The sequence below is a fragment of the Syntrophomonas zehnderi OL-4 genome (assembly GCF_000983115.1).
Classification (GTDB): domain Bacteria; phylum Bacillota; class Syntrophomonadia; order Syntrophomonadales; family Syntrophomonadaceae; genus Syntrophomonas_B; species Syntrophomonas_B zehnderi.
This window is the reverse complement of the sequence record NZ_CGIH01000002.1, coordinates 1-57,671: the sequence shown is the minus strand read 5'-3', so window position 1 is coordinate 57,671 and position 57,671 is coordinate 1. Positions and strand designations below refer to the sequence as shown.

Here is a 57,671-nt window from a genome sequence, read left to right as displayed (position 1 = left end):
ATGCTGGAACGCATTTTTGCCCTCGAAGAATACGGAGAAAAAATGTCGGCGCGCATCAAGCGTTTGAAAGATAGCCAATATCTACAAGTAGCGCAGATGGAAAGCCTGCTGAGCGCTTATGCAGATGTAAGCGAGGATACCATGACTGAACAAAGATCCCAATTGGAACGGTTGAAAGCGGATTGTCTGCTGACTGAATATCTATGGCGGGATGTGGAAGCTAAATTTCAGAAATACAAACTCATTTGGGAGTGGCAGGAGGAATTAGAAACCTATAGGCAACAAGCTGATGAATTAAATTTGCAGAAGGAAAAAATAAATGAATGGCAGGCGCAAATTGACCGGGCTGAGCAAGCCGCTCAAATAAAACCTCTCCTAAACCGCCTGGAACAAAGGGAATTTGAAGCAGCAGAACGGAATAAAAAACTGCTGGTTTTAAACAGGCAAGTCACTGAACTTGATGAACAGCTTATGAACACCCGCCAAGACTGGGAAAAAGCCTGCCAAAAAAGAGATCTGGAAGTACCCCGCGGCCGGGAGAAAATCCTGCAGCTAAAAAGAGGTATAAAAATAGCCGAAGAAATTAAGCAAATCCAAAATGAATATGATGAGCTGCGCAGGCAATACCAGACATTCAGCCAAACGTTAACAGAACTTAAAAAAGACCTGGAACAAAAACAAAACGAGATAACCGCTCGATTGGAATTAAGCAACGGCTGCCGCAAAAAGCTGGAAGAACTAAAAATATCCCCCCACATAAGGGAAAAATTAAATCATGCCTATGAAGAAGAACGCCAACTGCAGCAGGAGTCAAGGAAGCAAGAAGAGTTGCAGCAATATATCAACCAGCTAAATACAGGCTTGCGGGCTGGTCAGCTAAAAATAAAAACCCTGACTGAACAACACCAACTAAAAAAAGCCGTTTTGGATGAATTATTTGTTAAAAAGCGGAACCTGGAGGAAAACTGTCCAGGTTGTCAAGAAGATTTGCTCAACTGGCAGCAGAAAAATAACCAGTTGCAGCAAGAGATCGATACATTAGCTGCCTGGCAACAGGAAAAAAAGACGCTTCAGGAATCCTTGGCCAAGCTATATGCAAAAAAAACATCCTTAAGTGAACGGTTTAGCCAAGAACAGGGAGAGCTTAAAAGCCAAGAAACACTGCGCCAGGAATATCAACAGCTAATTGGCCAGAATCGGGAAAAAAATTTGGCTGCGGTGCTGGCCAAAAAACTATGTCCCGGTGAAGCTTGTCCAGTTTGTGGTTCAACCAGTCATCCGGCGCCTGTTCAGGCCGATGAGGGACGTGAAATGGAGGCTCTTACCCAAAAACATCTGCTCTTAGATAAACAAGTGGCGGAACAGCAGGCCCTGGTTCGCCAGATTGAGCTTGAATTACGGGATTTATCAGCTAAAGTTGTCTACCAGGAACAAACCCTCGCCGCCCTGGATGAAAGGATTGACGGTCGCCAACTTGCTGATTTGCAGGTACAGGCTCAAAAAAACCTTGACTATTTTAGAGAATTGAAATCTGCCATAAACTCCTGGGAAAATCAGCAAAAGAATACGGATGACCAAATAAACGAATTAAAAGACCAGCTATCCAGGTGGAATACAGAAGTCGCTGCACTTAAGACCGCTCAACAAAAAGATTGCGAAAATCTGGCAAAACAAGAGTCCCTGCAAGAACAGAGTCGGCTAAGATTACAAACCAGTCAGGAACGCCTTAACTTGCTTTGCACAGAACTGGGCATACAACAGGCGGAGGAAGAATATCTCCAGGTGCTGCAAAATGACCGCCAGGCAGAAAACCTGGAAAGCCAGCTAAAGGTTCAGCAAACCGAACTTAGCCGCTTGGAAACTGAAAGGTTATCTTTGCAGGAAGAAGTCAATAGATTGGATCTGAGCAGAACTGAGATTACCACTCGCGGTCAGGAAAAAAATCAGCTTCTCAAACAACTGCAGGCTGAGCTTAAGACCATATGCGGTGAGGAAGATCCCAAGACCGCATTGGCTGACCAGGAGAAGATAATCACCGACATTGAAAATAACTATCAGAAAATAAACAGCAGTTTTGAGTATCAAAAAGAGCTGTATACCGAGCTTAAGCAGCAACATTCCAACCTTAAAGGAGACCTAAGGTCGCTTCGCAAAGTGCTAGAGCAGGAACGTATTGAATTTGAGCAGGCCTTAAGCCAAAATGGTTTTGCTGACCGGGTTGAATTGTCCAAATTTTATAGAGACGAATATGCAATTAATCAACTGCGCCAATCAGTACAGGAATATAATGCTGATCTGGCACTTAATGTCGCCCATATTCAAAGAATAGAACAAAAACTGAGCGGATTTAGTATAAGTACAGAAGATTGGCAAAAACTTCAGTTAAGACGAGAGGAACTGCAGGGAAGGCGAGAGGATTTAAAAAACCGGCTCATTTTGCAAGAAGCAACTTATAATGAAGCTGAAAAAAGATGGTCTGTCCGGCAGGAACTGCACCGAAAAAAGGATGACCTTGACCATGAATATGGTTTGATAACGGATTTGGAAAATATATTTAAAGGCAAAAGATTTATAGAATATATTGCCCGCATCCAGCTTGACTATATCTCCCGGGAAGCCTCGGTTAAACTCAAGGATATTACCCGCGGACGCTATGCCCTGGAACTCAGTGCCGAGGGTAATTTTATTGTGCGGGATGATTACAATGGGGGAGTAAGAAGGGCCACCCATACCCTCTCCGGCGGAGAAACCTTTTTAACCTCATTGGCCTTGGCCCTGGCATTATCTTCCCATATCCAGATGGGACGGGCCTCCTTGGAGTTTTTCTTCCTGGATGAAGGTTTTGGTACCTTGGATGCAGAAACCTTAGAAATCGTAGTTGATGCCTTGGAAAACCTGCGTTCAGAAAAACTGACCGTAGGGGTTATCAGTCACGTGGAAGAATTAAAACAAAGGGTCGCCCGAAGGCTAATCGTTACCCAGGCCGTTCCCGGGGTCAGCGGCAGTACCGTATTTATTGAATAACGTCTTTTTTTACTCTGAATACAGTTAATTACTCAGATTAAATTATAACTTTTTGCCCCTATTTTATTTTTTCTAAAAACTGATGTTTTTTTGCTTTTACTTTTACATAAAACATGGTATTATCATAAAGGCATTTTATTTTGATAATCAAAATAAAGGCAGGTGAATCTTAAATGAGTGCTGACGATTTTGAAAGCCTGGATAAATTCTTTAGACTTTTAATTGACAAGTACAATCTTTTGGAGGAGGAACATTACCGTGAGCAGGGTTTAGAACATCTTAGCCCGGCAGATTTGCGAGCCGTGCATACTATTGGACTTACCAGGAAGGAAAGGATGACCAACCTGGCCAAACATCTGCGTCTCACCGTTGGTACGCTTACTACTACCGTTGATCGTTTAGTTGCCAGAGGTTACGTTTTAAGGGATCGGCTGGAAAATGATCGCCGGGTTGTGGAGGTTAGACTATCCCATCGGGGAAAAGAGGTGTTTGATGATATTCAGATCAGTAAAAAAAGCTCGGCCGAAAAACTCTTTGGTCAATTAAGCCAAGACGAGAGAAAGATTTTTAAGGAAATTATAATGAAATTAGTAGAATAGGCAGTACCTTTTTTTATGCAATTAGTTTGATATTCAAAGTAATTGCATATCAAAATATATATTTAATAATCTGTATTGGAAGGGGATGTAGAAAATCGAGGAACATAAGGCTGATTTAACCTTGCATCAAGAAAATAAAATCATATTGGAGAGATGAAAATGAGAGACTGGCATATAAAGATGCATAACTATCGTAAGCTGGGAATGATAATCGTTATTTTTATGGCAATCGTTGTGCTAACTGGGTTAACCGAAAGCCAAGTTAGTTCTAATTTACTGCAAACTCTGCCTCCTGATCTGAATTCCTTGCAGGGTCATGCAATCTTTCAGAACCTGTTATAAACGGTAACAGATAGGGTATGGATTATTAAAAAGTATGACCGCCAGAATTACACATGGATTTAGGCTGCATCCTAAGGGTCGCTATTAAATTTTTGTGCCTAAAAGCAATTTCTTGTGTAACTGAATTACTTATAATGGTATTTTTGGGAGTCATAAGTAATTTAATCATCTGATTTAAACTTGTAGTACAAGGAGTGATAGAAATAAATGAAGTCTTTTAGTCAGTGGGTAGTCAGGCATTACAAGTTTATCATTTTGTTTTGTGCTCTGTTGCTGATACCTGGATTTTACGGTATGTCAGCAACCAAGATAAACTATGATCTGTTAACCTATTTACCTCAGGAACTCAATTCAGTTCAGGGTCAAAACATTTTAGAAAAGGATTTTGGAGTTGCCGGCAACGCTTTTCTGCTGGTAGAAGATCAAGAAGATTGGCAGGTTCAAAATCTGAAAAAGAAGATTGAGAAAATCGATGGGGTAGAAAAGGTTATCTGGATTGACAATTGGGCAGATATTACTATTCCCCGTGAATTTATTCCCGAAAAGGTCTGCGACCAATTCTATAATAAAGATGCGACCTTGATGCAGATACAGTTTATGGAAGGTTCTGGTTCGGAGCTGACGGTGGCGGCCATCGCTGAAATAAAGGATCTGCTTAACCGGAATATGTATTTGGGCGGCACCTCGGCTGTAATTTCCGATCTGCGCATATTGATGAACCATGAAAAAACAATATATCTAATACTGGCTGTGGTTTTAATCTTTTTTATTCTGTCTTTGACGTTAACCTCCACGATTGTGCCGGTATTATTCCTTGCCTCAATCGGTGCCGCCGTGGTATACAACCTGGGCAGCAATATATTTTTGGGAGATATATCTTATGTTACTAGTGCCATCGCGGCAGTATTGCAGCTAGGGGTAACCATGGACTTCTCCATATTCCTACTGCATCGCTACCAGGAGGAAAAGAACCGCCTGGGCAAGAAGGAAGCTGCCATGGAGGAAGCTATTCATAAAACCTTTGTAGCTATTGGTTCCAGTTCATTGACGGCTATAGCAGGTTTTTTGTCTTTGTCGGTTATGCAAATAGGTTTAGGCAAGGATATGGGGTTTGTTATGGCCAAGGGTGTGGCTCTGGGGGTTATCATATCTCTGACCTTGCTGCCATCTTTGATTCTGTTATGTGATGACCTAATCAGCCATTATAAGCATCGGGTTTTGCTGCCGAAATTTGAATGGACAGCCCGTTTGGTTTCCAAACGCTACTGGGTACTGGCAGGATTATTCGTTCTGCTGCTGTTCCCCGCGTTTTACGGTAAAGAAAATGTCCCGGTGTTTTACAATCTTTCTGACGCATTACCGCGGGAGATAGAATCAATTAAAAGCACTGATTATATCAAACAAAGATTCGGTTCTTCCGATACGCTTTTTCTTATCACGCCCTGTGACAAAGAATGGAAGTTAAAGGCATTAGCATCCCAGCTCAGTAAGGTTGACGGGGTTACCGGGGTAACTTCCATTACCGATGTCAAGGATATCGCCATACCGGATGAATATATCCCCAGTGATATTAAAGAGAGTTTCAGTAATGGCCAATATGACTACACCTTGATTCAATCAAAATATGCGCCTGCTGACGAACATGCGCCGGAAATGATAAAAGATATCCGCGCCCAAACTGCGCGTTACTTTCCGAATAGTTATCTAAGCGGGGAATCTGTGTTAACCGATGATATGATCAAGCTGGCAGACACGGACCAAAAAGAGGTAGATAAATGGTCGATCGGGGCAATACTCATCATTCTGGCGTTAACGTTTGGATCTATTACTTTGCCGTTACTGTTGGTACTGGTGATAGAGCTGGCTATATTTATTAATTTGGGGATTCCCTACTATACCAATACAACCATACCCTTTATCGCGGTTATGACGATTGGGGCAATCCAGCTGGGCTCCTGCATAAACTATGCAATTCTGATGGTCACCCGCTACAAGGAAGAACTGGCGGTTCATGACAAATATAATGCCATCCGCAATGCGGTTCAGGGAACCGGCGGGTCGATAGTAACCAGTGCCTTGGCTTTAGCCTTTGCAACCATCGGGGTTGGCTTTATATCTAAAGTGGATATGATTGGTTCTTTGAGTATGATGATTGCTCGGGGAGCGGTTATAAGCATGCTGGCGATACTCTTTTTCCTGCCCCCGTTGTTAGTAATTTGTCAAGAACTGATTGCTGCTACCAGCTTGCGCTGGCACAAGGGACTTAAAAATGAAGGAGGAGAAGGAATTGAAAAAACAATCTCATAAAAAATACGCCTTTATTATTACCATAGCTGCAGTACTCGGCCTGGTTTTTACCACCCCGATGCTGGCTCAAACAGTTCATAAAACACCTGAAAAACCAAAAGTTGCTTTAGCCCAAAAGGGAACATCCGGACAGGAAAGCAAAGCTGCGGCAGAAGCCAAAGGAGATGTTAGTAAAAACGAAACCGTTTATGTCAAGCTTAATGCCGATGGTGCAGTAAAAGACACCACCGTGGTTAGCTGGTTCCATTTTGATGGTAATGTGCCCGAAAACATAAAAGATCCAGTGCAGTTGGAGCAGATAAAAGCACTAAACGGATCATTTAAGGTGAAGAAATCAGCTGATGGGGTAGTATTGTCTGATTTAAACAGCGATCAAAAAGACATCTATTATTCCGGGAAGACCAAACAGGCACTGCCAATTAAAACATCTATACAATATTATTTAAATGGCAAAGCTGTTAATCCGGAACGACTTCCTGGCAAATCAGGAGAAGTGAAGATAGTAGTAAAAATCGATAACCAGATGAAAAGTCAGGAAACCCTGGCTTATACCAATGCAGGACAGGTGCAGCATGCTACGCGGGAAGTGTATACACCGCTAATGACCATGGTTTCAGTAGATTTGCCCATCGAGAAATTTAGTCAGGTAGATGCACCTGAAGGTATGGTAACAGTAGTTGGGGAGAAGATGAAAGTCAACTGGGTACTCTTCCCTTATCCAGAGGCGGAGGCCGTTTTGACGATGCAGGCAAAGGACTTCGAAATGGATGCTATTAATATGGTGGTTCAGCCTAAGATGCCGCCTTTGCCGGATATAGACATGGAGAGCAAATTAAGTGAGTTAAGTGAGGGAATAACTCAACTCGATCAAGCCCTGGAACAGGTTGAAGACGGAAGTAAACAACTGGCAGACGGGCAAAGCAAGTTAGCAGACGCAGTCAATAAAATCAAATCAGGAATTGGGCAATTAATAGCTCTTAATAAAGCCGAAGAACAATTGGCTCAAGGCGCTTTGCTGATAAACGGTAAAATGATTGAAAGTATACAGGCCTATGCCGACAACCCAGCGGTCGGAGGTATTATTAAGCCTTTACTGGTTGGTCTGGAGAAACAAAAATCTACGCTTACCACGCTGGTGCAGGGCGGAGAAGTAAATGGTCAAAAACTGCCGCCCATGTCTGTTACCAGCAATTCATTGGAGTCAGCCCAAAATGCCTTGGGGCAGGTGGCCGAAGGCTCCAACTCTTCCCGCCAGGCCGCTGAAAAAATAAATAGCGGTATAGGTCAGATCCGTCAGCAAGGAATTAATTCAATTCGTTCAGGAATTGACCAATCCGTTAATGAGTTGCATATTGGCGAGGCCCAAAAACGCGTTATGGAAACCAAAGTTGACCGTTTTGATACTTATATGGGCAAGGATGCCAATGTAGCAGGCAAAGTGCAGTTTGTAATCCAAACCGAAGAACTTAGATAAGTAAACAACGCCCAGAGTACCGCTTAAGGTGCCCTGGGCGTTTGTTCTTATATTTTAAGTTTTGCATAGATTATTTGAAGAAGCTGTAATTGGCGTGCGATATATCCTAAAAGCCGCTGTCCCTCATTCAATACGGCCCCGTGCCGTTCCGTCAAGCTTATAAATCCGCAGTTAACTGTTTTTGGAGGATAACAGTTCCAACCAAACGGTTTTAAGCTCAGTCTCGCTGGAGAATTGGGTTGGTATTTCGCCTTCCAGGTATTCTTGGCAAGCATCCAACAGAGAACGTAATACCTGTTCCTTGTTGACCAGATGCTTACTATGGTCATAACCCCGATTAACGATCTGATTTAGCCAATCGATTTGATCATTATATAGGTTTGCCATTATCTGCATAGTAGAACGGTTGCGGGCCGGCGGGGAACTATTACCAGTTGGAGAGGGTTCCTTGGTCTTATTTATATCATTTTTAGAGTGATTATCGGCGGTTACATGGTCTTGGGCTGATTTAGTTTGATTCGGCTGTACGGCCGTGCCCGCAGCTTTTTGTTGATGGGCTAGCTCTCTGGCGACCTGCCATTGATCCCGGGCCTGTTTTTCTATGGCCGGATTCGTTTTTATTTTCGGATGAACAATGGTACGGTTAAACCAGTTGACCGCTTCATTATAATTTCCGCGCCGCAAATGCAATTCGCCGATCAAGTAGGCTGCCTGAATATCAGTTAGATTGCCGATATGGGAGGATGATTTTTCAAAAGCCTGCAGGTAGTATTTTAAGGCCTCAGCCAGGTAGGTGTTTTCCAATTCTTCATGGTTAGCTTCCCGACATATCCAGGCAGCAGCCAGTAGCAGTCCAGCAAGTTCACCCGGCTCGGATTTTTTTAATTGGGAAGTACGAATGGCCATTTTAAAGGTCTCCAGAACCATATCCAGATCCCTCTCTTTACTAAAATCGGTGTCATTAGAAGGCAGCTGCGCCAATGCCAAGGCTAATTGCTCAACTATGGTTAAAGGCAATTCTTTGGCAAACAGATTGTTGGAGGCGGCATATTTGCATGCCGGACAAACTATAATTGAGTAATGAAGCGGGCTTATGTTTCGATAAGTACAGTGAAAATCTGATTCCCGTTTTTCCAGATAAATAGCGGAACTGCGTACAGACAGTGAAGTAAATTTTTTCTGACAGACTGGGCAAGTATAGTTGCGGTTATAAAAAGGATTTACCTGATTCATTATTATCACCTCAATAAATAAATTCTAAATTTGGTTTCTAAATCCTTTATTTTCACCAGGTTGGACTAAGTTATTACCTAATAGCAATTAATGGTAAAATAGACTAAATCAAATGGAATGAACATAAAAGGGAGAGGTGCATAAATGCAGGTCAAGAATTTTATGAGCCGGAAACTCTATATTTTGAAGCCGGATAATACGGTTAAAGAAACTGCCGAGCTGTTTCTTAAACAAAAAATTGATGGAGCAGCGGTTTTGGAAAATGGCAAGCTAGTCGGACTCCTTACCAAGACCCATTTGATTCGTTCCATAGCCGAAGGAACTGATCCGCAAACCGCAATAAAATACCTGATGACCACGAAGGTTGCTACGACCAGCCCGGATAGCGACATCAGGGAAAATGATATCATGAAAACAGGCCGTTACCCGGTAGTAGAAAACGGAGAATTAGTAGGTATGCTTACTAAATCTGATATAATGGTGGCTCTTAATGAAATAATCGATACGATTTCCGGACAGATGGAAGCAGTAATCAATTCTGCTTATAATCCCATCGTCGCCATTGACAAGCAGGGAAGTATCGTTATTTGGAATCAGGCTGCAGAGAAGATGACCAATCTTAACAGCAAGGTGGTGCTGGGCAAATTTATTAATGAAATTATCCCGGAAAGCGATTTGCTCAAAATTGTAAGAACAGGAGAAAGTGAATACGGTGTCCGTTTGAAGATCGGGTCGATGACCACCATTACCAATCGTGCTCCTATCATTAAAAACAACGAGATTATTGGAGCTGTAGCTGTTCTGTATGATGTCTCAGAACTTGAAAAGGTATCGCGGGAATTGGAATATGTTAAGGAACTGAATGCGGAAATGGATGCTATCATTGATTCATCTTTTGATGGGTTATATATTACCGATGGCAACGGAATGACCATTCGGATAAACAAAGCTATTAAACGGATTACGGATCTGGGTGAAAATGAGCTTCTCAATAAAAACATGAGCGAACTGGTAGATACCGGTATTTTATCACGTTCTGCCAGTTTAATGGTACTGGAAAAGAAGATGCCGGTCACCACCAGTCTTACCACCATAACCGGAAAACTTCTGCTGGTCAGCGCCACACCTGTATTTGACGAGAATGGCGATATCTGCAGGATTGTAACTAATGTGCGCGATATAAGTGAACTTAATCGGCTCAAGCAAAAGATTGAACAATTGGAGGAGCTAAAAAATCATTTCGAGTTTCAGATGAACCAGATGAAAATCAAGCTTTCCGGGAATCTGGTCTTTAAGGATCAACATATGGAAAGATTGGTGTATCAGGCGGTAAAGGTCGCCGAAGTAGATTCGACCGTTTTAATTACTGGTGAGTCCGGGGTAGGCAAAGAATTGATTGCGGAAATAATTCATGAAAACAGCCATCGCAAAAACGGACCCTATATAAAATTAAACTGTGCGGCCATACCGGAAAACCTTTTGGAATCAGAGCTTTTTGGATATGAAGCGGGTGCTTTTACCGGAGCCCGCAAAGGCGGCAAACCGGGAATCTTTGAACTGGCGCATGAAGGTACGCTTTTGTTGGATGAGATAGGTGACGTGCCGATTCATTTGCAGGTGAAATTACTGCGGGTGATACAGGAGCGTGAGATTATCCGTATAGGCGGAACCAGGCCTATAAAGGTGGATGTAAGAATTATTGCGGTAACGAATCAGGACCTGGAAAACATGATCCGCCAGGGCCAGTTCCGGGAAGATCTATTCTACCGCTTAAATGTGATCCCCCTGCGTATTCCCTCGTTAAGGGAGAGGCGGGAAGATATTCCCCTATTAGCCCACTACTTTATTAATAAATATAATCGGCGTTATGGACTTAATAAAAGCCTGGATCCGGATATAATTGACGTCCTGCTTAAATATGATTGGCCCGGTAATATTCGCCAATTGGAAAACTTGGTGGAAAGGCTGGTTGTTACTACCGGACCTGATTTAATAAGGCTAAAAAATCTGCCGACCAGTATAATGCTGGAACAGCATGACAAGATTAATCATGAACAACCCATCATTGTCAATCAAATTATCCCCCTGAAGGCGGCGGTAGAAACCGTTGAAAAGCTGCTGTTGGAGAGAACGTTTACGTTAGTCAATTCCTGCCATAAAGCTGCCGAGATACTGGAAGTCAACCCTTCCACCATATCCCGTAAAGCCCACAAATATGGAATGAGGCTGGAAGTAGAAGCAGGCCAGGGTTAAAATAAGCAGCTGTGGAATCCGGAGAAACCCCCGGATTCCGCAACCATTCTACCATTAGTATCCATTTCAATTTCCGGCAACCTTGGTTAACTTCCTCTATCCAAGTTCTAGTGTGTTGATGCAATTTTATTGGTCTTGACCCAGATTTTCATGGCTTCCGCTTCTTTAATCAGGCCATCGCGAAAATCGGGGTGAGCAATATTAATTAAGGCTTCGGCTCTTTCCCAGGTTGATTTGGCTTTAAGGCAGGCGATACCATATTCGGTAACAACATAGTAAACGATGGAGCGTGGAACGGTCACTATCGTACCCGGAGAGAGGGTAGGCCTAATGCGAGAGACTACACTGCCGTCTGATTTGGTTTTGGTGGAACTCATACAGATAAAGCCTTTACCGCCCTTGGATTTAAAGGATGCATGAATAAAATCCAGCTGCCCGCCGGTTCCGGATATTTGCCGGATTCCGGTCGATTCGGATGCAACCTGACTAAAAAGGTCAATTTCGATAGCATTATTAATGGCAAATACCTTATCATTTCTGGCAATGATATAAGGATCATTGGTGTAATTGACTGGATAACTGGCACAGGCTGGATTGTTGTCCAGGAAATCATAGAGCTTGTTGGTACCCATAGCGAATGTATAGACCATCTTGCCAACATCGATGGTTTTACGTTTGCCGTTTATACAACCAGCCTGGTACATATCTACATAGGAGTCAACCAGCATTTCAGTATGCACGCCTAAATCTTTTAAATCCGATTGGGCAATCATGGCTCCAACGGCATTAGGCATGGCTCCGATACCTAACTGGATACAGGCACCATCTTCCATCTCCTTCATTATTATAGATGCGACCTGGCGGTCAACTTCATTTACCGGGGTTTCGGGCAGATTTAAAAGAGGCGGGTTGGTTTTGCTTTCCACTATATAGTCGACATCCGAAATATGAATCGATTCGCGGCTTCCCCCCAAGCATACAGGTACACTTTGGTTTACCTCAACGATTAAAAACTTGGCTTTTTGCGCCAAGTGGGCCGTAATAGAGTTAGAGGTGCCCAGGTTGAAGAACCCGTTTTTGTCCATAGGGGCGGTAAGGACAAAGGCAACGTCACAATCTACATAACGATCTACCATCTCCGGGCCTTCGTGATAGGTAAGGGGCACATAGTTGCACAGATTATTTCCGTAAATTGCCCGGGAAAATCCGGAAAAATGCCAGTCGTTAAAGATAAAATGCTTACGGCTGGTATCAGCCTTGATTATTTCGGGTACCATGGTAATACATACGGCTCTGACCTTAACGTCTTCTAATTCATCTTTGCGCCGGGCCAATGCGGCATCGCAGTCCTTGGCCTGCATAACGAATTCCCCGTATTCAACCCAATCACCGGATTTGACAACTTTGACGGCTTCGTCTGCACTCCGAAGCTTGCTTTTATATTCTTGTATATACCTTTGCGGCATATCCACATTCATCCCTCCTTAATTTTTCATTGTAACTGCGGATTTTTTAATCATCTCCTGTTATTGGTTATTATCAGAACCACCCCCTTTTAAAAAATAATTACCGGTTTGCACATAAATAAATGCAATGAATGTGCCACGTTATATAAAAATAAGCATCGTCATAAAAAAAAACGGCATTTCCAGGCAGGAGGTTTGAAAATAACGAATTTGGAGAAGTTAGCATATAGATGGTTGTCATTTGGACGGTCGGCTGGCGAAAAGTCAGGCAGACTGAAAAATGCAAAATTGCCTTAATGATTGCCGATAAGTTATCCTGGGCTTAGCGATTATGATGTAAAACTGCAACAAAATTTGGCAGTTATGCAATAATCGTAAGGCAATTGTTAAGGCATAGGCACATAAAAATATATAACTTTACAACTGTAGGGATTTTTATAACCCAGAATACATGTTAATATTTATCTAATATGGTCTATTTACCTTTTAAAATGAAAGTGAGGATATGAAATGCTTAAGACTCTCGTGCATAAAGAAACCATTAATTATGATGGCAGTCAACTCCAGGCTCATTGGATTTACAAAAAATTCGGGCTGTTAGGTGATGCCGCCGTAGCATTTCGCGGGGAAGTAAAGGTTAGTCTGGATAAAATGATAGACTTGATCGATGTCAAGGTCAAAGAAGATATCTATTCACCCCTGATGCTGAATTTTATCATTGAACACTTTGACACTGATTTGGAATTGGCAGGCTACCGGCAACGTTTATTTATGGTAGTTATCAAGGAGGAACTAGAGCAATTTGAAATCCCGGTACAACGCATGGGTGACGACCTGTATGTGAATCGGGGCAAACTGTCGGTATCAATTGCCACCCGTTCATTGGTTTCCACCCTTATCCATGTCGGCTTGAATATTGAAACAGAAGGTACTCCGGTTAAAACTGCCGGACTGCGTGAACTGGGGATTGTAGATATTGATGCTTTTGCTGATAAGGTCATGCTCAGGTATAAAATGGAGTTGGAGCAAATCTATGAGTACCGCTGCAAGGTGAAAGGAATTGCCAATGAAAGCTAATCCGAAAGTCTTTTACTTGTAATAATGGCGATGAAACCTTACAATAAAATGATGTGGAAGGGGTAATAAACGTTGGGGGAAGAGTCCAGGGAACAGGGCAAACTTGAGTTGATCGCTTTTAAAAGTTTTTCCAGCAACGATGAGTTGGTGTATATAATTGACTTCTTAAACAAAAGCCTCAAGGATAAAAAAATCATGTTTGGTCTGACCAAGGATAAAGAAAATCAGCAAATGACTATTAATATCTATGAATTCTAATTCAAGAAACATTGGGGTGGGGTAATGAGCAAAGAAGTAAAAGACTTCTTCCGGGAAATGATTACAATTATCGTTATTGCCTTTATATTGGCTATGATATTGCGTACCTTTGTTATAGAAGGCAGGATTATCCCTTCGGGTTCCATGTTGCCAACCCTGCAATTGCAGGATCGGGTAATGGTTAACAAATTTATATATCATTTTAAGGAACCCCAGCGGGGAGATATAGTGGTATTTGCTCCTCCGGAGGTTTTAAATTCGAAAGACGATTACATAAAAAGAGTTATTGGCTTACCGGGTGATACGGTGGAGATGAAGAACAACCAGGTGTATATTAATAATAAGCCCCTTAAAGAACCGTATCTTGCCGAACCTTTAAACTACGAATACGGGCCGGTAGTCGTACCCGATAATTGCCTGCTGGTTTTAGGAGATAACCGCAACCATAGCTTTGATAGTCATATGTGGAATGCTTGGCTGACGAAAGACCGCATCAAAGGAAAGGCCTTCGTAATATACTGGCCGGTTAAGGAAATAAAGCTATTAGACCGGGGGGGATTGGATGAAAATACTGTTAACCAATGACGACGGTATCCAGGCTCAGGGTATTCATGCTCTGATTCAAGAGTTAAGTAACGTCGGGGAAATCTACCTGGCAGCACCCGATCGGGAACGCAGTGGTACCGGTCATTCGATAACTGTATTTGAACCGATAAAAGTCGTAAAAACCAAAATATCAGGTGTCAAGCAGAGCTGGATCATAGGAGGCACCCCGGTGGACTGCGTAAAGATGGCGCTGGCCCGCTTAATCGATGAAAAAATCGACCTGGTGGTTTCCGGTATTAATCATGGCTCCAATCTGGGAACCGATGTGCTTTATTCAGGGACGGTATCAGCCGCTGCGGAAGGTGTTATTATGGGTTCTCCTTCGCTGGCGGTGTCCCTTAACAGCCAGGACAATTTCGAGTTTGGTTTTGCCGCTCAATTCACCCGCCGGGTGGTTGATATGCTGACTAAACAAGGATTTGATAAAAATACGTTGATTAATATAAATATTCCTGATTTGCCCGAAAATGACATCAAGGGTATCAGGTTTACCAAACTTGGTTTGCGCAACTATGACAATCTTTTCGAAGAAAGACGGGATCCCCGCGGCAATACATATTACTGGCTGGGCGGGGGAGTTATGGACGAAGAACAGGATCCGGAAAGCGATGTCTATGCAGTTGATCAGGGATTCATAAGCGTCACTCCTATACACCTGGACTTGACTGATTATCAATTGATTAACCAATACCGCCGCATCTCACCAAAAGCCCTAAACAGATTACTGCAGAAATGACCCGATCAGGGTAAATGATAGCAATAGCCGGTCATGCTGACCACCGTCTAAGTTATTTATTTTGGAAAAAGTTTTTGCTAGTTAAGCTAAAGTATAGTACCATTTTTAACAGTTGTATAAATTTATTGAGGAGGTTATGGGATGAAGGTATACCCTACTAGCGGAATTCGCAATATTGCCCTGGTGGGCCATGGGGGTACCGGGAAGACTTCACTGGCGGAAGCCATGATTTATTCAACCGGTGCATTAAAAAGAATGGGAAAAGTCGATGATGGCAATACTGTAGCCGATTTTTTACCGGAAGAGGCTAAAAAGAAAATTACTATCAGCACTGCGCTGGTTCCATGCGAATACAGGGATTGCAAGATTAACATATTGGATACCCCGGGATATGCTGATTTTTATTTTGAGGTAGCAGGTGCTATGCGGGTCGTGGACAGTATGTTGCTGATGTTCTCTGCTACTGCCGGGCTTGAAGTTCAGACCCAGATAGCCTGGGAAGATTATCCCCAGGTTCCCAAAATAGCTTTTATTAATAAAATGGAACGTGAGAATGCTGATTTTTACAAGGTTTTAAGTGAGATGAAAGAGACTTTCTCGGACATAATCGTTCCCTTGCAACTCCCGATCGGAACAGCGGAGAGTTTTAAAGGGATAGTTGATTTAATTAAGATGAAGGCATATATCTTTGAAGCCGGCGGAAAAATGAGCGAACAAGAGATTCCGGCGGATATGATGGATGATGTGGAAACGTACAAGCTGGAAGTAATCGAGGCAGCGGCTGAAGCCAACGATGAATTATTGAGCAAATACCTGGAAGGTGAAGAACTAAGTGACGCGGAGATTGTTGCCGGAATCAAAGCCGCTGCCGTAGCAGGATCAGCGGTATTTGTGTTCTGCGGATCAGCTATTAACAGCATGGGCGTAACCCAACTGATGGACTTTATGGTTGATTGTTCGCCTACCCCCGATCACAATCAACTGTTGGCAGGCAAAGACATAGAAAAGGAGCCTTTCTCTGCCCAGGTATTTAAAACGATTGCCGACCCTTATATAGGACGTTTGAATATGTTTCGCGTTTTTACAGGTAAAATGAAAGCAGACAGCCCGGTCTATAATTCCACCAAAGAAAAAGAAGAAAAGATTACCCAACTATTGGTTATGACCGGCAAAGAACAATCTCCTGTTCCGGAGCTTAATGCCGGCGACATTGCTGCTGTGGCCAAGCTTTCCATAACCGGAACTTCTGACACGCTGTGTACCAAATCAAACCCGGTCGTTATGGATGCCATAGCCTTCCCTGAACCTTCTTTGAGTATGGCTATTGAACCTAAGAGTAAAGGCGATGAAGATAAATTAAGCGGTGCCCTGCAGAGACTGATTGAAGAGGATCCTACGATCAAAGTCCATAAAGATACGGAAACCCGCCAGACAATTTTAAAAACGATGGGTGATACCCACATGGATATTGTTATCGACAAACTGGCTCGTAAATTTGGGGTAGACGTAGTCAGCAAGGAAATGAAAATTCCCTACCGGGAAACCATCCGGGGTACGGTTGAAGTAGAAGGTAAACATAAGAAGCAGAGCGGCGGTCACGGCCAATACGGTCACGTTTGGATCAAGTTTGAACCTTTCGAAGATGGTGTCTTTGCGTTTGAAGAAAATGTTTTCGGTGGTTCGGTTCCCAAAAACTTCTTCCCGGCGGTAGAGAAAGGCTTACAGGAAGCACTGGAAGAAGGAGTTTTAGCTGGTTATCCGGTAACCAATATTAAAGCTACACTATATGATGGTTCTTATCATTCGGTAGACTCCTCCGAAATGGCTTTTAAAATGGCGGCCAAACTAGCCTTTAAAAAAGGTGTCGAAGCGGCCAAACCGGTTTTGCTGGAGCCGATAGTAAACGTGGAGGTTGAGATACCGGAAACTTATATGGGAGACATCATCGGTGATTTAAACAGTAAACGCGGACGGGTTCTGGGAATGGAACCGGTTGGCAAAAAACAACTGGTTAAGGCTCAGGTACCGCTATCAGAAATGGCACGTTACACCATTGATCTGAAGTCTATAACCCAGGGACGGGGCAAATTTAAAATGGAAGTTGACCATTACGAAGAAGTACCGGGCCAAGATGCAGAGAAAATCATAGCCAAGGCCAAGCAGGAACGAGAAGAGAAATAGGCTTAAATATTTATACAAACATTACCCGCAATTGAGACGCACCATCAGGGCGTTGATTGAGCGGGTTTGTTTTTTTGTGAGGGAGATAAAAAAGCGCATCGCCTGTCGAAAAATAATAGCAGTTGTTTATACCATATAGATTTACTGTTATGACATTTCATTATAAAATAAAAATATAACAATATACAAAAATCTGTGACAAATTATGATTTGTTAAGGCTTATTACCAAAAGCAGCAGGAATAAAATATTTATAATTGGTGATAAATTATGATAAGAGGATATGAAACGTAATATGTATGATGTAATATTACGCTTACTTTTTAATACTTCCCTGACAGTTGTGTGAAAACGTCTGACCCCCGGACGTAAATATTTGTTCTCTGTTGTTTCTCTTAGAGGGATTGTGTTTATAAGGAGGGAGGAATGTGCTATGGAGGAAACCAAAAGAAACGGAATTGAGATTCTAGACTATTTCCGTGTAAACCCGCCTACGATACCGCAAATGTTTTATAATACCGTAAAAAATGCCGGTAATCGTCCGGCCCATACTTTTAAATCAGGTCGGCAATGGAAAACCATCAGCTACAATGAATGGGCTACAATTTCTGAGGAAATTGCCCTGGCATTGATTCGACTGGGTTTAAAAAAAGGTGATGATGCATGTATTATGTCCAGGTTATCTGCTCCACGGGCTTGGGCAGATATGGGCATCATGCTGGCAGGAGCTGTTTCAACTACGATTACACCCCTGATCAGTGATGAAGAATTAGTATATATCCTTAACCGCTCCGATGTCAAAATAATGTTTGTTGAAAATGAAAAAATGCTCAACCGGGTGGTAGACTTGAGCGACCAGGCTCCCTCGCTGAAGGGAATTATCTGTTTGGATGAAGCATATTCAGGTAATCAGAAAACGACCTGGGGATTAGGCCAAATTCGGGATCTGAATAACGGAACTGATTCCCAGGCGGCTACCCAATTGCCGGAGCGTTGGCAGCATCTGACCGGTGATGATCCAGCTAGATTAAACTATACCATTGGAACGACTGGTCAGCTAAAGTGTTCGCAGATGAAACACAGAGAATGGGTTGACGGAGAAAGAGAAGGGCAGCGTAATATCCTCAGGGAAAACTTAAATGGCAGGTTAAACAACATTTATACTTCTATCATGCCGATAACCAGCATTAAAGAGCGCACCTTCGGTTTTTTTTCCATGGTAGCGATTGGGGCTGAGATAAAATACGGTGCCGGTCCATCCAATCTCAAGAACCTGCGCGAGCTGAAAACCATTCGCCAGCGCAACGAATACGGCAGCACCGGGACGTATTATTAGTAACCTTATTAATTTGGACACTGGCAGATGCTAAATAAGGACACTGGGGGCAGGCGTGCTTAATTTAATAATTGCCAAAGATAGAGGACGGAGTTATTAGCATAATTGCCGCAAAAGGCAGAAGTAAGCAATAACTTCGTCCTTTTGCATTTCTTGATTACTTTATAACCTGCTTACTTCATGATAAAATCTAGAAATGAAATCGTATAAGCATAATACAGATGGGATGGATCAGGAATGCTGGGGTTTTTAACGAATTTATATAACTTCTTTATGCAAAACACCACGGCTACTTTACGTATGGTACTGATAGCCTTGGTTATATTTTTACCATTTTACATTTTAAGCAAATGGTTTACCCAGGGATTATTTGATTTAATCTATAAGATTTCCGCCCGAACCGAATCTGAACTGGATGATAAGCTAATACTGGCCTTCAAGAAGCCAACGCGCTACTTATTTCTATTGGTGGGTCTGTATCTGGCCCTAATATATCTTCCGCTGAGCCCGGATATAGATGTCTTTATAAGCAAGGTCTTTCGTTCTGGTATAGTACTGCTTGTTGCCTGGGGGATATACGATCTGGCCGGGAATAACTCCTTTTTATCGCTGGAAATGAAAGAAAGGCTAAATATTGACGATATGCTGGTGCCTTTCTTTTCCAAAACATTCAGGTTTATAATCATTGCCTTGGCGCTAGTATTGATCGCTAACGAGTGGCACTATAACGTAAATGGCTTTATTGCCGGTCTGGGGCTTGGTGGATTGGCATTTGCCTTGGCTGCCAAGGATGCTCTGGCTAACATTTTCGGCGGAATCGTGATTATAATGGAAAAACCTTTTTCAATCGGCGACTGGGTGTTAAGTCCCAGTGTTGAAGGTATCGTAGAGGATATTACTTTTCGCAGCACTCGCTTTAGAACGTTTGATCAAGCACTGGTAACCGTACCAAATTCAACCCTGGCCAATGAGGCCATAACCAACTGGTCAAGGATGGGCAAACGCCGCGTAAGTTTTTATCTGGGTCTTAATTATGCAACACCCGTTGATAAAATAGAAAAAATAACACAGCGCATCGGTGCAATGTTAAAGGCACATCCAGAAATACATGAGGAAAACATATTGGTATCCTTTGAGTACTTTCAGGACAGCAAGCTAGACATTCTGGTGCAATATTATACCAAAACGACCATTAGAGGTGAGCATTTAAGAATTAAAGAGGAAATCAATCTGCAGATCATGAAGTATCTGCAAGAAGAAGGTGTATCCTTGGCTTTCCCCAGTCGCAGCGTTTATATAGAGTCCCCAATTAGCAAAGCAGAAGGGGCAGGCAACCTATCATAAGCTGATTAACGAAGCCAATTCAGTCCAGCTTTAGGGTAGATCATTGCACGGATATTGATTAGAAAATTAATTCATCCCGGCAAAGGAGACAGATATGCAACAGACCAAATCATTGGAAAGAATCGCTCTATTTGCAGTTATGACAACATCATTTATGGTGACGTTTATGGGGAGTTCAGTTAATTTAGCCATACCCTCCATGAGTGTCGATTATGGAAGCAATGCCGTAGTAAGCAGTTGGATTATTACCGCCTACTTGCTGTCTTCGGCTGTATTTCTGTTACCCCTGGGAAGAATAGCGGATATTAAGGGGCGGCGGCGCATTTATTTGCTGGGAACCGCTTTATATGCCGTTTTTACTTTTCTGGTGCCTTTTTCATCTACCATCGAAATATTGATTACCATGCGGGTATTACAAGGTATCAGCGCGGCTATGATATTCGGAACCGGTATGGCGATTCTAAGTGCCGTTTATCCACCTCAGCGCAGAGGCCGAGCTTTAGGGTTCAGTGTTTCAGTTACTTATTTAGGTTTATCATTGGGACCTGTTTTGGGGGGAATGATGAATCATTACCTGGGGTGGCAGAGTATTTTTTATGTAACTGGGTTATTAGGTCTTATAGCAGTGGCAGTTATCTCCACCCGACTAAAGGGAGAATGGGTGGGTTCACCAGGTGAGCGCTTGGACATACCGGGTAGTTTATTGTATATGACCGGCCTTTTGGCTTTACTGTATGGATTATCAGCGGTTAAGACTTCGCCCTGGTCAGGATATTTGATTTTAACTGGACTGATCGTAATGGCTTTATTTGTCTACTGGGAGTCAAAGATCAGCGAACCTGTCCTTAAAATAGAATTGTTTAAAAACAATCTGACTTTTACCATGTCCAATTTGGCAGCCCTGATAAATTATAGTGCTACTTTTGCCGTGACTTTCTTGCTTTCCATCTATCTGCAATTAGTAAGAGGCTACGATTCCCAAACTGCAGGTTTTATACTCTTGGCTCAACCCCTGGTTATGGCAATCCTGTCACCACTGGCCGGCACCTTATCAGACCGAGCCGAACCCGGCAAGGTTGCTTCCCTGGGAATGGCCTGCTCCGCACTAAGTCTGTTTTTCTTTATCTTCCTTAAAACCGATACTGCTCTAATTTTACTTATCGCCAACCTGATACTCGCTGGATTGGGCTTCGCGCTGTTTTCATCCCCCAATAACAATGCTATTATGGGCTCTGTACCGATGCGTTTATATGGAATCGCATCCTCCATTCTAGGTACCATGCGTTTGGTTGGGCAAGCCCTGAGCATGTCGGCTGTTACACTTATCATCGGTATTTTTATAGGGCAGGTTTCTTTAAATACTGCTCAACCGACCGCTATATTAACGACCATGCGGGTATCTTTTATTCTGTTCACAGTACTTTGTCTATTAGGAATTGCAGCTTCCCTTGCGCGGGGGAATGTTCATGAGGAAACTGCAAGCGCCAAAGAATAGACGCGTAAATCCGCGTTAGCCGCGTCTATTTTCTTGGCTTTACCGGCTGATTTATTGACCGAATCGGGCCGCAAAGCTATCCAGTATTTTTAACAGATCATCATCCAGGATAGTGCGAGCAGAATCAGTCATATGGGCAGGTATATCTTTATAATAAGCCTGGGCAATCCCACCGCTCATACAGGCAATCGTATCACTGTCTCCCCCCAGAGATATGGCCTTGCGAATGGCGTCTTCATAGTTTTCAGATTCCAGAAATGCCAATATGGCTTCCGGTACTGATCCCTGGCAGGTTACGTCAAATGAGTAACCTGGGCGTATATCATCCAGTTTTCGCTGTAAATTATAATCGAAACGAGTTTGAATTTCCCTCTTAATATCTTTTTTTTCTGCTCCCAGGCGGGCCATAAATATAGCCAAAGCAACCGCCTGCGCTCCTTTAATGCCTTCGGGATGATTATGGGTTACGGAAGCGAATTTTTCTGCTTCAGCCAGGACTTTCTCGACTGTATCATAGGCAAAACCCACCGGACTGATCCGCATAGCCGAACCATTACCATAACTGCGGTAGGGTTTGCGCTGCGTACTTTGCAGCCATAGAGCAAACCTATCCCCATACCCCGCCCGCGGATAGCGGCGACCATATTCCCAGATAGTCATGGCATAATCTTTATTGTGTAGTATTGCATCGGCTACAGCCACTGTCAACACAGTATCATCGGTAAAACGTGACCGGGGAGTAAAAAGCGAAAAATCCGTGGTCTTGGTATTGTTAAACTCATAAGCTGAGCCGATAATATCGCCGATTATTGCTCCCAGCATAATTAAACCTCCGTTATTCTTCGCTTTTTTTCATTATCTTGGAGATATCGTCAAGTTTATCGTAGATATTTGTCAAAATAATTATTAAAAACCCCAACATTATAAAGGTAACGATCTCCTGAGTGATAATTGAGATTATTCCCATAATAAATATCACAACAGTATTCCAGAGTGTACTATTGAAAAAATCCTTCATCATAATCCCCCTTAAAAATATACATCTGAAACATAATTATATCAAAGAAGTATACCAAGGAGGCCAATCAAATAACTAAATCCTGCCATTTTTTAAACCCAGTCAGTTTGACCATGAGATTTCCGAGTTTACAATACGGTTGTAGGAATGAACCGTCAATAGGTAATAGATGAGATAAATTAGTGTATAAACAGTGATCGTAATAAGCGTTGATTTTACCAGATCGGTTGCAATCATATTTGCTAGAGCCATAAGAGCTACCCAGCTGTGGGTGATTCCTACTATTAATGGGAAAAGGAAAACATAGAGCAATTGCTTGCGTATGGAGGCGAATATTTCCTTGCTGCTAACCCCGATGTTACGAAGGATTTGATAATTATGCCCTTCTTGCTGGGCTTCGTTTAACTGCCGGAAGTAGATGATGCTGCCGGTGGCCAGCAAGATTACCAGACCCAGAAAACCGCCGATGAACATCAGCATGCCCCGCATCTCCATATTGTAAATATACTCATGGTAATATGCATTCCAGGTATATTCAGGAAGTATTTTGCCAATTTCGGCGGTTAATTCCCGACTTTCCTTCTGATTTGCCACGATTAAGGCTTTCAGGGAATCAGGTTTTTCCAATTCTGTGAGCGTCGCGTAAGCTGCATCACTTAGGATCAAGGTGGTCCAGGTGTTGCTGTTATTGGTTAGCCTGTAGGGCAGACGGTCTATTGTATGGAATTCATGTCTTCCTTCTTTTTCGAGTTCAATTATGACCCCTTTATCCACCAAATCCTCCCTGAATTTAAAGTCGGGAAGAACCCAAACAGCGTCTTTTAACCCGGATATATCTACCTTTTTCCAGCCTTTAAGCTGAGCCAGTTCATTATAGTTGCTCTCAGAAATCAAACTGCATCTGGTATTAAAACCAGGTATACTTGCTTGTGCTGAAATAAAACTGATTTCTACCGAACCTAACAGCTGATTTTGGGGATATTTGGCCAAAGCCTGATTTACTTTATGATCCCGGTCAGGGTTATTCCAGTACACAAAACTAAAAGGATTATCGTTATTGATTTTATCCAGGGTATCCTGGTAAATCCCATAACCCATCCCCATAGCAGTTACAGCTGTGGCACTCAATATAGCGATGGTAGCCAGTATGGTCGCATTGCTTTTAATCCGGTAGAATAGATTGGTGGTACTGACCAAGTTCATTCCCCGGTAATACCGGGAAGTATTTTTTTTAAGAATCCTAATCACAAATACCATGGAGGTATGGAAGAGGCCATAGCTTCCTAGGATTACCGTAATCAGAACCGTGGGTGCATACAGGAAAAAGTTTTCATCCAACCGGAACGCCAAGATATAACCAGTTATGATCAATATAATGGAAAGCAGGGCCATAATAATTGAAGCTTTTGGTGCCGCTTCTCCTCTCTGTTCGGCACGGAATAAATCTACCAGTTTAAAACGGTAGATTAGACTGTAGGCGTACAGGGAGATGATAACAAATATCAGCAAAAAAACCCCACAGGTATTGTATATGGCCGGTAGGGATATGGCGAAACTAACCTGCACAAAATTCCCCATAAGTCTGAAAAAAAGCATAACAAAGAGTTTAGAGAACAAACTGCCCAAGATTATACCTATACCGAGGGCAGCTACGCCCATTACCAGATTTTCATAGAAAAGCATCCTGGCGACTTGCCGCTTCTTAAGTCCCAATAAAGAATAAAGCCCCACTTCTTTTTTTCTTTTGCGGATAAAAAATGAATTGGAATAGCCCATAAAGATTGCTGAGAAAACGGCCACGCTTATTGCCCCCAGTTTTAACATATACTTAGTAAGAACTCCTACCGTTTGGGCCACCTGTTCGTTATATTGAATAGACGTAAAAACATAGAAAACCACAATGCTGAAAACCATGGATAGAAAGTATAGGAAATAGTTTTGGAAGTTCTTCTTTATATTCCTGGCGGTAATGCTAAATAAGGTCACGGTTATCACCTCCCATGACAGCCAAAACATCAAGTATCTTTTGAAAAAACTCCTTGCGGGGGCCGGCTTTGACCAGTTCCGTAAATAAGCGGCCGTCTTTTATGAAAAGGATCCGTCTGCAGTAACTGGCGGCAAATGCATCATGGGTTACCAGCATGATGTTTACCCCATAGGTTTCATTTAAATCGCTTAAACACTGCAGAAGTTCGGCCGATGATTTTGAATCCAAAGCTCCGGTAGGTTCATCAGCCAGGATCAGGCTGGGTTTATGGATGATTGCTCGTGCGGCCGCCGCGCGTTGTTTTTGTCCCCCGGAAACTTCATAGGGGTACTTGTTTAAAACATCTTCAATTCCTAATAAAAGGGCTGTTTCGTATCCGCGTCGCTTAATTTCCGGGGCTTTCACATTTGCCAAAGCCAGGGGAAGGATAATGTTTTCCTGGATAGTCAGGGTATCCAAAAGATTAAAATCTTGAAAGATAAAACCCAGTTTATTGCGTCGAAAAGAGGCTAACTGCTCATCATTCATTCTGGCTAGTTCAATTCCATCGACCTTTATACTGCCGCTTGTAGGGCGGTCAATAGTGGCAACCAAATTTAACAGGGTGGTTTTTCCCGCCCCTGAAGGGCCCATAATGCCTACAAACTCACCCTCTTTGATGTCAAGATCAATGTTGTCAAGTGCGGGATACAAGGTTCCCCGGGAACCATAGACTTTTTTCAGATTTCTGACTTCTAAAACCGTATTCATCAAAGCTTCCTCCCGTTTAGATTACTCTGGCTATTATCATGGCATAATCAATTATAGGCTACCATTTAAAAAGCTAACAAAACCTAGCTGGTTTCTTACATTTTTGTAAGCCGGATGAAAGATACAGATATAGAATAATCTTAATTTTGCGGCGCAGGTTAGATATACTATAGGTTCATAGACCGGAAAAAGGAATGGTACAATAAAAACAAGGCTTAAGATTGTTTTTCATTATGCCCTGAATGGAGGCTGGCAATGTTTAAAATTATGATCGTGGAAGATGACCTTAAGTTAAGGGAAATAATTTTAGAAAATATTCGCAAATGGGGATTTGAAGGTTCGGCTGTTACTAATTTTACCGATGTCCTCAATCAGTTTCTAAAGTTTGAGCCGCATCTTCTGTTAATGGATATAAATCTGCCGTATTATGATGGTTTCTACTGGTGCGGGCGAATAAGGAGTATATCCAGGGTTCCGATTATTTTTATATCTTCCCGCGATAGCAATATGGATATTATTATGGCAATGAATATGGGCGGGGATGATTACATCCTAAAACCTTTTTCTTTAGAGGTTTTAATGGCAAAGATAAATGCCCTCCTGCGCAGAACCTATTCTTATACCGAAATCGAATCCGGGGTCTTGCAACACCAAGGCGTAATCCTGGATCTGAAGGATAATCATTTGGAATATAACCAGCAGGGAGTAGAACTTACTAAAAACGAATACAGGATTGCTTATATCCTAATGAAAAAATCCGGACAAATTGTCAGTCGGGATGAAATTATGCGAGGGCTATGGGAGGATGAAAGCTTCGTTGACGATAATACCTTAACGGTGAACATCAACCGTTTGCGGCGGAAACTTCGGGATATTGGCCTGCATGATTTTATCCAGACCAGGAAAGGGCAGGGGTATATTATTCCATGAAGATGAAGGAGTATCTGGCCGACCAGATTGGTTTGATCGTTTTTTACCTCTTGCTGATGGTCTTTATTACTGCGGTGATCTATCTCGACCCATCATTTAAAGTATGGACAAACAATATCATTTATCTTAATGTCGTGGCGCTGGTTCTTTTTTGCATGTATCTTCTGGGGTCTTATCTGATTAAAAAAGTGTATTATACGCAAGTGATCGATGCTATTCAAGGGGAGGAAGAAGAAATCATACATCGTTTGCCTGCAGCACGGAGTTATGAGCAAAAGTTATTTAGAATACTACTGCAAACTAATTATGACCAGCAGAACAGCAGAATAGAAAAAATCCTGGCCGATAAAAAAGACAACTTCGAATTCATATCCTCTTGGGTACATGAAATCAAAACTCCAATTGCGGTGAGTAAGCTAATAATAGAAAACAATACAGATAATACTAAAGATGAGATACTAAACAGCCTGGGAGAAGAAATAGACCGGATCGACCGTTTGGTAGAACAGGTTCTTTATTATTCAAAGGTAGATGATTTTTCACGGGATTATTTTATTCATGAATTAGATCTTTCTCTGCTGGTTAGCGAATGCGTAAAAAAACATGCCAAGATTTTTATTGCCAAGAAAATCCGAATTGAAATATATGATTTGGATATCATGGTAACTACCGACAGGAAATGGCTGCTCTTTATCCTTGACCAGATCCTTTTCAATGCCTTGAAATATACGGCCGAAAATGGGGTTATTAAAATTTTTGCCGCCAAAGATGAAGGGGAGAAAAGGCTTATGATTATGGATAACGGAATTGGTATACGGAATGAGGATTTGGAGAGGGTATTTGACCGTGGTTTTACGGGATATAATGGCAGGGAATTCAACAAATCAACGGGCATGGGATTATATCTGGCCAGGAGGCTGGCTCGTAAATTGGGACATGATATTTCCATAAATTCAGTCTACGGTGAATATACATGTATCATAATTCATTTTCCCAAACATATGGATTTTTTTAATGTTGCCAAACCCTGGAGGTAATGGCACAATGTGGGCGTTTTTCATTTCGATTTTGCCATCTTAACAATTTCTCCACATTTTTTTGATATTATCTAAAAAACTATTATGTATTATCTGTCTAGGTTAAAAAATAAAATAATTGGAGGTATGATCATGAAAAAAAGAGGATTAAATTTGATTGTGGCAGCTCTATCTTTACTGTTGTTGGTAGGTTTGGTTACCAGTGCATCAGCTGCCAACGGAACAGGCAATTCCCCAAATGGCCCTGAACGTACGGGAATCGTAGCGGGTCAAAAACAGAACCAGATTGCCCTTCGGGTTGTAGCTGATTTGACCGGTATGGATGCAGCAGACGTACGCAGCCTAAGACAGGAAGGAAAATCTCTGGCCGCCATTGCAAAATCCCAGGGAATCAGCGAGCAGACTTTAATTAATGAAATAACCGCCTCCAGAACCGCCACTCTTGATCAACTCAAGGCAGATAAAAAGATAACTGATGAACAGTATCAAAATTGCCTGACTAACATGCAGGCAAGAGTTAAAAGCAATATTGAACGCACCACTACCGGTCCTGGTAATGGTCAATACCAGAACAAAAGAATGGGCGGTATGGGACAGGGAATGGGGAAAGCCTGCGGGCAGAAAAGCGCCAACTGTCCATATGCAGAAAATGCTGCCAAGTAAAGCGCTATATCTTATATTGGGTACCCGTTATCAAAAATGGGTACCTTTGTTTTATTAGGGAATACAGTATTATGATGTTATAATTTTTACAAGTTTCCGCCAAATTGTTTTCAAGCCAATAAGGAGAAATGCCATGGAACTACTAATTTTGCTGGTTGAAGATGAAAAAAAACTCAGAGATATATTAGCTCAGCAAATCCGTCAGGAAGGCTGGAAGGTAGTCCCGGCTGCAAATGGCCTGGAGGCAATCCAGTTCTGGCAGGATATTAAACCAGATCTGGTGGTTCTGGATTTGATGCTGCCAGGCATATCAGGTTGGGAAGTACTAAAAAAGATTCGTCAAAAAGATAATACCCCTATCATTGTTCTGACTGCCCGGGCAGATGAAGTTGATAAATTATTAGGACTGGAACTGGGGGCTGACGACTATATGACCAAACCTTTTTCACCCCGGGAACTATGTGCAAGAATTAAGGCAGTGCTGCGTCGCGGCCGCTATGCGGAGCAAGTTACCAGTGTTACATTTAATAATTTGACAATTTACCCTGAGAAGTTGGAAGCTTCGATCGCGGATGTAAAACTCAACTTAACCTCCACGGAATATAAGATTCTTATGTTACTGGCGGAAAACCCCGGGCAAGTCTTCTCGCGGCTACATATTTTGGAAAGGGTATTTGGAGATATGTATGAGGGATATGAAAGAACCATAGATACGCATATCAGTAATCTCCGTCATAAAATAGATGCTACCCAGAAAAGCGAAATTATCATAAAAACCGTTTACGGTATAGGATACAAGTTGGTCGCAGGGGAATGATGGGATGAAAAAACCTGGTTTGGCTAATAGAATCACTTCAACAATGGTAGCGGTATCAATAATGGCGGTAATTATCACCAGTCTGACCATGTTGATTATGACCAGACAACAATTTTCGGCCTATATAAATAAATACGACCGGGCCATGCTGGAACAGTATGTACCGATAATAAGTGATTATTACCGCCTGTATGGAATTGAGGGATTGCAGGAATATCTGGAGTTTAAACCCAATAATAAAGGAAAAAGCAGGGGCAATGGCATGGGATGGTATCACCGTGGTCAGCAAATTCCTCTGGGTAAAATTCGGCCGGGGCAACGACTGATTGTGGCTGATACGAAAGGGATGGTCATGGCTGATACCCAAGGACTGCTGGTAGGACAGCCGCTTGAATTAGGCTCATGGCAGGCTAGCTCCCGCCCTTTGCAAATTGACAATAAACAGATAGGAACATTATATTTGATTAGTCCGCTCGGCTCGGGCCTGGCTTCAATGGAAAACGATTTTATTAATAAATTAACAGTTAGTACTAGTGTGCTGGCTCTGGGTATAGGCCTAATCGCACTACTACTGGGGCTACTGCTTGGTAAACGCATAAGTTTGCCGTTAGCTGATTTATCCTCTGCTATACATGAAGTAGCCCAGGGCAAACTCAATAAACGGATTGAACTTAAGGGGGATCAAGAGTTTTTAGAATTGGGGCGAGATTTTAATTGTATGGCTCAAAAGCTGGAGGATTATGATAGAAATAGACGCCGGCTGACTTTGGATATATCGCATGAATTACGTACACCGTTAACTCTGCTGCGGGGACAGTTGGAAGCAATGCAGAATAACAGTATTAATGCAACTCCAGAGAATGTTGCGCTGCTGCTGGATGAAGTGATACGCCTCACACGCCTCATCAAGGAATTGGAGGACTTATCACAAGTTGAAAATCAGGCAGTTGTTTTGCATTTATCTACTTTTTCAATTGAAGATTTGCTGGAGCGATTAAACCCGGTTGTTACAGCCATGCAGGAGACCGGGATTATTTTTACAATCAATGCCGATGATAATGTTAATGAGATTACTGCCGATTTTGACCGGGTTTTACAGATTCTGCTGAACTTATTATCCAATGCCATGCGACATGCAGGCCAAGAAGGAATGGTAAGTTTAACCATAAACCGCCAGGATAATAATCTGCAATTTGCCATAACAGATAATGGTTCAGGAATTTCCGCCGAAAATCTGCCCCACGTATTTGAACGCTTTTATCGCCTTGACGACAGCCGTAATCGCCTTGCAGGCGGAATGGGTCTGGGACTCTCTATTGCCAAAGGCTATGTCGAAGCCCACCAGGGAAAAATATGGGTCGAAAGCAAACCGGGTTTTGAAACTACTTTTTATTTTAGCTTACCCCAATAAAAAACTGAAATGTATAGCTGACGGGCTGGGTTTTTATCCCATTTGCCGTTACGGTTTTTCCTGTACTTTGTAACGGTGACCGTTTATAACTGACTTTATAACACTGGCCGCCACCTGGCGGTCTACGATCCAGTAGCTGGCTCCGCTGTGGCGGTCAATGTAATTGTAACCCGGCAAAGTTTGGGTGTAAGTATGGTTTGAGTTCAAAAGATATTCCATCTGACTTAAATAGAGCAGATCTTTAAAAGATAGATTGGTAGATATATTTTCCTCTAATTGAGGCAGAAGTGCGGGGATTTTCATGATAAATATCGGTTGAGACATACGTTCCATCAAAGCTTTAATAAGCTTTTGCTGGCGTTCAGTGCGACCCAGGTCAGCACTGGGAAAATTGCGAAAACGTACATATTTTAAAGCTTCCTTACCATTTAGATGCTGTCGGCCTTTGTGCAGGTATACATTTGATTGGGCACTGTATAGATTAATATCAACATCCATATCAACACCGCCCAATTGATCAATGATCTTCTCAAAACCTTTAAAATTTACGGTCATATAATAATCCACATCAATGTCCAGAAGTTGGCCCACTACTTCACAGGTTTTTTCCGGACCTTTATAAAAATTTATACTATTTATCTTATAGCTGCCTTTGATAGGGGCATCAAGTCTGGTATCGCGAGGTATCCAAAGCAGAACCCCTTTTTTTATGCTGGGATGTATACTTAGTAAAATGATCGTATCGCTGCGGGCAACTTTTTCCCCCGGACGGGCGTCAATCCCCAGCAAGAGAATGTTAATATCTTTGCCTCGATCAGCTTTTTTTTCGATGGATTCTGCGAAAAGCTGCTTATTAAACAAATAACTTTTATTAATTAATAAAAAAAACGAGGCAAACATCAAGAGTAGCAAGACGAGTGTCCTGCCTGACACTTTTTTCATATGCAAACCTCTTTCGATAGAAAACATCCTGTATTGATATTCTTATTCAAAAACATAGTCTGAAATGATTAAATCTACGTAAGCAAAAGAATTGCTCCATCGTTGTTTTATTAGTATTGACATAGAGAAATAAAGATAATATTATATTAGTGTACTATTGTCCTAGTGCACTAAAGGAGGTGGGCAAATGTGGAATTTAACAATTCTCAGCCTATTTATAAACAGATAATTGATGATTTTAAGAAAAAGCTTATCCGCGGGGAATTAAAGAAAGGGGATAAAATACCTTCCCAGCGGGAATATGCTGAACAGGTCAAGGTTAACCCCAATACTGTGCAGAGGGCATACCGGGAAATGGAGAGTATGAATATGGTAGAAACGTTACGAGGGCAGGGAACGTTTATCAGCATCTCCGCCGACCGGTTGGAGGAGATTAAAATGGAAATGGCAGTAAACCTGCTCGATTATTTTATAAGTGAAATGGAATCTCTGGGGTACAGCCGGGAGGATATTTTAAAAATACTTTCGCAAGAAAATACTAACCGAGAAGGAGAGGGCACATTATGATAGAGTTTAAAAATGTAAGTAAAAGTTTTGGCAGTACCATGGCCTTAAATGATGTCAGTCTAGTCTTTCCCCGCGGGAAAATAATCGGCTTGTTCGGACCTAACGGGGCAGGTAAATCAACCAGTATCAAACTCATTATGGGACTTAACCGTCCTGACCGGGGCGAAATTAGCGTAGATGGGGAAGACCCACAGAACAAGAAAAAGAATTTAGCATATTTGCCTGAAATAGACCATCTTTATTCCTGGATGAATATCGCTCAGGCCGCCGATTTTACCCGAACCTTTTATGATGATTGGGATGAGGGCAAATACCGGGATTTGATTAACTTCCTTAACCTACAGGAAGATATGAAGATTGCCAAGATTTCAAAAGGTCAGCGGGCTAAAGCCAAACTCCTTTTAACTGTATGCCGGCGGGCACCTTATCTGCTGATGGATGAACCTTTATCCGGCATCGACATATTAACTCGGGAAGAGATTATTAACACTTTGATTCGGGATTACCGCGAAGGTGAACAGACCATAATTATTTCCACCCATGAAATTGCCGAGGTGGAAAGTCTGGTAGATGAGGTGATTTTTCTGGATCAGGGAAAAGTTAAGCTAAGTGGTAACGCCGAAGATTTACGGATAGAAAGAAATATGTCCCTGGTGGAGTTAATGAAGGAGGCTTTTAGAAATGCAAACTAGTAGCCTGAAAAAATTTTTTAAGCTTTATAGCAAAGAAATGAGGGAACTTCGCCCGGAGATTTTAATAGTCCTGATAGCGACTCTGGTATTGGATCTGTTCTTTTATTTTAAGTTCCGCCAATATCCGGGTATGATTATCGTTCCTTCCATGATGATTCTGGGTTTAGTTGTACTGCTTCCGTTTATTTCCTCTTTTAAACTTCTGGGGCGGGAATGGAATTCCAATACTATTTACCTGCTCTTATCCTTGCCGGTAAAGGGAGGAAGTATTCTGGGCTCCAAACTGCTGGCTCTGCTCACCCAGTATTTTATTGGTACCGTTACGGTAACTGCGGGAGGCATTTTTTTGACGTTATTGATGTATCCCGAGCCAGGTTTGGCAGAAACCCTAAGACAGGCACAGGCCGCAGGAATAGATACCCGCATATCAACTATGCTCAGTTCCGGGGGATTGTTTTACCTGATGAGTCTGGCAGGAATGGCTTACTTAATCGCTATCAGCTTTTTCAGCCAGCTTTTAGGCAAAATGGTCACGCGTTTTTCCGGGGTGGTGACAGCCGGCAGTTTTTTAGCTACGTTTTGGCTGATGGGTAAACTAATGACCCCTATCTGGCACCAACTATTGACTAACTTCAGCCAGCTGCATATGAACCAATGTTATTTCAGTGTGGCTGCTTTCAATAAGTTGATAGGTATAAATACGCTGGTCATACTCGCAGGCACATTAATAGTGTATATAGCTGCAGTACTGCTATATAATCATAAAATTGAATTGTAATGATAATCATAAATTATTATCAGGACTAAAACGACTGATTATTGAAGGAGATTAAAAATGGGCTGCAGGCAAGCGCAGGTTAACTGGAATGGATTTGAGGGAACGGTAACGATTAACGAACCGGTTTTACGTTACCCGGGCAACCCGATTTTAACATGCCATGACGTTAATGAAATATGGGGTAATGATGCGCGTTTATATACCTATACGGTTCATAATGCCGGAATGGCTGAGGTAACCGGTGTTCATGGCCAGAAACAAATTATAATGTTATTTCGTTCCCACATTGCCGATGGTCGCAGCTTAATAGGAAAAGCTGTAAGCGACAATGGCTTAGATGGTTGGAAGGTAGACCCTCAGCCATTTTTATTGCCTGCTACGGGGAATGATCTGTTCGCTGCAGGTATCGATATTGCCTCTATTATCGAGTCTGAAGCCGGCGGCGTGGAAGATGTTCGCGTCAATCCTGTTGGGGGTGGCTGGTATGTATTGACTTACAGTGCCTACCACGAAGAAATTACTGACAGGGTCAAGGCAATGGTGGCCGTAACCAAGGATTTTAAGGAAATTGTTCGCTATGGTTTCATATCTAAACAAGATATGCGCAACGTAGTTATTTTTCCTGAACCCGATAATAATACCTGGTTAGCTTTGCTGCGGCCCAATGACAAAAACAGGGAAAATCTTGGTTTCGGCCATATTGGCGGCTTATTTACTGAAATATATACCGGTTTAGCGCCAAGTCCTACCGGACCATGGGAAATCGGAAAAGTAATCATGAGAAGCGGTCATGGGCCGGGTGCATTCCAGGTTAAGATCGGTCCGGGCGCTCCGCCTATTAAGACTCGCTATGGTTGGCTTAATGTTTTTCATGGAGTCCGTTCCACCATGGATGGTAATCCTTATACCTTAGGGGTGGCATTTCATGACCTGGACGATCCATTAAATCCTAAAAAACTGCGCATTAGTGCCAAACCGTTATTAATGCCCGGTGCAAGTGATTGTGTAGTAAGGAAAACTGATTATGTTCATGTTCCTAATGTAGTTTTTAGCTGTGGGGCACTAATTGGAGGGGATGATACGGTAGCAATATATTACGGTGGCAATGATACGGTCATGAATGTCGGTCTGGCAAATATTCAGATTTTAGATGAAATGTGCAGCATTTTCCCCCTGCACCCTTTAACAGGTAAACACCTTTATTCTTTATAATGCCAACAGTGGGAGATTGTCCAGTTATATAAATATAAAAAACCGGATATTTAAAATTCCGGTTTTTCTTGCTTTATATGGCAGGGGAGACAGGAATCGAACCCGCAGCCCTCGGTTTTGGAGACCGATGCTCTGCCAATTGAGCTACTCCCCTTTATTTGCTGAGCGCTTCAGCGAAGTTAATTTTATCATAGAAATAACTTTGATTCAAGATGCTATTTAGTCTGTCCTTAGCCAAGCATTTTTATAAGGCTGCAATAAACCAGCAAGTAAGTCAAACTGGCAGCATATATACTAGAAAACATATTAAAGTGCTGGTTGAATATGCAACCGTTTCGCTGTAGACTTTTAGTATTGATTTTTATTTACGAGTGCATTAGGTATTCGTGACCTATGCAAACGCTTGAGCCAACTGTTAGATTGTTTTTTATAATGGAAGAGGTGGTGGAAATATTGTCCAAAGAAAGAATACTGGTACTAATGGGCGGCACTTCCGCAGAGAGGGAGGTCTCATTACGGAGCGGAAAAGCTGTATTAAGTGCATTATTGACATTAGGTTATCCAGCTTATGCGCTGGATTATAATCATAGTGCAATTGACCAAATCCTCATCGATAAACCTGATCTGGTTTTTTTGGCACTACATGGTCAAAACGGAGAAGACGGCACCGTACAGGGTTTGCTGGATAGCTTGGATATTGCATACACCGGCTCCGGTTTGACCAGCAGTGTTCTATGTATGGATAAGGTGCTCAGTAAAAAGCTGTTTAAATATGAGGGAATCCCCACTGCGGGCTATAAGATACTGAAGAAAAAAGATTTAATTGATTCAGACGCAATTCATACCCTTAAAGAAGAAATCGGGCTGCCGATGGTCATTAAAGCAGCTACTCAAGGCTCCAGTATTGGGACGTATATTGTGCGTAATGAAGAAGATATCTTAAGTGCAATTAATAACGCATTTTTATATAGCCACGAAGTATTGGCCGAAGAATTTATCGATGGCAAAGAGCTAACCGTAGCACTGCTTGGCAATGAACAGCCGGAAGTATTGCCGATAATAGAAATTACTTCCCAAAACGAATTCTATGATTACGAATCAAAATATACACAGGGTATGTTTGAACATATTATTCCCGCAAGAATTGACAGGATCAGTGAGGAAAACATAATTAATATCAGTAAGCAGGTATATGAGCTCATGAATTGCAAAGGTTTCGCACGTATAGATTTTATGTTGGATAAGAATGGATATCCCTATGTGCTGGAAGTTAACACCATACCCGGCATGACGGAATTGAGTCTGGTTCCTGATGCAGCTCGAGCAGCCGGCATGAGTTTTGAAGAGCTGGTAGAAAGGATTGTGCGTTTAGCACTCAAAAAATAGCTATAAAAAAAGGATATTGACTGCTGGCAACGAAATTATAACCCAATAATAGACCAAAAGAGGTTTGCACATGACAAATTTTCTGCCGGCGGGAATTATAAATGAAACAATCAGTGACATTAATCAAAAAGCCAGAGAATTAAAACAGCATCTGGCTGATAACAAGCTGGACGAACTAAGAAAAGCACTGGATGAACTAGAAGAAATGGCCTTGGAATTATGGGTTTTTATTGAAAGATTTCAGTGCGAACCACTGTTATATACCGGACAGGGCAAAACCGAAGAAGTGATTAAGCGTCTGGAATGGGCTTTGGCATTTACTGAGGAAGATTTTGAGCAGCTTTTAAAATCAGCAAATAAGAAGAAAACTTAATTAAGCCAATAATAAGATGCCGTATATATTTTTATAGGCATCTTTTCAATGTTTATTGACTTTTTAAACCCTAAACATATGTTTAAAGTGTAAACATATGTTGGATATTGACGTCATGGGTAAAAATCAACTATCGATTAGAATAATTCAATTATTATATTCTAAACATTTGTTTAGAATATTGTCAAAGATACGGTTTTTCTTGGTGTAAGCAAAAGTTTAGATATTTATTAAAATGTTTAGGGAGAGCTGTGATGGATAGAAAGATGCTGGAAATAGCTGATAAGGTTAAAAACGACATTAGATTAAGCCGTGAAGATGGATTGTATCTTTATAGCTGTCATGATTTATTGTCCATTGGTGAATTAGCTCGCTATAAGAAGTTAAAGGTGTCAGGAGATAATATCTTTTTTAATGTGAATCGTCATATAAACCTAAGCAATATCTGTGTATCAAAATGTCAGTTTTGTGCCTTTGGATTGGAAAAAAACGAGTCGACTGCCTATTTGATGACAACCGATCAGGCTTTTGAGTACGGTGCCCAGGCAGTTAATTTGGGAATTACCGAATTTCATATTGTTAGTGCTCTACATCCGGACATGCCTTTTGATTACTATGTAGAAGTTATTAAAAGGTTACATGACGCCTATCCGCATATTCATATTCAAGCCTTTACCGGAGTTGAAATTCATTATTTTGCGCAGATTACGGGATTATCCCATAGGGAAATCCTGCAGGCTTTAAAAGAGGCAGGTTTGGGTTCAATGCCGGGTGGGGGAGCGGAAATACTAAATGATAACATACGTAATCGATTATGTCCCAATAAGGCGAGGAGCGATGAGTGGCTAAATGTCCATCGAACGGCCCATCAGTTAGGTATTAAGACGAATTGCACCATGCTTTACGGGCATGTGGAGACATTTAGTGATCGTATCGATCATCTGATTAGTCTCCGGACACTGCAGGATCAAGATCCCGGCTTTCAATCTTTTATCCCGCTGCCTTTTTTGCCGGACAATACCCGTCTTAGTAATCTAAAAAGAACCACTGCATTGGACGATATCAAAACCATGGCAATCTCACGGTTGATGTTGGATAATATCGAACATATTAAGGCCTTTTGGGTGATGCTGGGCATTGATGTGGCCCAACTGTCTTTTAACTTTGGCGCTGATGATATTGACGGTACAGTAGTTGAGGAGAAGATCATGCATGCCGCGGGTGCTGCTACCAAAAAAGGAATAACTAAGGCTGAATTAATAAGCTTGGTCAAAGAAGCCGGTTTTGTCCCGGTAGAACGGGATACTCTATATAATATTATCAAGGAATACTAACTGATTCAGGAAAATTAAAATTAAAAGTTAAAAGGTTAGGATTCTTTAATTATATATTACTTTGTATTTAAGCCCGTTAATAAATTTTGTGATCGAGGTGTTGGCTAATGATGCGTCCTCGGGTAGGGCATATTCAGTTTATTAACTGTTTCCCGCTTTTTTATGGTTTAATTGAAAAGAAGTTTTTATTGGAAGTAGATCTGATCAAGGGCAATCCCACTGATTTAAATCGTATGCTCATGGAAAATATTCTTGATTTGGCTCCGATTCCTTCGATCGCCTACGCGCGCAACTACAAGGACTATATCCTTATGCCTGATATATCCATCAGTGCTGATGGTGAAGTAAAAAGCATATACCTGTTTTCCAAATTACCGATAGAGGACTTGGACGGTAAAAAGATAGCACTAAGCAATATATCTGCTACTTCGGTGGCTTTGCTGCGAATCATAATGGCGAAAAAATACCGTAGTTTTCCAGACTATTTTACTTCTGCCCCTGAACTGGGGGCAATGTTAATGGAAGCGGAGGCCGCATTGCTGATCGGTGATGATGCTTTGCGGGCAAAATATAACCAGGATAAGCGTTTGTATGTATATGATCTGGGGCGAGAATGGAAAGATTATAGTAATTTGCCGATGGTCTTTGCGGTATGGGCCATACGCAAGGAATATGCCGATAAAAATCGGGAACAGATAATAAACATTCGGGATGCTTTTATCGATTCGATTCGTTACAGTTTGGACAATATTCAGGCCTGTGCGCACAAGGCTGCGCAGTGGGAGGAGTTTGCCGATGATTACCTGGTTGATTATTTCCGCAGTCTGCGTTTTGATTTTGATGAGACCAAACGTGAGGGGTTGCTAAAGTATTACAAAGAAGCCCAGAAACTAGGACTAATCGATGAAGTACCCCCCATAGATATTTTAGAGATTTAAGCGATACAAACCGGGTGTTATAATTGGGGGTACGGGTCTTGTGAGTACGAATTTGATCTTAAACAGGATATTAGATGGCCGGCGTATGACTGAGGATGATTTTATCCAGCTTTATGAACAGGGAGATCTGCTGGCGATTGCTGGGGCTGCCAATACGATACGTGACCGTCTATATCCTGATAATACGATTACCTATGTTATTGACCGCAATATCAACTATACTAATATTTGTTCCTGTGGCTGCCGATTTTGTGCTTTCTACAGACAAAAAGGTGACCCGGATGCCTATGTGATGAATGAAAAAACGCTGCTTAAGAAAATTGACGAGGCGGTTGAGTTGGGCGCAACCCAGGTGATGATTCAGGGAGGCTTAAATGAAGAACTTAAGCTTGATTATTATATAAAAATGTTTGCATCCATCAAATCCAGATACGATATAACGATTCATTCCCTCACCGCTCCGGAAATATATTTTATTGCCCAAAATTCTGATTTGAGCATAAAAGATACATTGCACAGGCTTAAGGCTGCCGGACTTGATTCACTGCCCGGAGGGGGAGCTGAAATATTGCATGATGCAGTACGTTCACAAATCAGCCCCCAAAAAATAAACAGTGCTCAATGGCTTGAAGTGATGCACCAGGCTCATGAAATTGGTTTAGAAAGTACCGCTACCATGATGATGGGGAGTGTGGATAACATATACCATCGTCTGGAACACCTGCGCAAAATTCGCGATCTGCAGGATGAAACCGGCGGTTTTCGGGCTTTCATTTCCTGGACATATCAACCGGGCAATACAAAATTGGCCGGCGCAAAATTCTCATCTTTAAAGTATTTAAGATTTTTGGCTTTGTCCCGGCTTTACCTGGACAATATTGCGCATATTCAGGGTTCCTGGGTTACCCAGGGAAAAGGAATCGGTCAGATGACCCTTTTCTTTGGCGCAGATGATTTAGGTAGTGTTATGATTGAAGAGAACGTAGTAAGAGCAACCGGGGTTGCTCATAATATGTTAGAAGAAGAAATCATTAGCCTTATAGCTCAAACGGGTAAGATACCTGCCCAAAGGAATACCCGCTATGAAATATTGAAATTGTACAATTAAAACGATTAGGGGGTACCATTATAATGAACATACCGCCATGTAAGTTCGCCTTAATCGGGGGTTCTAGTACCCTGAGCCTGCAGGTGCCGGAAGATTTAGGGCTTGACTACGCAGAAACGCAATCCAGCGAAATGGTTTTTTCTACCCCCTTTGGCCCCAGTCCTGAGTTTAAACTCTTTACTATTGTTAGTGACGAGGGAAAACGGGATGTGCTGACCTGTCGCATGCATGGCTGGCGTCAGGGGGTTAGCCGCGCTGATGCCTCCCGCCAAATTTTCTGGGTGTTTAAACAGGCCGGGGTTAAGTTTATTTTGGCTGAGGGGGGAGTAGGTGCCGTTAATCACCTTTTACGCCCTCGGGATCTCGTTATACCTAATGATTACCTGGACTTTTCCATGCGCAAGGATGTTGGCCTGGAAAATCGCCATTTACTGATTATGCGTGAAGCCATCTGTCCCGACCTTAGAAACATATGTATTGACGTCTGTGATGAGAAATGGGGAGGACGGGTATTTGAACGCAGTATTTACGCCAACACAGATGGCCGCCATTTTGAAAGCCCGGCCGAGGTAAATATGTTCAGACTGGCAGGAGCGGATGTTGTTGGTCAGAGTATCTGTCCTGAGGTATATCTGGCCCGTGAGATTGGGGCCTGTTATGCCGGTGTTTACCTAGTGGTAAATTATGCCGAGGGGGTGGTCAGCCCCTGGCGGCATGATGAATTGGCTGCTATCTTTTATAGTGAAGGCTATGAATTAGGCAGAATATTATTAGAATGCCTGCGTAGATTTCCCGATGATAAAAGCTGTCAATGCGCTGATTTGCGCAAGGATACCCTGCTTACCGATATCTATACAGAAACCACTTGAATAAGGAGGTTGTAAGTTTTTCCAAGGCTTTTGACTAATATAAAATTGGGGGGACATATATGGACAATAAAAAATCGAATCGCAGTTTAAAAAAATTACTTATTTTCCTGCTAATACTGGTTGCCCTAGCCCTGTTTTCTCATTTCTATATAGACTGGTTATGGTTTTCATCATTAGATTTTCAGAGTATTTTTGCTACCACTATAATTAGTAAAATTGTCTTATACGTAGTTGTTTTTCTTTTTGCATTCTTGTTTATTTGGCTCAATCTGCAGTTAACCAGAAAATACAAAAATACTAATAAGCGTCCCACGCAAACAGATGATGGACAGGAAATCATTTACCTCCACGAGGAAATATCCAGTTGGACTCGTTTTCTGGAGGGCAAGGCTTCACGCTGGGTTTACATTATTATCAGCCTGTTTCTGGCCTATGTTGTAAGTTCAACCCTCACCGATCAGTGGATAGTAGTTCAACAGTTTATCAATAAAGTACCATTTGGAAAGGTTGACCCAATATTTAACAAGGACCTGGGGTTTTATTTCTTTAATCTGACCTTCTACAAGTTAGTTTACAGAACCCTGATGATAACCCTGGTTCTTACCCTTATAACCGTTTCAGTGCTCTATATGGCCGGTGCGACTGCCGAACTGTTTGCCTTGGACTGGAAAAAATTTACCTTGGCCAAGAGTCACGTAGCGGTTTTATTAGCCAGCATTTTTGCCCTTAAAGCCTGGGGCTATCAAATGGCAGCCTATGGAGTCCTCACATCTTCCCACGGGGTAGTATTTGGTGCTACCTATACGGATATAAATGCCCGCCTGCTGGCCTACAAGGTACTGATGCTGGTTGCTCTGCTGGTAGCAATAATGATCGTCATCAATATATTTGTCAAGCGTGTCAATTGGATATTATATAGCATCGGAACCTGGTTGCTTGTCAGTATTATTTTGGGAGGGATTTACCCCGGTCTGATGCAAAAATTTATCGTGCAGCCGGATGAATTTAACAAGGAGAAACCTTACCTGCAAACGGCTATTAAAATGACCCGTGAGGCCTATGAACTAAATGAGGTTGACAATCGGGAATTCAAGATTGACTATAATCTTACCATGGAAGATATAAACAATAATCGTCCTACCGTTGATAATATACGTCTGTGGGACTGGGAGCCGTTGAAGGATACCTATAAAAACCTTCAGGAATTACGTCCATATTACACTTTTAACGATGTAGATATTGATCGTTACGTTATAGACGGACGTTATCAGCAGGTTATGCTCTCAGCGCGGGAGATGGAAGACATTTATGAAAGTCCGGGCATGTCTCCGGCAGCTAAGACTTGGATTAATCAGCGGCTCATGTATACTCATGGCTACGGGCTAGTAATGAGTCCGGTTACCGAAATTGCCCAGGAAGGTTTTCCTCATTTCTATATGAAAGATATTCCCCCGCAATTTTCTACTGATCTAAAGATAAAAAAACCTGGTATATATTTTGGGGAAAAAACCGACAACTATGTCCTGGTCAACGCCAAACAGAAGGAATTTGATTATCCCATGGGTGCGGAAAATGTCTATACCAATTATGAAGGCAACAGAGGCATAAAGATAAATTCCATCGCGCGGCGCCTGTTACTTAGCTGGGAACTTAAAGATTATAAAATGATTTTTGCCAGCAACATTACGAATGACAGCCAAGTATTGATGAACCGCAATATAATTGATCGAACCCAAAAAATAGCCCCTTACCTGGCTTATGACAATGATCCTTATATCGTTATCGGCGATGATGGCAAGCTTTATTGGATGATGGATGCCTATACTTATGGCAACAAATACCCATACTCCCAACCCTTTGATGATAACGGCAACAACTATATTCGTAATTCAGTAAAGATCATTTGTGATGCCTATACGGGAGAGTTAAGCTTCTATGTGGCCAATACAAATGATCCCATTATAAAGACATACCAGAAAATTTTCCCCCGGCTGTATAAAGATATCGAAAAGATGCCGGAAGATCTTAAAGCCCATATCCGTTATCCAGAAGACATGTTCAGTATACAGGCTGAGATATACCGCAACTTCCATATCAGTGATCCCTGGGTATTTTATAATAAAGAGGACAGTTGGGTACTGCCCAATGAAATAGTGGAAGGCAAGGAAACTATTCTAAAACCTTATTACATCATTATGCGCCTGCCGGGTGAGGCAAAAGAGGAATATATATTGATGCTGCCTTATACACCTAATGGCAGAAACAATATGATTGCTTGGATGTGTGCCCGGATGGATGGAGATAATTACGGTAAAAAACTGGTTTATCGCTTCCCCAAACAGGAAACGGTTTACGGCCCGATGCAGATAGAGTCCCGCATAAACCAAAATCCGGAAATATCCAGCCAACTGGCCTTGTGGAATCGAGGAGGTTCAAGTACTTATCGAGGTAATATTCTGGTTATACCTATCAATAACTCCATACTATACATCGAGCCGCTATATTTACAGGCTCAGGCCAGCAAAATGCCGGAATTAAAACGGGTCATAGCAGCGTACGGCAATACGGTAGTTATGGAAGAAAATTTAGAAAATGCTTTGGTTAAAATATTTGGGGGTCAACTTAACAAACCCCAGGAACCACCTGAAGAACCCAGTGGGGATACTGCCTTTGACCAAACCCAATTAACCAAACTAGCCCGTAAATACTATGACCAGGCTAACCAGGCCCTAAAACAGGGAGATTGGGCCGGTTACGGAGAAAACTTAAAAAAACTCAATGATGTTATCAAAGAGATGGAAAAACACCTGGAACAATAACGAACAAACCTAAAAGGTCTGCTTATTACAGCAGACCTTTTTTAAAAGTAGCATAATTAATTTCTGGGAACGATAAGTGTTTTTTGTTAAACTTTAATATACTGGATCGGCAATTCGGGGAGGGTTTTAAATGCTGGACGATATTAAAATTGTCTGCCTGGGAGACAGCATAACGTATGGATTTCCTTACGGTCCCAGCCACTCTTGGACCACCATGTTGCAGAATGTAATCGGCGGCCAGGTAATCAACCAAGGTATTCCCGGAAATACCACCACCCAGATGCTGCAGCGGTTTAACCAAGTGGTAAGGCGTTATAAGCCCACCCATATAATAATTATGGGAGGCATAAATGATATAGTCATAAGAGATAGTTTTGATCGGATTACCATAAACCTAAAAACCATGGCAGAAAAAGCTCGGGAAAACAATATAGAGGTTATTTTAGGCCAACCCACCGTTGTCGATGAACCGGAGATAGAGCGTCTAATACAGAGAATCAGAACCTGGATAAATGATTATTCGAAGGAGCAAAAAATACCAATCATTGATTTCGCTCAGGCTTTTTACGATGAAAATAACAACATTCTCACCGATCTTCTGGCCGTAGACGGAGCTCATCCTACCAGAGCAGGTTACCAGGCAATGTTTAAACAGATTGATCTTAAAATATTCGCCTAAATTGAGAATAGACGCGGATAGCGCGGATTTAAGCGGCAACCTTAATAGCGGCCGTTTGGAAGTCAGTAGAACCTGTAGGGTGATTTTATCTATAATTAATAATACGCTATCTGCGGGCAGCATAGTCGCATATGCTCAAAAACCCGGCAATCTAACCCGAAATAGCCGTAGCGGAAGCTTTAGCTTCCGCTGGGAAGCTAAAGCTTCCCCATCCGTATAACCACCATTTTCATGGGTGGCTGTTTCCTGCGACCGTGACAGGTTACTACTCCTTTGTATTCGGCCTTGTCAGCCATGATCTCTGCTCATATACTGGCTGGCACCTCTTCTGGTTTTAAAGGAACTGTTTCCAGGTATATAAAGTCATCCCTGACCGCCTGACTTATCTTAAGCCGGGCGGTTGCTTCACAGCGTGCATCACTGTAACGGGCTACAATTCTGGCTGCCAGCTCCAGTTCCGGCGGATCTTCCTCATGAAGGGGACGCAGCAGTCCCAGCGGGCCAGGTCGGTCGGAAACCTTGATCAGGTAATCATGCAGACCGGCTAATCCTTCCAGGCGTTCATTCTCACTATGATTTCTGCCAACAACCAGCAATTGCTCCTCACCAATATAGAAATGACGTCCAACCTTCAATATCTCCGTAGACTGAGCATCCGTATCCGGTCGATTATCTAAAAATCTGCGCAGTCGTCTGCCAAAACTCTCCTGGGTTAATAAACAACCTCCTGCTGGGCTGGGGTAGTCGGTCAAACCATAATGTTTAGCTAATTCCATCTGGCGAATCCGGCTGCGTCCACTGATATCCAACAAGCGGCTGCGGTCAATCCATCCATTAGTTTCCGGTATAGTTGGGGCAAGCAACTGAGCCGACAGGGGCCTGACGATCAAGCCAGGATGGGCTGATAATTTCTCGACAATCGCCAGTGCGGATTTATTCTGACTCATCGGACGCTGCCCCAGCACTTCACCCGACATCAAGAAATTAGCTCCTATATCATGCATAAACTCTCCGGCTTTTTTAAACATATAGCCGTGGCAATCGATACAAGGGTTCATATGTTTGCCATACCCATAAATCGGGTTTTTTAAAATATTCATGTAATCACTGCCAATATCCAAAGTAAAAAACTCAATAGAAAGATCCTGAGCCGCCTGCCGGGTTCGTTCATCTGCTCCGAAATAAGGGGTCACAAAATTAACCCCCACCACTTCTATACCTTGATCCTTAATAACACAGACCGCCAGTTGAGAGTCGAGGCCGCCTGAAAAAAGGCTAACAGCTTTCAATGGATTAACACTCCTTATCTATATTCCTTAAGAATTCTTCATCGTTTACTACCTTCAGACCGCTTTTTTTCAGAAGGGCAGAGGTAACCCCGTCTCCCTCCACCAGACGGCCAGAAAAAGTTCCATCATATATTTTACCGCAACCGCAGGAAGGGCTGCGGCTTTGCATTATGGCTTCGGTAATCCCTGCCTGCTGAGCCAGCCGCAAAGTCTCCTGGGCCCCTTTTATAAAATATGAACTAAGATCTGCATTTTCCTTGTTAAAAACCTGGGCCTGACCGGCAAGTACATCTTTTCCTGAACCGCCTTGTATTTCACTGGCCGCCCGCGGAGTAGTCAACCCCCCCAGTTGTTCAGGGCAAACCGGTAAAAGTACTCCCTGCTTGAGAAGTTTTAAAAACTCCTGATGGGCATTATTCATTCCGTTATATTTGCAGTTTACCCCGCAAAGACATGCACTTATCAAAATCATTTTGCTCACTCCCAGCCTATACATAGTATATATATATTTACCTGATTTCAAGCCCAATCTACCCAAAAAAAGTATTTGCTCCCTGACGGTCGCAATTTAGGTTGCCCCCTGCGGGGACTACTCTTGCTCCCTGACGGTCGCAATTTAGGTTGCCCCCTGCGGGGACAACGGTTGCTCCCATACCGGTCGCTATTTATGAACTTCGTTTATGGTTACGTATCGTTAGCGTCTATTAATAATCTATTTTCTTATGAGAATAACAAAGAATTATTCGGATTCATATTATATGATATAAAATTACAGTACAGGAGAGCAAAATGGCAGACGCTCTGATGATAAAAATCATTCCCCATAGCAAGCAATCCCCAAAATATCTGCTCATGGCAACCGACTTAGCTGATCAGTTGGGCTTTCGTCAGGATCAAAATATCTTATTGCATGTTGGGTTAAAGGGTATTTCCATGAAGGTTTTAGTAAAAACCCACCCATTTCCGAATCGAAAATTATCCCTGCATCCACAACTGATAAAGAACCTGGGTCTGGAAAAGGAGCGGGACTATAGTTTAAAGATTAGCGATGGTTCCATCTATATCGGGCCGTTAATTGGAATAATGACAAATAAGCAAGATGATTTAGGGCACCCTTTTGGCAAGCAGAATTTTTTTATCAGTCAATTAATTGAGCAAGCCAGAGAAATGGGGGCCATTTGTTTTGGTTTCTATTATCAGGATGTGAATCTAAAAAGAGCTAGAGTTAATGGTTATACCTATGTTAATAATACCTGGAAAAAAGTATCCTACGGACTGCCTGATGTCATCTACCCTCGCGAAAGCAAAAATCCCGTTAAGCAAATAGAAATACGCAAAGGGTTAAGCCGGGCAGGATGTAAGTTTATTAATCCGCCATGGCTGGGGAAGTGGCAAACATACAAGCTAATGTTAAAAAACGATACCTTACACAAATATTTGCCGGAAACCCAGCTGGTTAAAAGCTTTAATCAGGTGGAAACCATGCTAAAAAAATACCACGTTGTGTATATGAAGCCCGTAACCGGTTCGCAAGGCCACCGTATAATAAGGATAGTTAAAAGTAACCGCTCCAGCCCATATCACTATCAGTATCAGCTGAACAACCAATTGGTCCGAGGTACGGCCCACAGATTGACAGAGTTGGAGCGCAGTTTAAAAAGAATAGCGAAAGGGCAGAGCTTTATCGTTCAGCAACGTATTAACCTGCTAAAACATCAAGGCAGGATAGCCGATATGCGGATTATGATCCAAAAAAACGGACAAGGGCAATGGAGTATAAGTGGCAAGGCATTTCGTATCGGTAAGGTAGGTTCAATTACCAGTAATATATCAGGCGGCGGCAGTGGTTGTCAGATTTATAAATTACTCAACAAACATTTTTCTAGCCACGATACGGAGAAGATTGTCAAAGAAGTTGATTACTTGGCTTTCGAAGTAGCTTCAACTCTGGATAAACATCATGGTCCCATCGGCGAACTAGGCATTGATATAGGTATCGATCAAGAGGGAAGAACATGGTTTATTGAAGCTAACCTCAAGCCTGCCCGCCGGGTTTTTTCTTTGATTGGCGATAACCAAACCCGGCTGGTTACAATTAAAAAACCGATTCAATATGCGCGTTATCTAGCTGGATTCGAAAAATAAACAGTGAGGATGATGTTACATGACCGGTAAGGTTACTATCTCGGAAAAACTTATGGAAAAAAAGATGTTGCCGGTACAGGACAGTATTTATATCAGAGCCGGGGCAAGAATGATTCAAACCAGGCTGATAGTCAAAGCAGATCTGCCTGGTCATTTTAATGTATCTCCTGATTTAAGCAAAGCTCTGCACTTAAAACCAGGCAGAAAATTGCAGCTGCGTTTTGATAAAGAAGAAGGATATCTGCATATCGGCCCAACTATCGGCATATTGACCAATGCCTTGCCCAGACGGGACAACGATGCCGCCCCTAACAGTTCCCTGGCTGAAATCATGTATTTAAGCAGGATTGCCAAAACAATGGCCGCCCAGGTTTTTATATTTACACCCCATTGTATCAACTGGGATAAGTTGACGACCCGGGGCTATCTTTACAAGCCTACCTCTGATAATTTAGGAATCTGGGAATCTGCAATCTACCCATTGCCAGATGTAGTATATGATCGTATTCCCAGCCGCAGCAGCGAAGCGCGCGTTTTAATAAAGAATACTAAGGAACGGCTCATGAACTTGCCTTTTTTAAAATATTTTAACCCATCCTTTCTAAACAAGTGGCAGGTTTATAAGCTACTATGTATGAATGAAGAACTCTTACCGTATTTACCGGAAACGATGGTTCTAAACCGCGAAAACCTTGAAAAAATGCTGCCTAAATATCAGCAGCTATTTATAAAACCGGCCAACGGAAGCCTGGGTCGGGGAATCATAATAATAAACCGTCACAACCACAATAAAATAAGTTATACGGTTTACAGCCGGGTAAAACACCATGGGAGCGCCGACAGCCCGACCGATTTTTTAAAAAGGACTAATTTTCTGCGCCAAAAAAAGGCCTATATCGTTCAGCAAGGTATTAATTTAGCCAAATATCATGATTCAGCCTTTGATCTACGTATCATTTATCAAAAAGACCACACCGGAAATTGGATGATCAGTAAAAAGTTCGTACGGGTGGCGGCGCGTGGCAGCAGTATATCAAACTTAAGCCGGGGAGGCAGAGCCGAAAAGAGTAAAAAGGTTCTAACTCATATATTACACCGGAATAAAAGCCTGATTGAGGAAAAAAATAATGAAATTAAACTGCTGTGCGAGACAGTAGCCTGTACCCTGGAAAAGAACTGCCGAAAACTGTTTGGCGAACTAGGCTTGGATATTGGCATAGATAATAATGGTAAACTGTGGTTAATTGAAGTAAATTCCAAACCGCGCAAGACGACTGTAACAGAATCGTCCCAGCGCATCATGCATAATACTTTTAAAAGACCTCTAGAGTATGCAGCCTATCTGGCGGGCTTCAATAATACGACTTAACACAAGTGAGTAAAACCTTTAAATATCTCTATATTAAGGATATATGTGCATATCAGCTTGTCTCCTGCCGGGATTTTAGCTTGTAAATCTTTTGCTGCTAGTGCTAATATTTATGGAAAGTAATAAACTTTATAAATCTAGGAAGGAGAAAGTTAATGCAAACCGACAGTAGAAGTTCCAAGCTATTCAAAGGCGCAATTGTTTTGGCAATTCTGCTTTTGCTGGTAGGTGAACTGATTATTTTTCACAACAATAAGCAGGTCGCTGAAACTAACCCCAAAACCCATGGCAGTTCCACTGCCTTAGCCAGTACAACCGTAGGGCCCATGAATATTGCCGACATGGTTGAGCGGGTTAGTCCCGCAGTAGTGAATATAGAAACCAGTGTAGTAGTAAACAACAATCGAGATCTATACTTAAATGATCCTTTTTTTCGCCAGTTTTTTGGAGATAACCAGCCTCGGCCCAACATTGAGCAGGGAATTGGTAGCGGCTTTATTATCAGTAAAGATGGCTATATCTTAACGAATCAACACGTTATTAAGGGCGCTAATTCAATCAAGGTAAATATCGGGGACAGCAAAAAATATCCGGCCCGGGTGATAGGACAAGATCAAGAACTGGATCTGGCTGTTTTAAAAATTGATCCCCCCAAAGATCTGGCTGTATTAAGCCTGGGAGATTCAAGTAAAATAAGACCCGGTGAATGGGTAGTAGCCATAGGTAACCCCTATGGGCTAGATCATACCGTAACCGCAGGCGTAATCAGTGCCTTGGGACGTCCCGTGCAAATAGAAAACAGAGCCTATAAAAACCTGATTCAAACTGATGCTGCCATTAATCCAGGCAACAGCGGCGGCCCGCTCCTTAATACCAACGGACAGGTTATCGGCATAAATACGGCTGTAAATGCTTCCGCCCAGGGAATAGGTTTTGCCATTTCCGTAAACACCGCCAAAGAAGTTATTGATGACTTAATCAATAAAGGCAAAGTGGTTAGACCTTATATGGGGGTATGGCTTGAAGACATGGATGAAAAAGCCGCCGCTTATTTAAATGCTCCCAACTACGGAGCTATTGTAGTCAAGGTGATTAGCGGCAGCCCGGCTGAACGGGCAGGCATCCAATCCAACGATGTTATCATAGGACTGGACGGCAAAAAAATTAATTCTTCAGATGAATTACAGACATATTTAAAGAGCAAACGGGTTGGAGATTCAATCAGTGTGGAAATAGTTAGAAATGGAAAAAACCAGTCTACTAAATTAACCTTAATTGAAAAACCATAACTATAATTAAAGGGATATGCTGTTATTTGCCGAATAACATGATAATACTATAATTAAAAGGTGGGGGATTAGCCCACCTTGATTTTCATTCTGTGATGCCGGATATAACTGCTATTTCGGTTAAAAATATAGGAGGTATTGCTTTGGAAAAAATCAAAAGGATAGGAGTCTTGACCGGCGGGGGAGATTGCCCTGGCCTAAATGCAGTAATACGTGCCGTGACCAAAGCAGCCATTAATGAATATGGTTTGGAAGTACTGGGTTTTCAAGATGGATTTAAAGGACTGGTCACTAATAATTATGTAAACTTGAATCTGAAATCTGTTTCCGGAATAGGTCACACCGGCGGTACAATATTAGGCAGCAGTAACCGTGATGACCCTTTCCGTTTTTTAACTATGGTAGATGGCAAACAAACCTATACAGATCAATCCGATCGAGCGATCGAGAATCTAAGGAATCTTGATATCGATGCCCTAATAGTCATAGGCGGAGACGGCAGTCTGCATATCGCCCAGAAATTTTATAATAAAGGGGTTAATGTCGTGGCCGTTCCCAAAACGATTGATAACGATTTGGGTGCCACGGATGTTACCTTCGGATTTAACACGGCTGTAGATACGGCTTCTGAAGCCATTGATCGCTTGCATACCACGGCAGAATCTCATCACCGGGTAATGATACTCGAAGTGATGGGCAGGTATGCCGGCTGGATCAGTTTGCATGCCGGCATATCAGGCGGTGCCGATGTTATTTTAATACCGGAAATTCCTTATAGACTGGAATGTGTCATCCAGAAAATTCAACAACGCTATGAACAGGATAAAAAATTCAGTATCATCGTGATTGCCGAGGGCGCTGTGGAAAAAGGCGGAGAGATGGTGATTCAAAGGATGGATCACACCAGCCATGATCCTATACGCCTGGGAGGGATCGGCAATAAGCTGGCTCAGGATATCGAAAACGCCAGCAACATTGAAACCCGGGTTACCGTTTTGGGACATCTGCAGCGGGGTGGATCCCCCATACCGTATGACCGCATTATATCGAGCCGTTATGGGGTTGCAGCGGTACACGCCGTAATGGCAGGCAAATTTGGCAGTATGGTGAGCCTTACCGGTTCAAATATTATAACTGTACCGATCTTGGAAGCCATAAAAGAACTGCGCAAGGTGGATCCGGAAGGCGAAATGGTTGGAACTGCCCGTGCCCTAGGAATGAGCTTCGGTGACTGTTTATAAAAGTAAAGTCATGAAGCCATAGGTTCCGATAATTGGGGGGTGGATAAAGTGAACAAGATTGCGGTATTAGGTGCTGGTAAAATGGGCGCCGGTATTGCCCAGGTGGCCGCCCAGGCGGGCTTTAAGGTCATAATGCGTGATTTGCAGATGCCCCTGGTTGAAGATGGTCTTAAGACGATAGACCTTAACCTGGAACGCTTGATTAAAAGCGGCGAGCTTAAACCTGAAAAAAAATCTGAAATTTTGAGTTTGATTTATGGTACAGTTGATCTGTCAGATCTAAAAGATGCCGATCTGGTCATAGAAGCCGTTGTTGAAAATATGGCGGTAAAAAAACAGATATTTGCTGAGTTAGATAATATCTGTCCCCCGCATACCATACTGGCGACTAATACCTCCACACTGTCCATCACTGAAATAGCTACATCTACTCAAAGGCACGACCAAGTTATAGGGATACATTTTTTCAATCCCGTACCCTGCATAAAACTGGTCGAGTTGGTGCGGGGTATGGAAACTTCGGACGACACCGTGAAAAAAACGCAAGGATTTATTGAAAGAATAGGCAAAGAACACGTTTTACTCAATCGAGAAAGCCCTGGATTTATTGTCAATCGCATATTACTTCCATATATAAATGAAGCTGTATGGTTATACGGAGAAGGAATTGATAAAGAGACTATTGACCAAGCCATGATCCTGGGAGCCAATATGCCAATTGGGCCGCTTAAGTTAGCTGACATTATTGGTTTGGATACCTTGTATTCGATTATGCTGGTATTTTATAATGAGTTCAGAGATACCAAATACCGTCCTCATACCTGCTTGTCAACCATGGTCAGAGCAGGTTATTACGGAAGAAAGAGTGGCCAAGGCTTCTATAATTATGAATAGCGGGGGTTAGTTATGGAGGGTTTATTATGATTTACAAAGCCAGGAAATCATGGGGAGCTTGGTTTGGATTGATTTTCGGTGTAGTGGTGTATGGCTTTGCCATTTGGGGTATAGGCTATTCTTTGGATGAATCCGACAAAACGCTTAAAATCCTTTTATACATACCAACCTACCTGCTGCTGGTTGTCCAAGTCTATCTGATCTTGGGTGCTTTTAATCTTAAGTATCAGGTTAATGATGATCATTTCATTTTAATATGGGGGTTCGCCAAAAAACATATAGCTTGGGAAGAATTTAATGAGGTAATCGAAATAAAAGGACACGGCAATTTCTTTCCCTTCCTGGCGATTACTTGGCCCGGTTACATAGTTGGATTATTCCAGTTAAAAGGGGTAGGTCCGGTGCGTATGTATGGAACCCATGCCAAAGATGGATTCCTGTATCTTAAAACCCAGCGAGGATTTCTGGGGATAACTCCTGAAAATGAATCCCTGGCAGAAGTAATTGCTGAAAGAACAGGCCAGGATATAAAAGTTATTGACATGGATGCCATGCCGGTTGAGGAAAAAGGCGAAGATATGCATGAAGACCGATACTTTAGACTTTATTACAAACTTAACGTTTTTTTACTGGCAGGATATGTTCTTTATGTAGCCATATTTTATCCGGGATCAGATGCCCCCAACTTTATAATACTACTGCTGGTTTTAGCGATTGCCCTGTTTCTGTTTAACATCGGCAATGCCAAAAGGCTCTATCAATTCAGCACCCAGGGAGGTTATATGACCCTTTTGTTAGGAATCGCGGTTACAGGCATATTTCTGATTCTATCCATCTCGCAGATCAGCCTGTAATTATTGTAAGCCAAGCAGATGAGGTTTGAGTACTAAACATTTGGCAACGTTTTCTCTTACGATGACTCCTCTTGCGCCGCCCAGATCGGTAAGACCTTTCTTGAACTCAACATATAACTGCTTACCGTTAATGTTTACAATAAGAATAATTATGTAAACTAATTAGAAACTGGTCTTTTCACTATACTTTGATATAATATAAGCTGACTATTTTCAGGGAAGGGTCGTGGATTATCAGTATGCAATTAGGAATTATTGGTATGCCTGGGGTTGGCAAGACCACATTATTCGAACTGCTGAGCAACCAAAGGGATAAAGCTAACAGCCAAGGCAAGGCCAACACTGCTATAGCCAAAATTCCCGATGCCAGAATAGACCATTTAAGTTCACTTTATAAACCTAAAAAGACCAGTTATGCGCAGTTGGAGCTAGTGGATATCCCCGGTTTGATCCCCGGGGCTGACAAAGGTGCCAATGTATTTTTAGATGCGGTTCGCAAGGCAGATGCACTTCTACATGTTGTGCGGCTTTTTGAAAACGACGCGGTACCTTCCATTTATGATTCGATCGATCCCTTGCGCGATATTGAAACCATTAGCTATGAACTGCTTTTAGCTGATCTGGATCTGATCGAAAAACGGATCGAAAGAATTGAAAATAATAAAAAAAAGAACCAGATGGTAAAAGAACTAGCCTTGATGGAACGTCTTAAGCAAACCTTGGAAGATGAGAAGCCCATTTCGTCTCTGCAGTTGGATGAACAAGAAGAAAACCTCTTAAGCAGCTATCAATTCCTGACCAGCAAACCTATGCTGATATGCCTGAATTTGGCGGATGATGGGCTAGTCAATAAAGATTATGTTAAAAAAGAGGAGATAGCTGAGTATTCCCGCCAGTATGGTGTTCCCGTTGTGGAAATAGCGGCCGAGATAGAAAAGGAAATTGCTGAACTCGCAGAAGATGAAAAAGAGGAATTCCTAAATGCTCTGGGGATTAAGGAAAGCGGGCTTATTAAGATAAGCCGCAGTATGTATCAGCGTTTGGGGTTAATTTCTTTCTTCACAGTTGGCGAGGATGAAGTTAAGGCCTGGACAATTGAGCAGAATACGATAGCCCGAAAGGCGGCTGGCAAGATTCACTCTGATATAGAACGCGGATTTATCCGGGCTGAAGTGGTAGACTATAATGATTTTGTGGAACTGGGTTCAATGAATGCCGTTAAAGAGAAGGGGCTATTTCGCCTGGAAGGCAAAGAATATATCGTAAAAGACGGGGATATTGTCCATTTTCGTTTCAACGTCTAGGGACACAAGAAACAAGCAGCGCTCTTGGTGTGTATTATAATGACATACCAAGAGCGTTTCTTCTTTATGCACTTTGCTATGGGCTGCCACATAGTATAGATTATCAATAAACAGCCCGAGGTGTTCGTTATTAGCAGTAATGGTGAGACTACTATTAAGATCGCTGTAGCGCAAGATATATATAATGATTTAACTATACGGGATCATAAGGTTTTTTTAGGCCGGAATCAGATTGAGGCTGAATTTAAGCTCGATGAAACGATACCGTCTGGGCTGGCTTTATTATTATCCCCCTTATTGAAAACCGGTAAGATGCTTACCCAGGGATCGCATTTTGAAAAACTGCAATTAAATTACTGCCGGGTTGCAGGCCCGGCGATAAAGTTAGGGCCAGTTGTAGGGGTTTTGCTAGCCAGGAAAACTGATAAGGGGTATTCTTTGCCGACAGGTAAAGAAGGCAGAATCCTGGCGGAAATGAATGAAGCTGCAACCAAAAGAAACATTTTAATGTATTTTTTTTATGCTGATGGGGTGAACTTTACCAGGCAGATAATAAACGGCCATCGCTATATCGCCAGCCAGAAAGGTAAAGGCAAATGGGTTCGGGCTAGTTTTCCGCTGCCCGATATTATATACAATCGAATCACCTCCCGTTCCCGGGAACGAGAAAATCACGTGCAGTTATTTCTGCAAAAAGCCGTCCGTAAATCCATTCACGTTTTTAATACCCGTTTTTTAAATAAATGGGAGGTACATAAAAGCCTGTACTCAAACTCCATAACCCGTATCATGCTACCGGAGACTGATCGTTATTCCCAGGAAAAACTGGTTTACTACCTGGCCAATTTTACCGAATTTTTCATTAAGCCAACCGAAAGCAGTGTGGGGAAGGGAATTATAAAGATTGTGGTAAATTCACCCCAATCATATTCTTATTATAGAGTGGGCAGTAAATCAGGCTGGCTAAAATGTCATACATCCATGCAGTTATATAAGCAGTTAAGAATCCCCGAGGGTGAGAAATATATACTTCAGCAGGGGATCGACCTTAACTGCATCGATGGTAACGTTTTCGACATCAGAGCCCAGGTGCAGAAAAACGGTCAGGGCCAATGGCAGCTAACCGGAGCAGCAGTCAGAATTGCCGCACCGGGAAAATTCGTGACCCATGTTCCGAATGGGGGAACGAAAGGTAATTTTGCGGGGACGCTCCAAGAGTTATATGGAAAAGATAGTGAAAAATCCAGAAATGTCAATAAGCAATTAGAAACGATTGCTCAGATACTACCCCGCGTACTAGAGCAAGATCTGGGTCTGAATCTGGCCATACTATCTCTGGATATTGGTTTAGACAAAGAAGGGAGGATGTGGATAATAGAGGCAAACTCAAAACCCGCCAGTTTTGATGAAGATGATATCCGACAACGTCATTTAAATCTGTTAAACGATTATTTTATATTTAAAAGCAACTTTGCACAATAGTGCACAGATGAGGTACGCTATGAAATTAAATATCCTTTATAAAGCCAATCCTACCGGAGACAGGTTACTAAATTATTTTAAAAACGAATGGGAACAGGTCAGCAGTTATGAATTTGAAATGGAGGGTTTAAGGTATATTGATATTACGGCAGAAATAGGCATCTATCCCGTAAATCATTATATAAATCGTGCCCGAGCTTTTATAAACAGCATAAACAAAGACGTAATTGAAGGAATCTTGGCTCTAAACGGAATCTCCGCGAGTCTGCCTCTGACAGATACGATTACTAAACAATATAATGTATTAATATGGGATCGAACCATAATATCTATTCAACAAATTGTCTATGGAAAAACCACCGCCAACAAAAAATATATTGAAGAAAACAAAATTATTAAAATTGCTGAATTGGCTAAAAGGGCTTTATGCTTGTTGGGGCTGGATTTTGCCATGATTGGCGTATCTGTAAACGGACAGCGCAAGATAAAAATTACCGAAGTTGACACCTCTCCCTCTATCCGTGATAAGGATTGGCAGTTTTTATGGCTTAAACTCGAAGAAATAAAAAGACAATATCAGGATGGATGGCCAGAACCGGTTGAGATTAAACTGGGGGCAGATCCCGAATTCATGATTGCCAACAGTAAAAACAGTAAAATGATACCCTCCTCAGATTTCTTTCCTCGGGATGGCCTGGTCGGCTGTGACAACATTCGCGTCCCCAGCCGCCAGCAAAGACCGATAGCCGAATTACGACCTAAACCAGATACTTCCCCGTTTATTCTGTTTAATAACATTAAGTCAGCCCTTGAACAGGCCAATAAAATGGTTCCTTATAAAAACATTAAGTGGCTGGCTGGCAGTCAGCCGTTTTCAGGCTATTCGATCGGGGGACATATTCATTTCAGCAACCTTAAGTTAAACAACCATTTATTAAGAACGCTTGACAATTACCTGGGGTTGCCCATTTTTCTCATCGAAAATCCAACCACAGCAGTCAGGAGAAGGCATAAATATGGACAATTAGCTGAGTTCCGGGAAAAAGACTATGGCGGTTTTGAATACAGAACCCCAGCCAGTTGGCTGATTACACCGGAAATAACGATGGCGGTACTATGTCTGGCTAAGATCGTCAGCAGCAATTACCAGAGGTTGAACCGAAACGTTTTTGTTAACCTGGAAGCTCATCGGGCTTTCTATAATGGAGACCAGCAATACTTTAGACCGCTGTTTGAAGATATCTGGGGAGATATTCAGGGATTAGACAGTTATAAGGAATATAAAAACGAGTTGCAGGTCATCCGTGATATGATAACAGAAAAGAGAACCTGGAACGAAAAACAGGACATTCGTAAGGCCTGGTCTTTAAGTACCATGTTCAGTAAAAACTATGGTCTGCCAAAAAAATCCGCAAAGCTATCGGCATCCAGCAGCAGTATTCATAACAACCAGCGCGGCAGCCAAAGACTCAGCAACCGTAGGCTTAACGGATCGAGTTCCACCTCAAATCGAAATCGCGTAGTATCTACTAATATTGGAGGCAGCCATGTAGCGTCTATCGCACCGGTATTGCCAAGCTATGGCACGACACATTCTTAAATTGAATTAGTATTCCCCCGTTAATTTCCCTAACTTCTCATAATGAACATTATGTAAACTAAAATATTTTTAATTATTATTCCCCGTTTGCTGTATTTAACCAGGCTTCATTATAATAAAAATAATAACAAAATAAAAAAGGCTGCTGGATTTAATATCAGCAG

The 57,671-nt window shown here is 42.1% G+C and carries 49 protein-coding genes and 1 tRNA gene (1 of these 50 running past the window's edge); 40 read left to right on the top strand and 10 right to left on the bottom strand.

The features are described 5' to 3' along the window. The 5 genes from AAV90_RS00320 to AAV90_RS00300 form a co-directional block, all read left to right on the top strand. On the top strand, positions 1–3,024 hold the 3' portion of the coding sequence (locus tag AAV90_RS00320; protein ID WP_207642021.1) for an SbcC/MukB-like Walker B domain-containing protein. It extends 534 nt beyond the left edge of the window; 3,024 of the gene's 3,558 nt are visible here — the last part of the coding sequence; its start codon lies beyond the left edge, outside the window; its stop codon occupies positions 3,022–3,024. Between the two features lie 173 nt (positions 3,025–3,197). Continuing rightward, a complete protein-coding gene (locus AAV90_RS00315) occupies positions 3,198–3,623 on the top strand; it encodes a MarR family winged helix-turn-helix transcriptional regulator (protein ID WP_046494610.1) in 426 nt (141 codons plus the stop codon). A gap of 159 nt (positions 3,624–3,782) precedes the next feature. After that, a complete protein-coding gene (locus AAV90_RS00310) occupies positions 3,783–3,965 on the top strand; it encodes a hypothetical protein (protein ID WP_046494608.1) in 183 nt (60 codons plus the stop codon). 207 nt (positions 3,966–4,172) lie between these two features. Beyond that, the gene (locus tag AAV90_RS00305) at positions 4,173–6,272 is read left to right on the top strand and encodes an efflux RND transporter permease subunit (RefSeq protein WP_046494605.1); all 2,100 of its coding nucleotides are present in this window, start codon (positions 4,173–4,175) and stop codon (positions 6,270–6,272) included. After that, complete coding sequence (locus tag AAV90_RS00300; RefSeq protein WP_046494603.1) at positions 6,253–7,746, top strand: hypothetical protein; 1,494 nt, start codon at positions 6,253–6,255, stop codon at positions 7,744–7,746. Before AAV90_RS00305 ends, AAV90_RS00300 begins: the two co-directional genes overlap by 20 nt. 171 nt (positions 7,747–7,917) lie before the next feature. On the opposite strand, the gene AAV90_RS00295 is transcribed toward AAV90_RS00300, so the two are convergent. Further along, positions 7,918–8,979, bottom strand: coding sequence for a DUF2225 domain-containing protein (locus AAV90_RS00295; RefSeq protein WP_046494601.1), 1,062 nt, complete (start codon positions 8,977–8,979; stop codon positions 7,918–7,920). 144 nt (positions 8,980–9,123) lie between these two features. On the opposite strand from AAV90_RS00295, the gene AAV90_RS00290 reads away from it, so the two are divergent. Continuing rightward, the gene (locus tag AAV90_RS00290) at positions 9,124–11,232 is read left to right on the top strand and encodes a sigma 54-interacting transcriptional regulator (protein ID WP_046494599.1); all 2,109 of its coding nucleotides are present in this window, start codon (positions 9,124–9,126) and stop codon (positions 11,230–11,232) included. Positions 11,233–11,339: 107 nt separating this feature from the next. On the opposite strand, the gene AAV90_RS00285 is transcribed toward AAV90_RS00290, so the two are convergent. Then, positions 11,340–12,698: an acetyl-CoA hydrolase/transferase family protein gene (locus AAV90_RS00285; RefSeq protein WP_046494700.1), complete on the bottom strand. Its 1,359-nt coding sequence runs from the start codon at positions 12,696–12,698 to the stop codon at positions 11,340–11,342. Between the two features lie 510 nt (positions 12,699–13,208). On the opposite strand from AAV90_RS00285, the gene AAV90_RS00280 reads away from it, so the two are divergent. The 8 genes from AAV90_RS00280 (at position 13,209) to AAV90_RS00245 (ending at position 21,730) form a co-directional block, all read left to right on the top strand. Next, the gene (locus AAV90_RS00280) at positions 13,209–13,775 is read left to right on the top strand and encodes a DUF366 family protein (RefSeq protein ID WP_046494597.1); all 567 of its coding nucleotides are present in this window, start codon (positions 13,209–13,211) and stop codon (positions 13,773–13,775) included. 72 nt (positions 13,776–13,847) lie between these two features. Then, positions 13,848–14,033, top strand: coding sequence for a YpmA family protein (locus AAV90_RS00275; protein ID WP_046494595.1), 186 nt, complete (start codon positions 13,848–13,850; stop codon positions 14,031–14,033). Positions 14,034–14,057: 24 nt separating this feature from the next. Further along, positions 14,058–14,618 carry a signal peptidase I gene (gene lepB, locus AAV90_RS00270; protein WP_046494594.1) on the top strand — a complete coding sequence of 187 codons (561 nt, stop codon included), beginning with the start codon at positions 14,058–14,060 and terminating at the stop codon, positions 14,616–14,618. After that, positions 14,596–15,375, top strand: coding sequence for a 5'/3'-nucleotidase SurE (gene surE, locus AAV90_RS00265; protein WP_046494592.1), 780 nt, complete (start codon positions 14,596–14,598; stop codon positions 15,373–15,375). Before lepB ends, surE begins: the two co-directional genes overlap by 23 nt. Positions 15,376–15,516: 141 nt before the next feature. Then, positions 15,517–17,556 carry an elongation factor G gene (gene fusA / locus AAV90_RS00260; protein WP_046494590.1) on the top strand — a complete coding sequence of 680 codons (2,040 nt, stop codon included), beginning with the start codon at positions 15,517–15,519 and terminating at the stop codon, positions 17,554–17,556. A 432-nt stretch (positions 17,557–17,988) separates the two neighbouring features. Further along, a complete protein-coding gene (locus tag AAV90_RS00255; protein WP_046494588.1) occupies positions 17,989–18,891 on the top strand; it encodes an AMP-binding protein in 903 nt (300 codons plus the stop codon). 273 nt (positions 18,892–19,164) lie between these two features. Then, positions 19,165–20,235: a mechanosensitive ion channel family protein gene (locus AAV90_RS00250; RefSeq protein ID WP_046494698.1), complete on the top strand. Its 1,071-nt coding sequence runs from the start codon at positions 19,165–19,167 to the stop codon at positions 20,233–20,235. 94 nt (positions 20,236–20,329) lie between these two features. Next, complete coding sequence (locus AAV90_RS00245; RefSeq protein WP_046494586.1) at positions 20,330–21,730, top strand: MFS transporter; 1,401 nt, start codon at positions 20,330–20,332, stop codon at positions 21,728–21,730. A 51-nt stretch (positions 21,731–21,781) separates the two neighbouring features. Here AAV90_RS00245 and AAV90_RS00240 read toward each other — a convergent pair whose 3' ends face one another. From AAV90_RS00240 to AAV90_RS00225, 4 genes are all read right to left on the bottom strand, one after another. Further along, positions 21,782–22,552, bottom strand: a complete 771-nt coding sequence (locus AAV90_RS00240; RefSeq protein WP_046494584.1) for an ADP-ribosylglycohydrolase family protein — start codon at positions 22,550–22,552, stop codon at positions 21,782–21,784. Between the two features lie 13 nt (positions 22,553–22,565). Continuing rightward, positions 22,566–22,697, bottom strand: coding sequence for a hypothetical protein (locus tag AAV90_RS15555; protein WP_278279286.1), 132 nt, complete (start codon positions 22,695–22,697; stop codon positions 22,566–22,568). 153 nt (positions 22,698–22,850) lie between these two features. Beyond that, positions 22,851–24,734, bottom strand: a complete 1,884-nt coding sequence (locus AAV90_RS00230) for an ABC transporter permease (RefSeq protein ID WP_046494580.1) — start codon at positions 24,732–24,734, stop codon at positions 22,851–22,853. Further along, positions 24,721–25,485: an ABC transporter ATP-binding protein gene (locus AAV90_RS00225; RefSeq protein ID WP_046494578.1), complete on the bottom strand. Its 765-nt coding sequence runs from the start codon at positions 25,483–25,485 to the stop codon at positions 24,721–24,723. The genes AAV90_RS00230 and AAV90_RS00225 overlap by 14 nt, the downstream gene beginning before the upstream one ends. A gap of 255 nt (positions 25,486–25,740) precedes the next feature. On the opposite strand from AAV90_RS00225, the gene AAV90_RS00220 reads away from it, so the two are divergent. From AAV90_RS00220 to AAV90_RS00200, 5 genes are all read left to right on the top strand, one after another. Beyond that, positions 25,741–26,415, top strand: a complete 675-nt coding sequence (locus tag AAV90_RS00220) for a response regulator transcription factor (protein WP_046494576.1) — start codon at positions 25,741–25,743, stop codon at positions 26,413–26,415. Then, entirely contained in the window at positions 26,412–27,452 is a 1,041-nt protein-coding gene (locus tag AAV90_RS00215; protein WP_046494574.1) for a sensor histidine kinase, read from the top strand. The genes AAV90_RS00220 and AAV90_RS00215 overlap by 4 nt, the downstream gene beginning before the upstream one ends. Before the next feature lie 132 nt (positions 27,453–27,584). After that, entirely contained in the window at positions 27,585–28,115 is a 531-nt protein-coding gene (locus tag AAV90_RS00210; RefSeq protein WP_046494571.1) for a hypothetical protein, read from the top strand. A 133-nt stretch (positions 28,116–28,248) separates the two neighbouring features. Continuing rightward, positions 28,249–28,932, top strand: coding sequence for a response regulator transcription factor (locus tag AAV90_RS00205; protein WP_046494569.1), 684 nt, complete (start codon positions 28,249–28,251; stop codon positions 28,930–28,932). A 4-nt stretch (positions 28,933–28,936) separates the two neighbouring features. Further along, positions 28,937–30,343: a sensor histidine kinase gene (locus AAV90_RS00200; RefSeq protein ID WP_046494567.1), complete on the top strand. Its 1,407-nt coding sequence runs from the start codon at positions 28,937–28,939 to the stop codon at positions 30,341–30,343. 48 nt (positions 30,344–30,391) lie between these two features. Here the strand turns inward: AAV90_RS00200 and AAV90_RS00195 are convergent, their stop codons facing one another. Next, positions 30,392–31,285 carry an LCP family protein gene (locus AAV90_RS00195; RefSeq protein ID WP_052729493.1) on the bottom strand — a complete coding sequence of 298 codons (894 nt, stop codon included), beginning with the start codon at positions 31,283–31,285 and terminating at the stop codon, positions 30,392–30,394. Between the two features lie 189 nt (positions 31,286–31,474). Here AAV90_RS00195 and AAV90_RS00190 point away from each other — a divergent pair, with 189 nt between their 5' ends. The 4 genes from AAV90_RS00190 to AAV90_RS00175 are packed head-to-tail and all read left to right on the top strand — an operon-like array spanning position 31,475 to position 34,534. Next, complete coding sequence (locus AAV90_RS00190) at positions 31,475–31,852, top strand: GntR family transcriptional regulator (protein WP_046494565.1); 378 nt, start codon at positions 31,475–31,477, stop codon at positions 31,850–31,852. After that, on the top strand, positions 31,849–32,544 hold the full coding sequence (locus tag AAV90_RS00185) for an ABC transporter ATP-binding protein (RefSeq protein WP_046494562.1): 696 nt from the start codon (positions 31,849–31,851) through the stop codon (positions 32,542–32,544). The genes AAV90_RS00190 and AAV90_RS00185 overlap by 4 nt, the downstream gene beginning before the upstream one ends. Next, positions 32,534–33,322 carry a hypothetical protein gene (locus tag AAV90_RS00180; RefSeq protein WP_046494560.1) on the top strand — a complete coding sequence of 263 codons (789 nt, stop codon included), beginning with the start codon at positions 32,534–32,536 and terminating at the stop codon, positions 33,320–33,322. Before AAV90_RS00185 ends, AAV90_RS00180 begins: the two co-directional genes overlap by 11 nt. A 57-nt stretch (positions 33,323–33,379) precedes the next feature. Continuing rightward, positions 33,380–34,534 carry a glycoside hydrolase family 130 protein gene (locus AAV90_RS00175; protein ID WP_052729492.1) on the top strand — a complete coding sequence of 385 codons (1,155 nt, stop codon included), beginning with the start codon at positions 33,380–33,382 and terminating at the stop codon, positions 34,532–34,534. Between the two features lie 78 nt (positions 34,535–34,612). On the opposite strand, the gene AAV90_RS00170 is transcribed toward AAV90_RS00175, so the two are convergent. Then, positions 34,613–34,688 (bottom strand) — tRNA-Trp (locus AAV90_RS00170). Between the two features lie 278 nt (positions 34,689–34,966). On the opposite strand from AAV90_RS00170, the gene AAV90_RS00165 reads away from it, so the two are divergent. The 8 genes from AAV90_RS00165 (at position 34,967) to AAV90_RS00130 (ending at position 44,040) form a co-directional block, all read left to right on the top strand. Continuing rightward, positions 34,967–35,920 carry a D-alanine--D-alanine ligase family protein gene (locus tag AAV90_RS00165; RefSeq protein ID WP_046494692.1) on the top strand — a complete coding sequence of 318 codons (954 nt, stop codon included), beginning with the start codon at positions 34,967–34,969 and terminating at the stop codon, positions 35,918–35,920. Between the two features lie 70 nt (positions 35,921–35,990). After that, positions 35,991–36,293 (top strand): hypothetical protein, encoded by a 303-nt coding sequence (locus AAV90_RS00160; protein ID WP_046494558.1) that lies wholly within the window; start codon positions 35,991–35,993, stop codon positions 36,291–36,293. 254 nt (positions 36,294–36,547) lie between these two features. Beyond that, positions 36,548–37,627: an aminofutalosine synthase MqnE gene (mqnE, locus tag AAV90_RS00155; protein WP_046494556.1), complete on the top strand. Its 1,080-nt coding sequence runs from the start codon at positions 36,548–36,550 to the stop codon at positions 37,625–37,627. Positions 37,628–37,734: 107 nt separating this feature from the next. Next, a complete protein-coding gene (locus tag AAV90_RS00150; protein WP_242847448.1) occupies positions 37,735–38,565 on the top strand; it encodes a menaquinone biosynthetic enzyme MqnA/MqnD family protein in 831 nt (276 codons plus the stop codon). A 40-nt stretch (positions 38,566–38,605) separates the two neighbouring features. Next, complete coding sequence (gene mqnC / locus AAV90_RS00145; protein ID WP_242847447.1) at positions 38,606–39,673, top strand: cyclic dehypoxanthinyl futalosine synthase; 1,068 nt, start codon at positions 38,606–38,608, stop codon at positions 39,671–39,673. A gap of 23 nt (positions 39,674–39,696) precedes the next feature. Beyond that, the gene (locus tag AAV90_RS00140) at positions 39,697–40,542 is read left to right on the top strand and encodes a phosphorylase family protein (RefSeq protein WP_046494554.1); all 846 of its coding nucleotides are present in this window, start codon (positions 39,697–39,699) and stop codon (positions 40,540–40,542) included. Positions 40,543–40,601: 59 nt separating this feature from the next. Continuing rightward, the gene (locus tag AAV90_RS00135) at positions 40,602–43,361 is read left to right on the top strand and encodes a UPF0182 family membrane protein (protein WP_046494552.1); all 2,760 of its coding nucleotides are present in this window, start codon (positions 40,602–40,604) and stop codon (positions 43,359–43,361) included. Between the two features lie 130 nt (positions 43,362–43,491). Continuing rightward, the gene (locus AAV90_RS00130; protein WP_052729491.1) at positions 43,492–44,040 is read left to right on the top strand and encodes a GDSL-type esterase/lipase family protein; all 549 of its coding nucleotides are present in this window, start codon (positions 43,492–43,494) and stop codon (positions 44,038–44,040) included. A 305-nt stretch (positions 44,041–44,345) separates the two neighbouring features. Here AAV90_RS00130 and AAV90_RS00125 read toward each other — a convergent pair whose 3' ends face one another. Together AAV90_RS00125 and AAV90_RS00120 are read right to left on the bottom strand one after the other, a co-directional pair. Then, positions 44,346–45,329, bottom strand: coding sequence for a DUF814 domain-containing protein (locus AAV90_RS00125; protein WP_046494550.1), 984 nt, complete (start codon positions 45,327–45,329; stop codon positions 44,346–44,348). Between the two features lie 4 nt (positions 45,330–45,333). Next, the gene (locus AAV90_RS00120; protein WP_046494548.1) at positions 45,334–45,801 is read right to left on the bottom strand and encodes a 2-thiouracil desulfurase family protein; all 468 of its coding nucleotides are present in this window, start codon (positions 45,799–45,801) and stop codon (positions 45,334–45,336) included. A gap of 317 nt (positions 45,802–46,118) precedes the next feature. On the opposite strand from AAV90_RS00120, the gene AAV90_RS00115 reads away from it, so the two are divergent. From AAV90_RS00115 to AAV90_RS00075, 9 genes are all read left to right on the top strand, one after another. Further along, entirely contained in the window at positions 46,119–47,474 is a 1,356-nt protein-coding gene (locus AAV90_RS00115; protein WP_046494546.1) for a YheC/YheD family endospore coat-associated protein, read from the top strand. A 19-nt stretch (positions 47,475–47,493) separates the two neighbouring features. Continuing rightward, the gene (locus tag AAV90_RS00110) at positions 47,494–48,843 is read left to right on the top strand and encodes a YheC/YheD family endospore coat-associated protein (RefSeq protein ID WP_046494544.1); all 1,350 of its coding nucleotides are present in this window, start codon (positions 47,494–47,496) and stop codon (positions 48,841–48,843) included. Between the two features lie 155 nt (positions 48,844–48,998). Beyond that, positions 48,999–50,132, top strand: coding sequence for a S1C family serine protease (locus tag AAV90_RS00105; RefSeq protein ID WP_046494542.1), 1,134 nt, complete (start codon positions 48,999–49,001; stop codon positions 50,130–50,132). A gap of 152 nt (positions 50,133–50,284) precedes the next feature. Continuing rightward, positions 50,285–51,373, top strand: a complete 1,089-nt coding sequence (locus tag AAV90_RS00100; protein ID WP_046494683.1) for a 6-phosphofructokinase — start codon at positions 50,285–50,287, stop codon at positions 51,371–51,373. Between the two features lie 48 nt (positions 51,374–51,421). After that, positions 51,422–52,267: a 3-hydroxyacyl-CoA dehydrogenase NAD-binding domain-containing protein gene (locus tag AAV90_RS00095; RefSeq protein WP_046494541.1), complete on the top strand. Its 846-nt coding sequence runs from the start codon at positions 51,422–51,424 to the stop codon at positions 52,265–52,267. 26 nt (positions 52,268–52,293) lie between these two features. Continuing rightward, entirely contained in the window at positions 52,294–53,121 is an 828-nt protein-coding gene (locus AAV90_RS00090) for a PH domain-containing protein (protein WP_046494539.1), read from the top strand. Positions 53,122–53,360: 239 nt separating this feature from the next. Beyond that, entirely contained in the window at positions 53,361–54,425 is a 1,065-nt protein-coding gene (gene ychF, locus AAV90_RS00085; RefSeq protein ID WP_046494538.1) for a redox-regulated ATPase YchF, read from the top strand. A gap of 120 nt (positions 54,426–54,545) precedes the next feature. Then, positions 54,546–55,907: a YheC/YheD family endospore coat-associated protein gene (locus AAV90_RS00080; protein ID WP_046494535.1), complete on the top strand. Its 1,362-nt coding sequence runs from the start codon at positions 54,546–54,548 to the stop codon at positions 55,905–55,907. A 19-nt stretch (positions 55,908–55,926) separates the two neighbouring features. After that, positions 55,927–57,507 carry a putative amidoligase domain-containing protein gene (locus AAV90_RS00075; RefSeq protein WP_046494533.1) on the top strand — a complete coding sequence of 527 codons (1,581 nt, stop codon included), beginning with the start codon at positions 55,927–55,929 and terminating at the stop codon, positions 57,505–57,507. Positions 57,508–57,671 lie beyond the last annotated feature (164 nt).

Excerpts from the sequence above, each read along its gene's own strand:
- AAV90_RS00315 (WP_046494610.1), top strand. The coding sequence starts at position 3,198 with ATGAGTGCTGACGATTTTGAAAGCCTGGATAAATTCTTTAGACTTTTA.
- AAV90_RS00310 (WP_046494608.1), top strand. The coding sequence starts at position 3,783 with ATGAGAGACTGGCATATAAAGATGCATAACTATCGTAAGCTGGGAATG.
- AAV90_RS00305 (WP_046494605.1), top strand. The coding sequence starts at position 4,173 with ATGAAGTCTTTTAGTCAGTGGGTAGTCAGGCATTACAAGTTTATCATT.
- AAV90_RS00295 (WP_046494601.1), bottom strand. The coding sequence starts at position 8,979 with ATGAATCAGGTAAATCCTTTTTATAACCGCAACTATACTTGCCCAGTC.
- AAV90_RS00290 (WP_046494599.1), top strand. The coding sequence starts at position 9,124 with ATGCAGGTCAAGAATTTTATGAGCCGGAAACTCTATATTTTGAAGCCG.
- AAV90_RS00285 (WP_046494700.1), bottom strand. The coding sequence starts at position 12,698 with ATGCCGCAAAGGTATATACAAGAATATAAAAGCAAGCTTCGGAGTGCA.
- AAV90_RS00280 (WP_046494597.1), top strand. The coding sequence starts at position 13,209 with ATGCTTAAGACTCTCGTGCATAAAGAAACCATTAATTATGATGGCAGT.
- lepB (WP_046494594.1), top strand. The coding sequence starts at position 14,058 with ATGAGCAAAGAAGTAAAAGACTTCTTCCGGGAAATGATTACAATTATC.
- surE (WP_046494592.1), top strand. The coding sequence starts at position 14,596 with ATGAAAATACTGTTAACCAATGACGACGGTATCCAGGCTCAGGGTATT.
- fusA (WP_046494590.1), top strand. The coding sequence starts at position 15,517 with ATGAAGGTATACCCTACTAGCGGAATTCGCAATATTGCCCTGGTGGGC.
- AAV90_RS00255 (WP_046494588.1), top strand. The coding sequence starts at position 17,989 with ATGGAGGAAACCAAAAGAAACGGAATTGAGATTCTAGACTATTTCCGT.
- AAV90_RS00250 (WP_046494698.1), top strand. The coding sequence starts at position 19,165 with ATGCAAAACACCACGGCTACTTTACGTATGGTACTGATAGCCTTGGTT.
- AAV90_RS00245 (WP_046494586.1), top strand. The coding sequence starts at position 20,330 with ATGCAACAGACCAAATCATTGGAAAGAATCGCTCTATTTGCAGTTATG.
- AAV90_RS00240 (WP_046494584.1), bottom strand. The coding sequence starts at position 22,552 with ATGCTGGGAGCAATAATCGGCGATATTATCGGCTCAGCTTATGAGTTT.
- AAV90_RS15555 (WP_278279286.1), bottom strand. The coding sequence starts at position 22,697 with ATGGGAATAATCTCAATTATCACTCAGGAGATCGTTACCTTTATAATG.
- AAV90_RS00225 (WP_046494578.1), bottom strand. The coding sequence starts at position 25,485 with ATGAATACGGTTTTAGAAGTCAGAAATCTGAAAAAAGTCTATGGTTCC.
- AAV90_RS00220 (WP_046494576.1), top strand. The coding sequence starts at position 25,741 with ATGTTTAAAATTATGATCGTGGAAGATGACCTTAAGTTAAGGGAAATA.
- AAV90_RS00215 (WP_046494574.1), top strand. The coding sequence starts at position 26,412 with ATGAAGATGAAGGAGTATCTGGCCGACCAGATTGGTTTGATCGTTTTT.
- AAV90_RS00210 (WP_046494571.1), top strand. The coding sequence starts at position 27,585 with ATGAAAAAAAGAGGATTAAATTTGATTGTGGCAGCTCTATCTTTACTG.
- AAV90_RS00205 (WP_046494569.1), top strand. The coding sequence starts at position 28,249 with ATGGAACTACTAATTTTGCTGGTTGAAGATGAAAAAAAACTCAGAGAT.
- AAV90_RS00200 (WP_046494567.1), top strand. The coding sequence starts at position 28,937 with ATGAAAAAACCTGGTTTGGCTAATAGAATCACTTCAACAATGGTAGCG.
- AAV90_RS00195 (WP_052729493.1), bottom strand. The coding sequence starts at position 31,285 with ATGAAAAAAGTGTCAGGCAGGACACTCGTCTTGCTACTCTTGATGTTT.
- AAV90_RS00185 (WP_046494562.1), top strand. The coding sequence starts at position 31,849 with ATGATAGAGTTTAAAAATGTAAGTAAAAGTTTTGGCAGTACCATGGCC.
- AAV90_RS00180 (WP_046494560.1), top strand. The coding sequence starts at position 32,534 with ATGCAAACTAGTAGCCTGAAAAAATTTTTTAAGCTTTATAGCAAAGAA.
- AAV90_RS00175 (WP_052729492.1), top strand. The coding sequence starts at position 33,380 with ATGGGCTGCAGGCAAGCGCAGGTTAACTGGAATGGATTTGAGGGAACG.
- AAV90_RS00165 (WP_046494692.1), top strand. The coding sequence starts at position 34,967 with ATGGAAGAGGTGGTGGAAATATTGTCCAAAGAAAGAATACTGGTACTA.
- AAV90_RS00160 (WP_046494558.1), top strand. The coding sequence starts at position 35,991 with ATGACAAATTTTCTGCCGGCGGGAATTATAAATGAAACAATCAGTGAC.
- mqnE (WP_046494556.1), top strand. The coding sequence starts at position 36,548 with ATGGATAGAAAGATGCTGGAAATAGCTGATAAGGTTAAAAACGACATT.
- AAV90_RS00150 (WP_242847448.1), top strand. The coding sequence starts at position 37,735 with ATGATGCGTCCTCGGGTAGGGCATATTCAGTTTATTAACTGTTTCCCG.
- AAV90_RS00140 (WP_046494554.1), top strand. The coding sequence starts at position 39,697 with ATGAACATACCGCCATGTAAGTTCGCCTTAATCGGGGGTTCTAGTACC.
- AAV90_RS00135 (WP_046494552.1), top strand. The coding sequence starts at position 40,602 with ATGGACAATAAAAAATCGAATCGCAGTTTAAAAAAATTACTTATTTTC.
- AAV90_RS00130 (WP_052729491.1), top strand. The coding sequence starts at position 43,492 with ATGCTGGACGATATTAAAATTGTCTGCCTGGGAGACAGCATAACGTAT.
- AAV90_RS00120 (WP_046494548.1), bottom strand. The coding sequence starts at position 45,801 with ATGATTTTGATAAGTGCATGTCTTTGCGGGGTAAACTGCAAATATAAC.
- AAV90_RS00115 (WP_046494546.1), top strand. The coding sequence starts at position 46,119 with ATGGCAGACGCTCTGATGATAAAAATCATTCCCCATAGCAAGCAATCC.
- AAV90_RS00110 (WP_046494544.1), top strand. The coding sequence starts at position 47,494 with ATGACCGGTAAGGTTACTATCTCGGAAAAACTTATGGAAAAAAAGATG.
- AAV90_RS00105 (WP_046494542.1), top strand. The coding sequence starts at position 48,999 with ATGCAAACCGACAGTAGAAGTTCCAAGCTATTCAAAGGCGCAATTGTT.
- AAV90_RS00090 (WP_046494539.1), top strand. The coding sequence starts at position 52,294 with ATGATTTACAAAGCCAGGAAATCATGGGGAGCTTGGTTTGGATTGATT.
- ychF (WP_046494538.1), top strand. The coding sequence starts at position 53,361 with ATGCAATTAGGAATTATTGGTATGCCTGGGGTTGGCAAGACCACATTA.
- AAV90_RS00075 (WP_046494533.1), top strand. The coding sequence starts at position 55,927 with ATGAAATTAAATATCCTTTATAAAGCCAATCCTACCGGAGACAGGTTA.